General features: G+C 72.0%; 43 protein-coding genes and 5 tRNA genes (1 of these 48 running past the window's edge). 13 read left to right on the forward strand and 35 right to left on the reverse strand.

The features are described from left to right. Positions 1-464, reverse strand: the start of a protein-coding gene (locus ABZ721_RS18055) for a hypothetical protein (protein WP_358789592.1). 997 nt of this gene lie to the left of the window's left edge; only the first 464 of its 1,461 coding nucleotides appear in the window; it begins with the start codon at positions 462-464; its stop codon lies off the left edge, out of view. 277 nt (positions 465-741) lie between these two features. Here ABZ721_RS18055 and ABZ721_RS18060 point away from each other — a divergent pair, with 277 nt between their 5' ends. Then, the gene (locus tag ABZ721_RS18060; RefSeq protein WP_358789593.1) at positions 742-1,425 is read left to right on the forward strand and encodes a bifunctional DNA primase/polymerase; all 684 of its coding nucleotides are present in this window, start codon (positions 742-744) and stop codon (positions 1,423-1,425) included. A gap of 148 nt (positions 1,426-1,573) precedes the next feature. Here ABZ721_RS18060 and ftsY read toward each other — a convergent pair whose 3' ends face one another. After that, positions 1,574-2,773 (reverse strand): signal recognition particle-docking protein FtsY, encoded by a 1,200-nt coding sequence (ftsY, locus tag ABZ721_RS18065; RefSeq protein WP_358789594.1) that lies wholly within the window; start codon positions 2,771-2,773, stop codon positions 1,574-1,576. A gap of 185 nt (positions 2,774-2,958) precedes the next feature. Between ftsY and ABZ721_RS18070 the strand changes: the two genes are divergently transcribed. Beyond that, positions 2,959-3,942, forward strand: a complete 984-nt coding sequence (locus ABZ721_RS18070) for an LLM class flavin-dependent oxidoreductase (RefSeq protein WP_358789595.1) — start codon at positions 2,959-2,961, stop codon at positions 3,940-3,942. A gap of 42 nt (positions 3,943-3,984) precedes the next feature. On the opposite strand, the gene ABZ721_RS18075 is transcribed toward ABZ721_RS18070, so the two are convergent. From ABZ721_RS18075 to ABZ721_RS18090, 4 genes are all read right to left on the reverse strand, one after another. Beyond that, the gene (locus ABZ721_RS18075) at positions 3,985-5,403 is read right to left on the reverse strand and encodes a sugar porter family MFS transporter (protein ID WP_358789596.1); all 1,419 of its coding nucleotides are present in this window, start codon (positions 5,401-5,403) and stop codon (positions 3,985-3,987) included. Between the two features lie 214 nt (positions 5,404-5,617). Further along, positions 5,618-9,313: an AAA family ATPase gene (locus ABZ721_RS18080; RefSeq protein ID WP_358789597.1), complete on the reverse strand. Its 3,696-nt coding sequence runs from the start codon at positions 9,311-9,313 to the stop codon at positions 5,618-5,620. Between the two features lie 174 nt (positions 9,314-9,487). After that, positions 9,488-9,691, reverse strand: coding sequence for a hypothetical protein (locus ABZ721_RS18085; RefSeq protein ID WP_277440313.1), 204 nt, complete (start codon positions 9,689-9,691; stop codon positions 9,488-9,490). Positions 9,692-10,034: 343 nt separating this feature from the next. Next, positions 10,035-10,316: an acylphosphatase gene (locus ABZ721_RS18090; protein WP_358789598.1), complete on the reverse strand. Its 282-nt coding sequence runs from the start codon at positions 10,314-10,316 to the stop codon at positions 10,035-10,037. Between the two features lie 122 nt (positions 10,317-10,438). Between ABZ721_RS18090 and ABZ721_RS18095 the strand changes: the two genes are divergently transcribed. Further along, the gene (locus ABZ721_RS18095; protein ID WP_358789599.1) at positions 10,439-11,311 is read left to right on the forward strand and encodes a CAP domain-containing protein; all 873 of its coding nucleotides are present in this window, start codon (positions 10,439-10,441) and stop codon (positions 11,309-11,311) included. Positions 11,312-11,378: 67 nt separating this feature from the next. Continuing rightward, entirely contained in the window at positions 11,379-11,783 is a 405-nt protein-coding gene (locus ABZ721_RS18100; RefSeq protein ID WP_358789600.1) for a helix-turn-helix domain-containing protein, read from the forward strand. Between the two features lie 12 nt (positions 11,784-11,795). On the opposite strand, the gene mutM is transcribed toward ABZ721_RS18100, so the two are convergent. The 10 genes from mutM to ABZ721_RS18150 form a co-directional block, all read right to left on the reverse strand. Further along, the gene (gene mutM / locus ABZ721_RS18105; RefSeq protein WP_358789601.1) at positions 11,796-12,665 is read right to left on the reverse strand and encodes a bifunctional DNA-formamidopyrimidine glycosylase/DNA-(apurinic or apyrimidinic site) lyase; all 870 of its coding nucleotides are present in this window, start codon (positions 12,663-12,665) and stop codon (positions 11,796-11,798) included. A 70-nt stretch (positions 12,666-12,735) separates the two neighbouring features. Then, the gene (gene rnc, locus ABZ721_RS18110; protein ID WP_358789636.1) at positions 12,736-13,473 is read right to left on the reverse strand and encodes a ribonuclease III; all 738 of its coding nucleotides are present in this window, start codon (positions 13,471-13,473) and stop codon (positions 12,736-12,738) included. A 19-nt stretch (positions 13,474-13,492) separates the two neighbouring features. After that, a complete protein-coding gene (gene rpmF / locus ABZ721_RS18115) occupies positions 13,493-13,666 on the reverse strand; it encodes a 50S ribosomal protein L32 (RefSeq protein WP_138356469.1) in 174 nt (57 codons plus the stop codon). A 2-nt stretch (positions 13,667-13,668) separates the two neighbouring features. Beyond that, the gene (locus ABZ721_RS18120) at positions 13,669-14,289 is read right to left on the reverse strand and encodes a YceD family protein (RefSeq protein ID WP_358789602.1); all 621 of its coding nucleotides are present in this window, start codon (positions 14,287-14,289) and stop codon (positions 13,669-13,671) included. Between the two features lie 144 nt (positions 14,290-14,433). Next, positions 14,434-15,522: an ATP synthase F0 subunit B gene (locus ABZ721_RS18125; RefSeq protein WP_358789603.1), complete on the reverse strand. Its 1,089-nt coding sequence runs from the start codon at positions 15,520-15,522 to the stop codon at positions 14,434-14,436. A 57-nt stretch (positions 15,523-15,579) separates the two neighbouring features. Continuing rightward, the gene (gene coaD / locus ABZ721_RS18130) at positions 15,580-16,059 is read right to left on the reverse strand and encodes a pantetheine-phosphate adenylyltransferase (RefSeq protein WP_358789604.1); all 480 of its coding nucleotides are present in this window, start codon (positions 16,057-16,059) and stop codon (positions 15,580-15,582) included. Between the two features lie 26 nt (positions 16,060-16,085). Further along, on the reverse strand, positions 16,086-16,667 hold the full coding sequence (rsmD, locus tag ABZ721_RS18135) for a 16S rRNA (guanine(966)-N(2))-methyltransferase RsmD (RefSeq protein ID WP_358789605.1): 582 nt from the start codon (positions 16,665-16,667) through the stop codon (positions 16,086-16,088). 67 nt (positions 16,668-16,734) lie between these two features. Next, complete coding sequence (locus ABZ721_RS18140; RefSeq protein ID WP_277440305.1) at positions 16,735-17,253, reverse strand: hypothetical protein; 519 nt, start codon at positions 17,251-17,253, stop codon at positions 16,735-16,737. 117 nt (positions 17,254-17,370) lie between these two features. Beyond that, the gene (gene recG, locus ABZ721_RS18145; RefSeq protein WP_358789606.1) at positions 17,371-19,563 is read right to left on the reverse strand and encodes an ATP-dependent DNA helicase RecG; all 2,193 of its coding nucleotides are present in this window, start codon (positions 19,561-19,563) and stop codon (positions 17,371-17,373) included. A 90-nt stretch (positions 19,564-19,653) separates the two neighbouring features. Beyond that, complete coding sequence (locus tag ABZ721_RS18150; protein ID WP_358789607.1) at positions 19,654-21,390, reverse strand: DAK2 domain-containing protein; 1,737 nt, start codon at positions 21,388-21,390, stop codon at positions 19,654-19,656. A 209-nt stretch (positions 21,391-21,599) separates the two neighbouring features. Between ABZ721_RS18150 and rpmB the strand changes: the two genes are divergently transcribed. Beyond that, a complete protein-coding gene (gene rpmB / locus ABZ721_RS18155) occupies positions 21,600-21,785 on the forward strand; it encodes a 50S ribosomal protein L28 (RefSeq protein WP_138356476.1) in 186 nt (61 codons plus the stop codon). Between the two features lie 109 nt (positions 21,786-21,894). On the opposite strand, the gene thiD is transcribed toward rpmB, so the two are convergent. Both thiD and ABZ721_RS18165 read right to left on the reverse strand, forming a co-directional pair. After that, on the reverse strand, positions 21,895-22,695 hold the full coding sequence (gene thiD, locus ABZ721_RS18160; protein ID WP_358789608.1) for a bifunctional hydroxymethylpyrimidine kinase/phosphomethylpyrimidine kinase: 801 nt from the start codon (positions 22,693-22,695) through the stop codon (positions 21,895-21,897). Between the two features lie 16 nt (positions 22,696-22,711). Then, on the reverse strand, positions 22,712-23,692 hold the full coding sequence (locus tag ABZ721_RS18165) for a thiamine-phosphate kinase (RefSeq protein WP_358789609.1): 981 nt from the start codon (positions 23,690-23,692) through the stop codon (positions 22,712-22,714). A 147-nt stretch (positions 23,693-23,839) separates the two neighbouring features. Here ABZ721_RS18165 and ABZ721_RS18170 point away from each other — a divergent pair, with 147 nt between their 5' ends. Both ABZ721_RS18170 and ABZ721_RS18175 read left to right on the forward strand, forming a co-directional pair. Continuing rightward, positions 23,840-24,073 carry an Lrp/AsnC ligand binding domain-containing protein gene (locus tag ABZ721_RS18170; RefSeq protein WP_138356479.1) on the forward strand — a complete coding sequence of 78 codons (234 nt, stop codon included), beginning with the start codon at positions 23,840-23,842 and terminating at the stop codon, positions 24,071-24,073. Positions 24,074-24,093: 20 nt separating this feature from the next. After that, positions 24,094-24,573 (forward strand): DUF3515 domain-containing protein, encoded by a 480-nt coding sequence (locus ABZ721_RS18175; protein ID WP_358789610.1) that lies wholly within the window; start codon positions 24,094-24,096, stop codon positions 24,571-24,573. A gap of 21 nt (positions 24,574-24,594) precedes the next feature. On the opposite strand, the gene ABZ721_RS18180 is transcribed toward ABZ721_RS18175, so the two are convergent. Genes ABZ721_RS18180 through ABZ721_RS18190 form a run of 3 tightly spaced genes read right to left on the reverse strand, consistent with a single transcriptional unit; the run spans position 24,595 to position 27,603 of the window. Beyond that, complete coding sequence (locus ABZ721_RS18180; RefSeq protein WP_358789611.1) at positions 24,595-25,749, reverse strand: D-alanine--D-alanine ligase family protein; 1,155 nt, start codon at positions 25,747-25,749, stop codon at positions 24,595-24,597. A 12-nt stretch (positions 25,750-25,761) separates the two neighbouring features. Then, positions 25,762-26,763 (reverse strand): NAD(P)H-dependent glycerol-3-phosphate dehydrogenase, encoded by a 1,002-nt coding sequence (locus ABZ721_RS18185; protein WP_358789612.1) that lies wholly within the window; start codon positions 26,761-26,763, stop codon positions 25,762-25,764. After that, positions 26,764-27,603, reverse strand: a complete 840-nt coding sequence (locus tag ABZ721_RS18190; RefSeq protein ID WP_358789613.1) for a lysophospholipid acyltransferase family protein — start codon at positions 27,601-27,603, stop codon at positions 26,764-26,766. A gap of 173 nt (positions 27,604-27,776) precedes the next feature. On the opposite strand from ABZ721_RS18190, the gene cofC reads away from it, so the two are divergent. Together cofC and ABZ721_RS18200 are read left to right on the forward strand one after the other, a co-directional pair. Next, entirely contained in the window at positions 27,777-28,424 is a 648-nt protein-coding gene (cofC, locus tag ABZ721_RS18195; protein WP_358789614.1) for a 2-phospho-L-lactate guanylyltransferase, read from the forward strand. 81 nt (positions 28,425-28,505) lie between these two features. Continuing rightward, on the forward strand, positions 28,506-28,733 hold the full coding sequence (locus tag ABZ721_RS18200) for a hypothetical protein (protein ID WP_358789615.1): 228 nt from the start codon (positions 28,506-28,508) through the stop codon (positions 28,731-28,733). A gap of 70 nt (positions 28,734-28,803) precedes the next feature. On the opposite strand, the gene ABZ721_RS18205 is transcribed toward ABZ721_RS18200, so the two are convergent. The 4 genes from ABZ721_RS18205 to leuC form a co-directional block, all read right to left on the reverse strand. Further along, positions 28,804-29,481 (reverse strand): HU family DNA-binding protein, encoded by a 678-nt coding sequence (locus tag ABZ721_RS18205; RefSeq protein ID WP_358789616.1) that lies wholly within the window; start codon positions 29,479-29,481, stop codon positions 28,804-28,806. Between the two features lie 124 nt (positions 29,482-29,605). Further along, positions 29,606-29,839, reverse strand: a complete 234-nt coding sequence (locus ABZ721_RS18210; protein ID WP_358789617.1) for a hypothetical protein — start codon at positions 29,837-29,839, stop codon at positions 29,606-29,608. Positions 29,840-29,993: 154 nt separating this feature from the next. Then, the gene (gene leuD / locus ABZ721_RS18215; protein ID WP_358789618.1) at positions 29,994-30,587 is read right to left on the reverse strand and encodes a 3-isopropylmalate dehydratase small subunit; all 594 of its coding nucleotides are present in this window, start codon (positions 30,585-30,587) and stop codon (positions 29,994-29,996) included. A gap of 5 nt (positions 30,588-30,592) precedes the next feature. Continuing rightward, positions 30,593-32,023, reverse strand: a complete 1,431-nt coding sequence (gene leuC, locus ABZ721_RS18220) for a 3-isopropylmalate dehydratase large subunit (RefSeq protein WP_358789619.1) — start codon at positions 32,021-32,023, stop codon at positions 30,593-30,595. 160 nt (positions 32,024-32,183) lie between these two features. On the opposite strand from leuC, the gene ndgR reads away from it, so the two are divergent. Next, positions 32,184-32,900, forward strand: a complete 717-nt coding sequence (gene ndgR / locus ABZ721_RS18225) for an IclR family transcriptional regulator NdgR (protein WP_138356489.1) — start codon at positions 32,184-32,186, stop codon at positions 32,898-32,900. A gap of 155 nt (positions 32,901-33,055) precedes the next feature. Here ndgR and ABZ721_RS18230 read toward each other — a convergent pair whose 3' ends face one another. Further along, on the reverse strand, positions 33,056-33,547 hold the full coding sequence (locus tag ABZ721_RS18230) for a DUF4188 domain-containing protein (RefSeq protein WP_358789620.1): 492 nt from the start codon (positions 33,545-33,547) through the stop codon (positions 33,056-33,058). A gap of 83 nt (positions 33,548-33,630) precedes the next feature. On the opposite strand from ABZ721_RS18230, the gene ABZ721_RS18235 reads away from it, so the two are divergent. Further along, positions 33,631-34,278: a MerR family transcriptional regulator gene (locus tag ABZ721_RS18235; RefSeq protein WP_358789637.1), complete on the forward strand. Its 648-nt coding sequence runs from the start codon at positions 33,631-33,633 to the stop codon at positions 34,276-34,278. Positions 34,279-34,372: 94 nt separating this feature from the next. Here the strand turns inward: ABZ721_RS18235 and ABZ721_RS18240 are convergent. The 9 genes from ABZ721_RS18240 to ABZ721_RS18280 all read right to left on the reverse strand — a co-directional run bounded on the left by ABZ721_RS18240 (position 34,373) and on the right by ABZ721_RS18280 (position 38,247). After that, positions 34,373-34,445, reverse strand: a tRNA-Glu gene (locus ABZ721_RS18240). A gap of 28 nt (positions 34,446-34,473) precedes the next feature. Beyond that, positions 34,474-34,545, reverse strand: a tRNA-Gln gene (locus ABZ721_RS18245). A gap of 12 nt (positions 34,546-34,557) precedes the next feature. Then, positions 34,558-34,630, reverse strand: a tRNA-Glu gene (locus ABZ721_RS18250). Positions 34,631-34,691: 61 nt separating this feature from the next. Then, positions 34,692-34,764, reverse strand: a tRNA-Glu gene (locus ABZ721_RS18255). A gap of 21 nt (positions 34,765-34,785) precedes the next feature. Next, positions 34,786-34,857 (reverse strand) — tRNA-Gln (locus ABZ721_RS18260). An 88-nt stretch (positions 34,858-34,945) separates the two neighbouring features. Then, a complete protein-coding gene (locus ABZ721_RS18265) occupies positions 34,946-35,677 on the reverse strand; it encodes an HAD family hydrolase (RefSeq protein WP_358789621.1) in 732 nt (243 codons plus the stop codon). A gap of 27 nt (positions 35,678-35,704) precedes the next feature. Then, entirely contained in the window at positions 35,705-37,201 is a 1,497-nt protein-coding gene (gene gltX, locus ABZ721_RS18270; protein WP_358789622.1) for a glutamate--tRNA ligase, read from the reverse strand. Then, positions 37,194-37,976, reverse strand: a complete 783-nt coding sequence (locus ABZ721_RS18275) for a fumarylacetoacetate hydrolase family protein (RefSeq protein ID WP_358789623.1) — start codon at positions 37,974-37,976, stop codon at positions 37,194-37,196. Before ABZ721_RS18275 ends, gltX begins: the two co-directional genes overlap by 8 nt. 88 nt (positions 37,977-38,064) lie before the next feature. Further along, entirely contained in the window at positions 38,065-38,247 is a 183-nt protein-coding gene (locus tag ABZ721_RS18280) for a hypothetical protein (protein WP_358789624.1), read from the reverse strand. Positions 38,248-38,852: 605 nt separating this feature from the next. Here ABZ721_RS18280 and ABZ721_RS18285 point away from each other — a divergent pair. Then, positions 38,853-42,662 (forward strand): nitrate- and nitrite sensing domain-containing protein, encoded by a 3,810-nt coding sequence (locus ABZ721_RS18285; protein ID WP_358789625.1) that lies wholly within the window; start codon positions 38,853-38,855, stop codon positions 42,660-42,662. Then, positions 42,663-42,787: roadblock/LC7 domain-containing protein (locus ABZ721_RS18290; RefSeq protein ID WP_358789638.1), on the forward strand; the 125-nt coding region annotated here is incomplete at its 3' end.

A 42,787-nucleotide genomic window follows, 5' to 3' on the forward strand; every position in this document is an offset into this window, starting at 1 on the left:
AAGCCGCCGAGCGAGGGGGGCACCAGCCACCGCTGCATCGGCTCGACGAGAGCGGGGCCCGCCGAGAGGGCCAACGAGGCTCCGAGGAAGCCGCGGCGGCCGAGCATCAGGTCGCTGCGGGAGAACTCGTTGATCAGCTGGACCGTCTGGGGGCCGGCCCAGGGCAGGTCCACGCCCGATTCCGACGGCGACTGGTGCGCGGACCGCAGCCCCAGGTCCTCGACCGGGACCACGCAGCCGAACCGCTCGGAGAACAGCTCGGACATGATGCGCGGGATCGGCTCGCGCGGCTGCTCGCCGTCGAGCCAGCGCCGCACCCTGGAGGTGTCGGTGCTGATGTGGTGGGCGCCCAACTGCCGCGCCCTGCGGTTGACCTGCCGGGCCAACTCACCCTTCGACCAGCCACTGCGCAGGAACCACGAGTTCAACTGCGCGTTGGGCTGCTTGTCCTGTGTGCCGCCCACCGGTTGGCCCCCATCCGAGTCGCCCAACGCCCTTACGGCCAAGGCTCGCTGAGTCCATACCCTGATGCCTTGCCTCCGGCATACCGGTGGGGGCACAGTCTGGTGCTCACGAACTGAAAGTAATCCTACGATCACCCATCCGGCGAGTGCCACAGCGGAAACGCCACCATTCGCCACCCCTTCGAATGAACTCCTCTGCGGCCGTACACGATTCACTTGACACACCCCGGTCAGGCTGGGGCGTAACCATCGGCGACGGTGATCCGTTGGGGGTGTCATGGGTTTCACGATCGGCGGCATTCGGGATATCCGGACCGGCTCGCGCCGGAGGGAACGCGCCACGGCGTGCACCACGGTGGCGGAGTACACGGGGTTGTGCGGATGGGCGGTCACGCCGGGCGCGCGCGCCGTCCGGGGCGGCGGGGCCTGCTCGTGCGGCGACCCCGGCTGCAAGGAGCCGGGGGCGCACCCCCTGGTCTTCGCCGACGAGATCCCGGCCGGCGCGACGCTGGAGCAGGCCAACGAGGCGTGGGACCAGGTGCCGGGCGCGGCCGTGCTGCTGCCGGTGGGCCGGACCTTCGACGTCATCGACGTGGCGGAGCAGTCCGGGCGGCGCGCGCTGGTGCGGCTGGAGCGGATGGGGCTGCGACTGGGCCCGGTGCTGGTCACGCCGACCGGCCGCGCGCAGTTCTTCGTCGCGCCCGGCGCGGCGGCCGAAATGCCGCACCTGCTCTACCGGATGGGCTGGGACGACACCGCCCTCGATCTGCGCTGCCTGGGCCTGGGTGACCACGTCACGGCCCCGCCGTCCGACCTCGGCGGGCTGGGCCCGGTGCGCTGGCTGAGGTCGCCGCTGCTGGACTCGGTCCATCAGCCGCCGGAGGCGCGGCTGCTGCTCGGCACCCTGGCGTACGTCTGCCACCGCGACCTGGCGCCCGGCCCCTGGCTCGTCAGGAGCTGAGGCGCCGGAGGAGCCGGGGCACCGGCCGCGGAGGCCGGGCCACCCAAGCCACCACCGAGCGGGAGATGCGTGAGGGGCGCCCCTGGGGAAGGGCGCCCCTTACGTATACGACCGCCGCGACGGCTGCGGCAGCGTCCGCCGCGGTGGGTCAGTCGCCGATCAGGGCGTCGACGAACGCCTCCGGCTCGAAGGGCGCCAGATCGTCCGCGCCCTCGCCCAGCCCGATCAGCTTCACGGGGACGCCCAGCTCGCGCTGGACCGCGATCACGATGCCGCCCTTGGCGGTCCCGTCCAGCTTGGTCAGCACGATGCCGGTGATGTCGACGACCTCGGCGAAGACGCGGGCCTGGACCAGGCCGTTCTGGCCGGTGGTCGCGTCGAGCACCAGCAGCACCTCGTCGACCGGGCCGTGCTTCTCGATGACCCGCTTGACCTTGCCCAGCTCGTCCATCAGGCCGGTCTTGGTGTGCAGCCGGCCCGCGGTGTCGATCAGGACGGTGTCCGCACCTGCGGAGATACCTTCCTTCACCGCGTCGAAGGCGATCGACGCCGGGTCGCCGCCCTCGGGGCCGCGCACGGTACGGGCGCCCACCCGCTCGCCCCAGGTCTGCAGCTGGTCGGCGGCGGCGGCACGGAAGGTGTCGGCCGCGCCGAGCACGACGCTGCGGCCGTCGGCCACCAGGACGCGGGCGAGCTTGCCGGTGGTCGTGGTCTTGCCGGTGCCGTTGACACCGACGACCAGCACGACGGCCGGGGTCGTCTCGTGGCTCTCGGTCCGCAGCTCGCGGTCGAGCGTGGGGTCGACCAGGGTCAGCAGCTCCTCGCGGAGCAGTGCGCGCAGATCGGCGGGGGTGCGGGTGCCGAGCACCTTGACGCGGGTGCGGAGCCGGTCGACCAGCTCCTGCGTCGGGGCGACACCCACGTCGGCGGTGATGAGGATGTCCTCGATCTCCTCCCAGGTGTCCTCGTCGAGGTGCTCGCGGGAGAGCAGCGCGAGCAGCCCCTTGCCGAGCGTGTTCTGCGAGCGGGACAGCCGGGAGCGCAGCCGGACCAGCCGGCCGGCGCTGGGTTCGGGCCGTTCGAGTTCGGGAGCCGCCGGTGCCGGCAGCTCCTCCACGGCGTCGGGGGTGGCGTCGGGGAGGACGACCTCTTCGATCGTCCGGCGCGGCTCGTCCCGTGGGACCTCCGCTTCGTCTCCGACGCGCGGCTCGGCGGGGGGCGCGGTGATGGTCGGCGTGCTCGGCGGCGCGGGCGGCAGCTGCTTCTTGCGGCGGCTGCCGACCACCAGTCCGCCGGCGGCGACGACCGCGACCAGGGCGATGACTACAGCAAGGATGACGGTTTCCATATCGCCCCCAGTATCGGTCACGAGCCCGGGTGACCGCGACAGCGCGGGGCCGGACCCGCTCCGGCGGCGCGCCGCCGGCGGCCTGCCGGCATCCCGCCGGCAACCGGTGCGCACGGCCCTGGAAATCTGACACTGCGTCAGCTAACGTCCGTCTGGCCCATCACCGGCGAAGGGGAGCGTCCGCCATGCCCGTCACGGTCATCCGGTTCAATCTCGTCGATCCCGCGGCGGAGCCGACGTCGCTCAGCGACCGCTACAAGGCGGCCCTGGAGATGGCGGCCTACGCGGACGACCGCGGTGTCGGCACCGTCCAGACCGAGGAGCACCACGGCGCCGAGAACGGCTGGCTGCCCTCGCCGCTCACCTTCGCTGGGGCGGTCTTCGGCGCCACCCGGCGGATCGCGGTCACGGTCTCCGCCCTGATCGGCCCGCTCTACGATCCGCTGCGGCTGGCCGAGGACATCGCCGTGCTGGACCTGCTCAGCGGCGGGCGGCTGGTGACCGTGGCGGGCATCGGCTACCGGCAGGCGGAGTACGACGCGCACGGCCGGGACTGGAAGCACCGCGGCAAGCTCCAGGACGAGGTGCTGGAGACGCTGCTCACCGCGTGGACCGGCGAGCCCTTCGAGTACCGCGGCCGGACCGTACGGGTCACCCCGCGCCCCTTCACCCGGCCGCACCCCCTGCTGCTGGTCGGCGGCAGCTCCAAGGCCGCGGCCCGCCGCGCCGCCCGGCTCGGGCTGCCGCTCTTCCCCAGCGCGAACCTGCCCGAGCTGGAGGCGTACTACCGGGAGCGGCTCGCCGAGTACGGCACGGAGGGCTGGTGCATGATGCCGCCCGCGAAGGTGCCGCTGCTGCACCTGTCCGAGGACCCCGACCGCGCCTGGGCGCGGTACGGCGAGCACCTGCTGCACGAGGCGCGGACGTACGCCTCCTGGCAGTCGGCCGACATCCACTCGGCCGTGCGCTCGGCCGCCACCGGTGTCGAGGAACTGCGCCGCGAGGGGGTCTACCGGATCGTCACGCCCGACGAATGCGTCGCCCTCGCCGAGGCCGGCGGGGACCAGGCGAGCCTGGTCCTGCACCCCCTGTGCGGGGGCATGCCGGTCGACGAGGGCTGGCGCAGCCTGCACCTGCTGGCGGAGCAGGTGCTGCCGCGCCTCAAGTGAGGACGCTCCCCAGGCGGGGAGCGGCCTCGGACGGGACGGGCGTCAGCCCATCTCCTCCAGTGTCTTGCCGTTGGTCTCCTTCACGAACTTGAGCACGAAGGGGATCGAGAGGATGGCGAAGACGGTGTAGATCACGTACGTCCCCGACAGGTTCCAGTCGGCCAGGCTGGGGAAGCTCGCGGTGATCGCCCAGTTGGCGATCCACTGCGCCGAGGCCGCCACGCCGAGCGCCGCCGCGCGGATCCGGTTCGGGAACATCTCGCCGAGGAAGACCCAGACCACGACACCCCACGAGAGGGCGAAGAAGAGCACGAAGACGTGGGCGGCGATGAGCGCCACGGTGCCCTCGGTGTTCGGCAGCGTCCCGTCGGCGGTCTTGGCCGAGAAGGCCCAGGCCTCCAGCGCCAGGGAGATGGCCATACCCGTGGAGCCGATCAGCGCGAGCGGCCTGCGGCCGATCCGGTCGACGAAGATCATCGCGATCACGGTGCCGATGATGTTCACGATCGAGGTGGTGAACGAGTACAGGAAGGAGCTGCTCGGGTCGATGCCGACCGACTGCCACAGGGTGGACGAGTAGTAGAAGGCCACGTTGATGCCGACGAGCTGCTGGAAGACCGAGAGGCCGATACCGATCCAGACGATCGGCAGGAAGCCCATCCGGGAGCCGAGCAGGTCGCGGAAGGACGACTTGTGCTCGCTGCGCATGGCGTGCTCGATCTCCGCCACGCGGGCGTCGAGGTCGATGTCCTTGCCCTCGACGTCGGCGAGCACCTTCTTGGCGTGGTCCTTCTTGCCGACGGAGATCAGGAAGCGCGGCGACTCGGGGATCGCGAACGACAGCAGCCCGTAGATGATCGCCGGGACGACCATCACGCCGAGCATGACCTGCCAGACCTCCAGGCCCATCAGCTTGCCGCGCTGGTCGCCGTCGGCCGCGTTGAGCAGGCCCCAGTTGACGAGCTGCGAGATCGCGATGCCGATCACGATGGCCGCCTGCTGGAAGGAGCCGAGGCGTCCGCGGTAGGCGGGCGGGGAGACCTCGGCGATGTACGCCGGGCCGATCACCGAGGCCATGCCGATGGCGATACCGCCGAGCACCCGCCACATGGCCAGGTCCCACAGGGCGAACGGCAGCGCCGACCCCACCGCGCTGACGGTGAACAGGACGGCGGCGATCTGCATGACGCGGATGCGGCCGATGCGGTCGGCGATCCGGCCCGCGGTGGCGGCGCCGATGGCGCAGCCGATCAGCGCGATCGCGATGACCTGGGCGAGGGTGGCGGAGCCGATGTCGTACTTGCCGCGGATGCCCTCGACGGCACCGTTGATCACGGAGCTGTCGTAGCCGAACAGGAAGCCGCCCATGGCGGCCGCGGCGGTGATGAAGATGACGTGGCCGAGGTGATCCGGATGGGCCTGCCGGCCTTCAGGGCCGGCCACAGAGGCGGTACTGGTCAACGTGTACTCCTGGGGCTCGGCGGTGAGCCCCTCGCATGAGGGACTGGATCTTCAGTGTCAGCCGCCTGCTCAGCGGCCACCACTCGAAGGTAAAAGTGACGTTGCAGAGACTATGCCTTCAAGTTTCGAAGTCAACAGGGGGTCCATTGGACCTTCTGGCACAGATGAGCACGCAGCTCACCCGCTTGAGTTCATCAATTGAATGAATACGCGCCTAGGCCGGCTTTCGCTTGCCCGCACGCAGCCGCTGGCTGATCACTTTGGAGACCCCATCGCCCTGCATCGATACGCCGTACAGGGCATCGGCGACCTCCATCGTCCGCTTCTGGTGCGTGATGACGACAAGCTGTGAACTCTCCTGAAGCTCCTCCATCAGCCCGATCAGCCGCTGCAGGTTCGTGTCGTCCAGCGCGGCCTCGACCTCGTCCATCACGTAGAACGGACTCGGCCGTGCCTTGAAGATCGACACCAGCAGTGCCACCGCGGTCAGCGAGCGCTCACCACCCGACAGCAGCGACAACCGCTTGACCTTCTTCCCGGGCGGCCGCGCTTCAACCTCCACACCTGTGGTGAGCATGTTGTCCGGGTCTGTCAGGATCAGCCGGCCCTCGCCGCCCGGGAAGAGCCGCGAGAAGACGCCCTCGAACTCCCGCGCCGTGTCGTGGTAGGCCGCCGAGAAGACCTGCTCGACGCGCTCGTCGACCTCCTTGACGACCTGCAGCAGGTCCAGCCGGGTCCGCTTCAGGTCCTCCAGCTGCTCGGTCAGGAACTTGTGCCGCTCCTCCAGCGCGGAGAACTCCTCCAGCGCCAGCGGGTTGACCTTCCCCAGCTGCTGGTACGCCTTCTCCGCGGCCTTCAGCCGCTTCTCCTGCTCGGCGCGCACGAAAGGCTTCGGCCGGTTGCGCGGGTGCTCCGGGTCCTCGGGCAGCTCCTCGCCCTCGGCGGCGAGCGACGGCGGTACCGGATGGTGCGGGCCGTACTCATCGACCAGTCCGGACGGCTCGATGCCGTGCTCCTCCAGCGACCGGCTCTCCAGCTGCTCGATGCGCAACCGTTTCTCCGCGCCCAGCACCTCGCCCTTGTGGACGAAGTCGGTCAGCTTGTCCAGCTCCGCCTTGAGCTCCCGGCCCTGCCGGCGCTCCTCCCCCAGCTGCGCCTCGCGCTCCGCACGGGCCCGCTCGGCCGCCCCGCGCTCCTCCTCCGCGCGGGCCAGCGACACCGACACGTACTCCAGCAGGGTGCGGGCCCCGGCCAGCACCGCGCCCGCCACCTTGGCCTCGTACTCCAGCCGGGCCCGGCGCTGCTCGGCCCGCGCCCGGGTCTCGCGCTCCATGCGGGCCGCGCGGTCCAGGCCGTCCGCCCGCCCCGCCAGCCCCTTCACCCGCTCCTCGTGGGTGCGCAGTTGCAGCCGCGCCTCCATCTCGGTCTGCCGCGCGTTGGCCCCGTCGGCGGACAGCCGGTCGCGCACGGAGGTGTCGGGCTCCTCCTCGCCGGGCGCCTCCACGGCCTCCCCCAGCCGCACCGACAGCTCCTCGAACTCCTCCATCGCCGCCGCCAGCGACTCCTCGGCCCGTCCCACGGCGGCCGCGCTGCGCTCGGCCTCCCCGCCGGCGGCGCGTGCCTGGCCGGCCAGCCGCCCCAACTGCTGGGCGACCGCGGACTTCTCCTTCTCCGCCGCCCGCCGGGTCTGCGCCAGCGAGTCCACGACCTGCGCGCACCGCGCCCGCCGCTCCTTGGCCTCGGCCTGCTCCCCCGCCAGCCTCTCGCACAGCGCCGCCAGCCGCTCCAGCTCGCGCTCCGCCTCGTCGACGGCGGCCCGCACCTCCAGCAGGCTGGGCACGCCCGCCGACCCGCCGTGCGCGAAGTGCGCGGCGAGCACGTCGCCCTCGGCGGTGACGGCGGTGAGTTCCGGCTGCGCGGCCACCAGCGCCTCCGCGTCGGCGAGGCTCTCCACGACGACCGTGTCGCGGAGGATGCGCCGCACGGCGGGGAGCAGGTCGGCGGGCCCGCCGACGAGTCCGGCCGCCTGCCGCGCGCCCGCGGGCAGCGGGGCGGTCCCGGCGCGCGCGTGCGGCACCACGGCGGCCACCTCGGCCACCTCGGCCACCTCGGCCTGCGGCAGCGTCGCGGACCGGCCGTCGGCCGGGTGCCGGGCGGACGGGCCGCCACCGCCCCACGCCTCGGACGCCGTTCCGTCCGCCAGCACCAGGGCCGCGCGGCCCGCGTCGTCCTTGCGCAGCAGCCGCAGCGCGTCGGCGGCGGCCGCGGGGCCCGAGACGGCGACGGCGTCGGCCGCCGCGCCCAGGGCCGCGGCGACCGGGACCTCGAAGCCCGGCGCCACGGTGAGCAGGTCGGCGGCGGGGCCGAGCAGGCCGGTGAGCCGGTCGCCCGCCGCGAGCAGCGCGCCGGTGCCGTCCTTGCGGCGCAGGCCGAGCGCCAGCGCGTCACGCCGGGCGGTGAGGGCGGCGCGCTCGCGCTCGGCCGCGGTGGCCGCCTCGCGGACGGCCGAGAACGCCTCCTCGGCCGCCACCCGTTCGGCGGTCGCCGCCTCCAGGCGCTCCTCCAGTTCGGAGTCGTCCGCCTCCAGGGAGTCCACCCGCTCCTTGAGCTCCTCGTACTCCTCCTGCGCGGACTCGGCGCGGTCGCGCGCCTCGTCGCGTGCCGTGGCGAGCCGGCCGATCTCCGCCTCGGCGGAGCCGGCCCGCCCGCGCGCCGCGTTGACCTGGCCCTGCAGCCGGGCGAGGCCCTCCCGGCGGTCGGCGATCGCCCGCGCCACGGTGCGCAGCCGCTGCTCCTCGGCCGCGAGCTGCTGCTCCAGGGAGGCGCGGTGGCCGACGGTGTCGTCCAGCGCGCGCCGCGCCGCGTCGAGGGCCTCGGTCAGCTCCGCCTCCTGCTCGCGGATCCGGGCCGCCTCCCGCTCCATGTCCTCCGGCTCCCGGCCGCGCCGTTCCTCGGCGGGCTGGCCGGTGGCGTGCCGCACCCGCTGCTCGGCCAGCCCGATCGTGCCGCGCACGCGTTCGGTGAGCTGGGAGAGGCCGTACCAGGTGGCCTGGGCGTCGGCCAGGCGCGGTGCGAGGGCTCTGACCTGCTCCTCGAGGGCCGTTTCGCGGTGCAGCGCGGCGGCCAGCTCCCGTTCCACCGCGTCCCGCCGCTCCTTGAGCGACGCCTCGTCGGCGATCTCGGCGCTCAGCGCCTCGCGCAGGGTGACCAGGTCGTCGGCGAGCAGCCGCAGCCGGGCGTCGCGCAGGTCGGCCTGGATGACGGCGGCCCGCCGGGCGACCTGCGCCTGCCGGCCCAGTGGCTTGAGCTGCCGCCGCAGTTCACCGGTCAGGTCCTGGACGCGCGCGAGGTTGGCCTGCATCGCGTCCAGCTTCCGCAGCGCCTTCTCCTTGCGCTTGCGGTGCTTGAGGACCCCGGCCGCCTCCTCGATGAAGGCGCGGCGGCCCATCGGGTCGGCGTGCAGGACGGAGTCGAGCTGGCCCTGGCCGACGATGACGTGCATCTCACGGCCGATGCCGGAGTCGGAGAGCAGTTCCTGAATGTCGAGCAGCCGGCAGGTGTCGCCGTTGATCTGGTACTCGCTGCCGCCGTTGCGGAACATGATCCGCGTGATGGTGACCTCGGCGTACTCGATGGGCAGCACGCCGTCGGAGTTGTCGATCGTCAGGGAGACCTCGGCGCGGCCCAGGGGCGGGCGCCCCGTGGTGCCGGCGAAGATGACGTCCTCCATCTTGCCGCCGCGCAGCGACTTGGCCCCCTGCTCCCCCATGACCCAGGAGAGCGCGTCCACCACATTGGACTTGCCGGAGCCGTTGGGGCCCACGACGCAGGTGATGCCGGGCTCGAAGCGCAGCGTCGTCGCCGAGGCGAAGGATTTGAATCCACGCAGCGTGAGGCTCTTGAGGTGCACGCCGTCGGACTCTACCTTCCGGGTTCGGTTTCACCGGGGAAGGTGCAGGGCACATCAAGAGCACACAGTGATCGTCGGGGGGCCAGCGGATGACGACGGAACGACGAAGGGACGCCGAAGCGTCCCTTGCACCATGCCTTGGCGGCGCCGTGGCACCCGTCCGGACCGGCCGGATCAGGCGAGAACGGGCTCCGCGCGTGATACATCGATGCTGCTGAGCAGCGACTCTTCGTGCGACGCCACAGTCAGCGCGTCGTTCTCGGTCTGCATCCGAACCAGCTCGGATTCCAGATCCTGAACGCGCTGCTGAAGCCTTCGCATCTCGGCGAGGAGTCGCGGGTCGGGACCGCCGACATAACCGAGAAGCGCCTTTGCCATGATTGATGGTCCTCCACGCTGAGTGACCGACCGGGAGCGGTAGGGTCGTGGGTGAGGGGAATGTGCACCCGCGCGGTGCGCCGAAGCCGCCGCTAAGGTTGCATTACGGCTACGATGCGCGGGGCTTCCAGCGTCTCACCAAATAGGTAGACGGTCAACACGATCACAGCCCAGCCGTCGGGCCAGCCTCAGAAAACACGGCGGTAGACCGCCGGCGGCTGCCCGTGGGGCGTCGAGATCATCCTCGATGTCGGCAGCCTTGCACGACACTCCGGATATGGCAACTGTCTGGTGAGTACTTGCCGTAGGCGATTGCCCACGGCACGTACGCGGGGCGCGACGGTCAGCGGATCTCGAAGCCGTCGTAGCCGCCGCGCGGCCCGCCCCAGATCTCGGTGACGCCGTCGACCCGGCCGGGCGTGTCCCCCGTGGCCAGCCAGGCGAGCAGCTGTTCGCACCGGTCGCGCTCCCCCTCGGCCACGACCTGCACCCGGCCGTCGGCGAGGTTCCCGGCGTAGCCCGCGAGGCCGCCGATGCGCAGCGCGTTGGCCCGGGTCCACCAGCGGAAGCCGACGCCCTGGACGCGTCCGCGCACCCAGGCCGTAAGCCGGACATTTTCGTTCATGTGCGCACGCTATCTCGTCAGTTGCCCACGCTTCACTCCGGCCACGTGCGTCATTCGCTACAGTCGCCCCGCAACAGGACTCACCCGTTCGGGTTAATCCGCGACGATGAGGACAGCGAGACATGGGCCGCCACAGCCGCAATGCCACCCAGGCCGTCGCGCCGACCAGGGACCGTCGGGGCCACCGGGGCCCGCGGCGGCGCCACAGTGCCGTCCGCACCGGCCTGCTGGCGTCGTCCGCCGCCCTGGCCGTGGGCGCCGTCGCGATGTCGTCCGGGCTGCTGCCGTCGCTGAACGGAGCACCGGGGGGCGTCACCGCCCAGGGCGGCCCGCCCGGCGGGACGCGCACGCAGCCGGACGGCTCGTCCGGCCCCTTCGTGCCGGACAGCGGCTCCCCCTCCCCGAGCGACAGCGGGCGCCCGTCCGTACCGAGCAGCCCCTCCACGACCCGCGGCGGCACCCCGACGACGACGCCGCCCACCTCGGCCGCCGCGCCGAGCACCACCCCGGCGCCGAAGGCCACGCCCACCACCCGGAAGCCGGCCCCCCCGCGGCCCACGACGCCGGCCCCGAAGCCGACCCGCACCGCGACGCCGACGCCGAGCCAGGGCGGATCCGCGGTCACCGCCCAGGCGGCGGTGCTGAAGCTGGTCAACGCCGAGCGGGCCAAGGTCGGCTGCGCCCCCGTGACCGCCGACGCGTCGCTGGACAAGCTCGCCCAGGCCTTCAGCGAGGACATGGCGATCCGGGACTTCTTCGACCACACCGACCCGGACGGCAAGACGCCCTGGGACCGGGCCAAGGCGGCCGGCGTCGCCAACCTGGGCGGGGAGAACATCGCCCGCGGGCAGGCGGACGCCGAAGCGGTGATGACCGCCTGGATGAACAGCGCGGGACACCGCGCCAACATCCTCAACTGCGACTACAAGACCCTGGGCATCGGCGTGCACTACGCGTCCGGCGGCCCCTGGTGGACGCAGGACTTCGGGTTCTAGGCTCCAGCCGCTTTCCAGGCGAAAGCGCACACCCGCGGTAAGCGCAACCCAGGAGTACGCTCGAACCGTGACCACCGGCACGAGCGACCCCCAGGACGACCCGCAACTCCCCTTCAGCGTCTTCGCGCGCGACTGCCCCTCGCGCGGCACCCTGGAGCACGTCACCGGCCGCTGGGGCAGCCTGACGCTCGGCGCGCTCGGCGAGGACACCGTGCGCTTCAACGAGCTGCGGCGGCGGATCGACGGGGTGAGCGAGAAGATGCTCTCCCAGACGCTGCACGCCCTGGAGCGCGACGGGCTGGTGCACCGCGAGGCGCAGACGACCAACCCGCCGCGCGTGGACTACCGCCTCACCGAGCTGGGCCGCGAGACCACCCGCCGGCTGCTCGAACTGATCCACCTCGTCGAGGGCCGGATGCCCGAGGTGCTGGCGGCCCGGGAGGCGTACGACGCGCGGCAGGCCACCGCCTGACGCTTCGCGTCGCTACGGCCTGCCGGCCGCCGGCGGGCGCTGGCAGCGGGGGCAGAAGTAGCTGGAGCGGTTCATCCAGGGGCGGCGGCGCATCGGGGTCCCGCAGCGGCGGCAGGGCTCGTTCTCCCGGCCGTACGCGTCCAGCGACCGGTCGAAGTACCCGGATTCGCCGTTGACGTTCACGTACAGGCTGTCGAAGCTCGTACCGCCGGCCGCCAGCGCGTCGCTCATCACCTCGCGGATGTGCGCCACCAGCTCGGCCGTCCTGGGCCGGGTCATCGACGCGGTGGGCCGCTCGTAGTGCAGCCGCGAGCGCCACAGCGCCTCGTCCGCGTAGATGTTGCCGACCCCGCTGATCAGCGACTGGTCGAGCAGCGCCCGCTTGATCGTGGTCCGGCGGCGGCGCAGCGCCGCGTGGAAGGCCTCCTCGTCGAAGGCGTCCTCCAGCGGGTCCGGCGCGATGTGCGCGAGCGGGACCGGCAGCGCCAGCGGGCTGCCCGGCACCACGTCGTGCAGCGACAGCCCGCCGAAGGTGCGCTGGTCGACGAAGCGCAGCTCGGTGCCGAGATCGTCGTCGAACCGGATCCTGATCCGCAGGTGGGTCTCGTCGGGGGCGGCGTGCGGCTGGACCAGCAGCTGGCCGCTCATCCCGAGGTGGCCGAGGAGCGCGGTCGTGCCGTCGAGCGGCAGCCACAGGTACTTGCCCCGGCGGCGGGCCGGGCCGATCAGCGCGCCCGAGAGCCGGTCGGCGAAGTCCTCGCCGCCCGCCAGGTGCCGGCGCACGGCGCGCGGGTGCAGCACCTCGGCGTCCGCGACGGTGCGGCCGGTGACCCAGCGCTCCAGACCGCTGCGCACCACTTCGACCTCAGGCAGCTCGGGCAACGTCACTCCTCCGGGTACGCGTCGAGCCCACCGGCTGTTCGCCGGTGGGCTCGTGTCGACGGTCGCGCGGTCAGCTGGCCGCCGAGGCGGATTCGCGGATCGCGCGCCAGGCGGCCTCGGCCGCCTGCTGTTCTGCTTCCTTCTTGCTGCGGCCGGTGCCGGCGCCGTACTCGACACCACCGACGCGGGCGGCAGCCGTGAAGGTCTTCTCGTGGTCCGGGCCCGATTCGGTGACCACGTACTCGGGCACGCCCAGGCCCTCGCTCGCGGTCAGCTCCTGGAGACTGGTCTTCCAGTCCAGGCCTGCCCCGAGGTTGGACGACTTCTCGATCAGCGGGTCGAAGAGGCGGTGCACGAACTCGGACGCGGCATCCAGACCCTGGTCCAGATAGACCGCACCGATGACCGCCTCGAGGGTGTCCGCGAGGATCGATGCCTTGTTGCGGCCGCCGGTGCCTTCCTCGCCCCGACCCAGCCGGATGAATCCGCCCAGTTCGAGACCGCGACTCACCTCCGCCAGCGCACGTGAGTTGACCACCGCGGCCCGCAACTTGGCCAGCTGGCCTTCGGGCAGGTCGGGGTGGGTGCGGTACAGCGTGTCCGTGACCACCAGGCCGAGCACGGAGTCCCCGAGGAACTCCAGCCGCTCGTTGGTGGGCAGACCGCCGTTCTCGTACGCGAACGAACGATGGGTCAGCGCACGCACCAGAAGGGCGGGCTCGAGTGCGTACCCGAGCCGCCCTTCCAGAAGCGTGTGAGACCAGGCTGTGTCCGCCGGCGCCTGCTTCGGCGATTTGGCGTCTGACATGGAGCCTGTCACCCGCCGATCAGACCTCGAGGACCTGACGACGGTTGTACGTGCCGCAGCTCGGGCACGCGATGTGGCTCTGCTTCGGCTGGTGGCAGCTCTCGCACGCCACCAGGCTCACGGCAACAGCCTTCCACTGCGCACGGCGGTGGCGCGTGTTGCTGCGCGACATCTTCCGCTTCGGAACAGCCACGGCTACTTCTCCTGGTTCTCGTCGGCGCCCTGGTCGGCACCGCTCTTCTTGAATTCCTGCAGGGCCGCCCACCGGATGTCGGCGACCTCATGGTGGTGGTCCGGGTCGTCCGCGAGCCGCTCTCCGCAGTCGGAGCACAGTCCCGGGCAGTCTTCCTGGCACACCGGCTGCAGCGGCAGTGCGAGCACCACCGCGTCCCGCAGCGCGGGTTCGAGATCGAACATGTCGTCCTCGAGGAAGAGAACGTCCTCCTCCTCCGCGTCGTCACCGGCTTCGTCCTTGCGGGCGGTCCGGGTGTCGGCGTCGGGGTAGGAGTACATCTCTTGGAAGTCCGCATCGAGCTTGCGCTCGAACGGCTCCAGACACCTTACGCACTCCCCCGAGAGCGGCGCACGGACGGTACCTGTGACAAGTACCCCTTCCATGACCGACTCCAGACGGAGTTCCAGCTGTACGGCCGTGCCCTCGGGAACCCCGATGACCTCGATACCGAGGTCCTTGGGTGCCGGCACCGAACGGGAGACCTTCCGCATCGAACCAGGACGACGACCCAGCTCGCGCGTGTCGAACACGAGAGGCTCGCGGTGGTCGAGACGGGGGGTTTTCAGGGCTTCCTCTTTCATCGGTGCGGCATGCCTTCACTCCGGAGAGTGGGCAGCCCGAAGAGCCGGTGATTTACACGGCTGGAATGGTCAGGATACTGGACGGGCGGGCAGACCCCAACTCGCCCACCCGCCGCCTCCCAGCCAACGCTGTGACCAGCGCGTTCAGCGTCCCTGCTCCAGCTCCCGCAGCCGGTTCAGGTCGATCATGCCGGTGTCGAAGAGGCTGGTCTCGTCCAGCGCCGCGGGCTGGTGGTGCGGCTGGTGCTGGGACTGGTGCTGGGGCTGGTGCTGCTGCTGGTCGTACTGCTGCTGGTACTGGCCCTGCGGGTCGGCGTACGCCTGCTGCCCGTACTCCGGCTGGTAGCCGCCGTAGCCGGCCTGCTCGGGGTAGCCCTGCTGCTGGGGCGTGTACGGGTCGGAGTAGCCGGCCTGCTGGCCGTACTCCTGCTGGTAGCCGTAGTCCTGCTGGGCGGGGGCCGGCGTCGCGTCGTACGAGTAGTCCGTCTGCTGGGCCTGCGCGGGGACCGGGGCCGCCAGGCCCGCCATGAACTCGGCGTCGGTCTGGTGGCCGCCCGCCGCCTCCACGGCGTCCTGGGCCGCCATGTGCGCGCCCAGCTCGTCGGCGACGCTGTGGCCGGTCAGCTTGAGCCGGCCGCGGCCGACGGCCTCCAGGGTCTTGGAGAGCACCGCCTCGAAGGCGCCGAGCTTGGTGTCCACGTACTCGTCCGCCCGGCGCCGCAGCGTCTCCGGGTCGGCGCTGCGCTCGGGGGCGTCCGCGTCCTCGTAGCCCTGCTCGTCGAGGCCCGGGCCCTGGCCGAGCAGCTTCTCGCGGCCGCGGTCGACGGAGCCGATGGTCTTGGTGAGCACGACCTCGAAGTTGGCCAGCTTGCTGTCCACGTAGTCGTCGGCCTCGGCGCGGATCTCCTCCGCCTCGCGGTTGGCCTCGGCGACGATGCGCTCGGCCTCCTCCTGCGACTGGCGGGCGATCTGCGTGTCCGAGATCATCGAGCCGCGCTCGGCGTGCGCGGACTCGATGATCCGGTTCGCCTCCAGCCGGGCTTCCTCGACCATCTGCTCGCGGCCGCCCAGCAGCGCCTCGGCCTGCGAGAGCGAGTCCGGGAGCGCGGAGCGCACCTCTTCGAGCCGGCTCAGCAGCTCGGCGCGGTTGACCACGCAGGAGGCGGACATCGGCATGGACCGCGCGCCTTCGATGGCCGCGACGATCTCGTCGAGCTTCTTCTGCACGTCCACGGGCGTCAGTCTTTCCTCAGCGGGGCCCGGCCGGGTCCGGACGGGACACGCAGAACTCTAGCGCTGCCCGAGCCGGTCATTGAGAGCCGCCAGGATCGTCGGCGGCACCAAGTGGGAGATGTCGCCGCCCCATTGGGCCACTTCCTTGACGAGACTGGACGACAGGAAGCTGTAGGTGGGGTTGGTCGGCACGAAGAGCGTCTCGACCCCGGACAGGCCGATGTTCATCTGGGCCATCTGCAGCTCGTAGTCGAAGTCGCTGACCGCGCGCAGCCCCTTGACGATGGCCGGGATCTCGCGCTCCTTGCAGAAGTCGACGAGCAGCCCGTGGAACGACTCCACCTGCACGTTCCCGAAGTCGGCGGTGACCTCGGTGATCAGGTCGATGCGCTCTTCGACGGAGAACAGGCCCTTCTTCGACTGGTTGATCATCACCGCCACGTAGACGGTGTCGTAGAGCCGGGAGGCGCGGGCGATGATGTCGAGATGTCCATTGGTGATGGGGTCGAAGGACCCCGGACAGACTGCGCGACGCAACTGAGACTCCTCGCTCTCCGGGCCGTTCATGACGCGCCGGTAACTTCGGCGGCGCGACCGTACCAAAGCGTTGCCTCGCCGTACCGGCGGGCTCTCACAGCCTCGAATCCGTCGGGCCAGGGGGAGACTCCGCCACGGGTGCGCCGTTCCACGGTGACGATCGCGTCGTCATCCAGCCACCCCTGCATGCGGAGTGTGAGCAGGATCTCCCGCACCTCGTCGTGGCCCAGGTCGTAGGGCGGGTCCAGGAACGCCATGTCGAACGGGGTCGCGGGCGGCGGGCCCGCGACGACCTGCTCGGCCCGGCCGGCCCGCACCTCGGCGCCGGGCAACCCGATCATCCGCACGTTCTCCCGGATGGTGCGGACCGCGGCCGGGTCGGCCTCGACCAGCAGGACGTGCTCGGCGCCGCGGGACAGCGCCTCCAGGCCGATCGCCCCCGAGCCGCCGTACAGGTCCAGCACCCTGGCCCCGTCCAGCGTGCCGCGCAGCGACTCCCAGGTGGAGAACATGCCCTCCTTGGCGCGGTCCGAGGTGGGGCGGGTTCCGTCGCCCGGGGGCACGGCCAGCCGGCGGCCACCGGCGACTCCGGCGATCACGCGGGTCATCTCGTCCTTCACGTCCTCGACATCGTGGGGAAGCGGCGCTGTCCGCCGCTCCCCCACGATACGGAAGTCACTCCCGGCCGGGCTCCTCCACCGCCCCCACCAGCGCGGTGGACGCGTAGCGGGACCAGGACAGGCATCCGTCGGGCGGGCAGAACTCCGGGCGCCGCGGGTCGTGCCCCAGCTCCCGCAGCTTGGTGCGGACCGAGTCCGGCGTCCGCCCGAAGCGGGCGGCTATCCGGGCCACGGTCTCGCTGTCGTGGAACCGCCGCAGCAGCTCCTCCTCGTGCTGCGGCACCCAGGGGGCGCCGTGGCCGGGGAACAGCTCCCTGAGCACGTCACGGTCGGGGATGGGCTCCGACACGTCGGCGACCAGCGCGAGGGCGCGCAGCGCCCGGTTGAGAGCGATCCTCAGGGCCGGTACGTCCGCCATGGGCAGCCGCAGGTCGCCCGAGGCGAGGAGGGTGTCGGGGTCGTCCTCACTCCATCCGGAGAGGGTGAGGGAGACGTTGGTGTCGTCGTCGCTGGCGAGCTCGATCCGGAAGACCTTGTCGCCGAGCGGCAGTTCGTTGAGATGACGGAACGACATGCTTTTGCCCCCAAGTATCCAACGACGTCCATCGACTTGGACTCCGTCCATTCTCTCAGGGACCACTGACAATCGGCCTGCTCAGGGCGGCAGTTCGGGCTCCGGACCGGCCTGCTCTCAGCCCTTGTCGAGGTACTCCTCGCGGTCCGCGTCGACCAGGCTCTCCAGGGCGCTGCGCAGGTCCGGGTGGCCGGTCAGTTCGGGGTCGGCGGCGACCAGCGCGGTGGCCTCGTCGCGGGCGGCGGCGATGACCTCCTCGTCGTCGATGACGGTCAGCATGCGCAGCGACGAGCGGGTGCCGGACTGGGCCTGGCCGAGGACGTCGCCCTCGCGGCGCTGCTCCAGGTCGATGCGGGACAGCTCGAAGCCGTCCAGGGTCGCCGCGACGGCGGCGAGGCGCTGCCGGGCGTCGCTCGCCTCGTGCGCCTCGGAGACGAGCAGGCACAGCCCCGGGGCGGAGCCGCGGCCGACGCGGCCGCGCAGCTGGTGCAGCTGGGAGACGCCGAAGCGGTCGGCGTCCATGATCACCATGACGGTGGAGTTCGGCACGTTCACCCCGACCTCGATGACCGTGGTCGCCACCAGGACGTCCACCTGCCCGGCGGCGAACCGGCGCATCACGTCGTCCTTGGCGTCCGGCTGCATCCTGCCGTGCAGCACCTCGACCCGCAGCCCGGCCAGCGGACCGGCGGCGAGCTGCTCGGCGATGTCCAGGACGGCCAGCGGGGGGCGGCGCTCCGCGTCGTCCGGCTTCTTCTTCGCGTCCTCCTCGTCGCCGATGCGGGGGCAGACCACGTACGCCTGGTGGCCGTTGGACACCTCCTCGCGGACCCGCTCCCAGGCGCGGGCGAGGAAGTGCGGCTTGTCCTGGGCCGGGACGACGTGAGTGGCGATCGGGGAGCGGCCGGCCGGCAGCTGGTCCAGGACGGACGTCTCCAGGTCGCCGAAGACGGTCATCGCGACCGTGCGCGGGATCGGGGTGGCGGTCATCACCAGCAGGTGCGGGGGCTTGGCCGACTTGGCGCGCAGCGCGTCGCGCTGCTCCACGCCGAAGCGGTGCTGCTCGTCCACCACGACCAGGCCCAGGTCGTGGAACTTGACCTTGTCCTCGATCAGCGCGTGCGTGCCGATCACCATCCCGGCGTCCCCGCTGACGAGGTCGAGCAGCGCCTGGCGGCGGGCGGGCACGCCCATGGAGCCGGTGAGCAGCACGACCTTGGTGGCGTTCTCGGCGCCGCCGAGCATTCCCCCGCCGGCGAGGTCGCCCATCATCTCGGTGATCGACCGGTGGTGCTGCTGGGCGAGCACCTCGGTGGGCGCGAGCAGCGCGGCCTGGCCGCCGGAGTCGACGACGGCGAGCATGGCGCGCAGCGCGACCAGCGTCTTGCCGGAGCCGACCTCGCCCTGCAGGAGGCGGTGCATGGGGTGCTCGGTCGCCAGGTCGGCGAAGATCTCGGCCGAGACCTTCCGCTGGCCCTCGGTGAGGGTGAACGGCAGCCGGGTGTCGAACGTGGCCATCACGCCGTCCGCGTGCGGCACCCGCGGGGTGGCGGGCAGCGCCGAGTCGGCGGCCCGGCGGCGGGCGAGGGCCACCTGCAGGACGTACGCCTCGTCCCACTTCAGCCGGTCGCGCGCCTCGGCGATGTCGGCCTTGGTGCGCGGGCGGTGGATCTTCTCCAGCGCCTCGGAGAGCGGTGCCAGGCCGCGCGCCTCGCGCAGCGCGGCGGGCAGCGGTTCACCGACGCCCGCCCAGGCGGTGCCCCGCATCGAGTCCAGGACCGTCTGCACGGACTGGGCGATCTGCCAGGAGCTGATCTGCTTGCACGCCGGGTAGAGCGGGATCTGCTGGTTGGCGAACGCGGCCGCCACGTCCGACTCGCCGCCCTTCGCGTCCTCCGCGTCGAGCAGCTGGTAGTCCGGGTGCGCGAGCTGGCGGGTGCGGTTGAAGACGGACACCTTGCCGGAGAACATCCCCCGGCGGCCGGGGATCAGCCGGTGGGCGTGGGCGTGCGCCGCCTTGCTGAAGAACACCAGGGTCAGCGAGCCGCTGCCGTCGGTGACGACGACCTCCAGGCGGACGCCGGTCCCCCCGTTGTAGGTCCGCTTGTCGGCCTTGGCGATCTCCGCGACGACGGTGACGTGCTCGTCGAGCGGGAGGTCGGCCAGCCGCGTCAGCTCGCCGCGCTCGGCGTAGCGGCGCGGGTAGTGGTGCAGCAGGTCGCCGACGGTGTGCAGGTCGAGGTGGTCGGCGAGCACTTTGGCCGTGCGGCCGCCGACCGACTTCTTCAGGGGTTCGTCGAGGGCAGACATCGGGACCATCTTTGCGTACGCCGCTGACAGCGCGGGCTGCGGCGCGGGCCGGCGCCCGCGGCGGGCCGGGCGGAGGGCGGCGGCTGGGGGTTACTCGACGCCGATCAGGAGGGGGCAGGTCTGGTGGCCGCCCTCGTAGACCACGGTGTCCACGGCCAGGTGGCCGGACTGGACGTGGCTCTGGATGCGGTCGGCGAGGTCGGGCGGGGCCGTGGCGCCGAGGACGAGGGTGACCAGCTCGCCGCCCGCGGCCAGCATGCGGTCCAGGACGATCGTGCCGGTCTCCACCAGGTTGCCGCCGATGACCGCGACGTCCCCGTCGATCAGCCCGAGGACGTCGCCCGCCTGGCAGATGCCGGCCATGGTCCACGACTGGTGCTCGGCGACCGCCAGTTCCGCGTAGCGGGTGGCGCCGGCCGCCGAGGTCATGGCGACGACGTCCTCGTCGAAGCGGCGGGCGGGCTCGTGGACGGCGAGGGCGGCGATCCCCTGCACCGGGGAGCGGGTGGGGATCACGGCGACCCGGACCCCGTCGCCGCGGGCCCGGTCGGCGGCGGCGCCCGCCGCGTGCCGCAGCTCCGCGTCGTTCGGCAGGAGCACCACCTCGCGGGCGTTCGCGCGGCGGATCGCCGCCGCGATCTCGCCGCTGGCCGGCGGGTCGCCGGGGCGGACGGCGACGACCGTGGCGCCGGCCTGCGCGCAGAGGTCGGCCAGCCCGTCACCGCGCACGACGGCCACGACCGCGCGCCGCACCCGCTCCGGCGGCCGTCCGCCGCCGTCGGCGGCGCCGTCGCCCGCGGCCTCGTGGTGGGAGCGGGAGACCGGATCGGGCACCACGTGGGTGTCGGTTTCCGGCCGCGGTCGGGTCTGGTCGCCGAAGTGCGTGACGCGGATCCGGTAGGGGCGGCCCGCCTCGATGCCGGCCTCGACGGCGGAGCCGGCGTCGTCCACGTGGACGTGGACGTTCCACAGGCCGTCGCCGCCGACGACCACCAGGGAGTCCCCCAGGGCGTCCAGCCGGGCGCGCAGCGCCGGGAGGGCGGTGTCGGCGGCCTCCAGCAGGTAGACGACCTCGAAGGACGGGCCGCCGGGCACGACGTGCGGGTCCGCGCCGTCCTCGTCGCGGCAGCCGTACGGGACGGGCTCGGCGTGATCGGCCAGCGGTCCCATCGGCACCTCGCCGGAGAGCGCGTCGGCGAGCGCGCCCAGCACGGCCACCAGGCCCCGCCCGCCCGCGTCCACGACGCCGGCCCGGCCCAGTGCCGCGAGCTGGCCGGTGGTCGCGGAGAGCGCGGTGCGAGCGCCCTGGTGGGCGGCGCGGGCCACGGAGACCAGGCCGCCGCTGTCGCGCTCCGCGGCGGTGGCCGCCTCGGTCGCGACGGTGAGCATCGTGCCCTCGACGGGGTGGGCGACGGCCAGGTACGCGGACCCGGCGGCCCGGCGCAGCGCCCGGCGCAGCGCTTCGGCGGCGTCCGGACCCGTGACCGCGGCGGCCGTCGCGTCGTCGGTGAGCGCTTCCGTCATGCCGCGCAGCAGCTGCGCGAGGATGGTGCCGGAGTTGCCGCGGGCGCCGATCAGAGCGCCGTGGGACATGGCGCGGAAGGCCTGGGCGAGGTCGGGGGCGTGGCCGGAGGCGGCATGGCCGTCGAAGACGGCCTCGACGGACTGGGCGGCGGACTCCATCGTCAGGTACAGGTTGGTGCCGGTGTCCCCGTCGGCGACCGGGTACACGTTGATCGCGTCGATCTCCTCGCGGGCCCGGCCCAGCGCCTTCAGGGCCAGGCGGCACCATGCGCGCACCGCGGAAGCGTCCAGCGTGTGCGGCACCAAGTCCTCCTGCGGGTCACCGGAAGCGGAGACTGCTGCAGGTGAGAGTAGCCGTGACAACCGTCACGACGGCAGTCGCCCCGGGACGGCGGACCCCGCGGCCGTGGTAATTTCGTTGTCCGGGAGTGGCCGTTGTATGCTGCTCCGGTTGTCCGGGAATCTCCCGGGCTTTTCACTGTAAGTGCATCTCGAAGTCTTTGGAGTGACCCGTGGCTGCCAACTGCGACGTCTGCGGCAAGGGGCCGGGCTTCGGCAACGCTATTTCCCACTCGCACCGCCGTACTCCCCGCCGTTGGAATCCCAACATTCAGCGGGTGCGTGCTGTGGTCGGTCGGACGCCGAAGCGCCTCAATGTCTGCACCTCGTGCATCAAGGCCGGCAAGGTCTCGCGCTGACGCGTACACGTCGTAGCAGCGCAGCCTTGCGGCTACTCGAAGCCGGTCCACCTCAGGGTGGGCCGGTTTTCTTGCGTCCGGGGCCGGGCCGCCCGCCCCCGGGACGCGCTCAGGGCTCCTGACGCTGCCGCCAGGCGTGGTCGACCGGGCCGATCCCGCCGCCCAGCAGGAACCCGGCGCCGATGGCGCCGGTGACGTACTCCTTCGCGGCGCCGACCGCCTCCGGCACCGCGAGGCCCAGGGCCAGGTGCGAGGCGATGGCGCTCGCCAGGGTGCAGCCGGTGCCGTGGGTGTGCCGGTTGTCGGACCGCGCGGCACGGAACCAGTACTCCCGCGAGCCGTCGAAGAGCAGGTCGGCGGCGTCGCCGTCGAGGTGGCCGCCCTTGATCAGGGCCCAGCGCGGACCGAGGGCCAGCACCGCTTCCGCGGCCTGCCGCATCGCCGCCTCGCCGTCCACGACGACCCCCGTCAGCTGCCGGACCTCGTCGAGGTTCGGGGTGGCGACGGTGGCGACCGGCAGCAGCTCGGCGCGGACGACCGCCAGGGCCCCGGCCGTCAGCAGCGGGTCGCCGTGCTTGGAGATGCCGACGGGGTCGACGACCACGGGGGCGTCCACGCCGGCCAGCAGCGCGGCGACCTCGGAGGCGATGGCGGCTGAGGAGAGCATCCCGGTCTTGACGGCCTGGACGCCGATGTCGTCGACCACGCTGCGGAACTGCGCGCGGACGGCGGCCACCGGCAGCTCCCAGGCGCCCTGGACGCCCAGCGAGTTCTGCGCGGTCACCGCCGTCACGACGCTCATGCCGTGCACGCCGAGCGCCAGCATCGTCTTCAGGTCGGCCTGGATGCCCGCACCGCCGCCGGAGTCGGATCCGGCGACGGTCAGCACCCTGGGCGGGGAGGTACGCATGGTGGGGGCCTGGTTCCTAGTTCCCGGCGCTCTGCGCCGACGAGTCGCCGAAGTGGTCCCAGCCGCCGGCCTGGTCCCAGGCGGCACCGTCCACGGTGACGTGCGGGAGGCCGGGGGCCTTGAGTGCCTCGCCGATCACCCGCCAGCGGGCGGGGAGCTTCACGTCGGGCGGGAACGCCGCGACGATCGCATGATCCTCTCCCCCGGTCAGTACCCAGTGCAGCGGATCCACGCCGACCGCCTGGCCGATGTCGGACATCTGCGCGGGCACGTCGATGTCGGCGGACTTCAGGTCGATCACGACCCCGCTCGCCGTGGCGATGTGCCCGAGGTCGGCCACCAGCCCGTCGCTGACGTCCGTCATCGCGGTGGCGCCGAGCTCGGCCGCCGCGGGGCCCGCGTGGTACGGCGGCTCGGGCCGCCGGTGCGCCTCGACGAACGCGCGCGGCGAGCGGAAGCCGCGCGAGAGCACCGCCAGGCCGGCCGCCGACCAGCCCAGCCAGCCGGTGACCGCGATGACGTCGCCGGGCCGGGCGCCGGAACGGGTGACCGGCTCGCGGTTGCGGAGGTCGCCCAGCGCGGTGATCGCGACCGTGATCGTGTCCCCGCGCACCACGTCGCCGCCGACCACGGCGGCCCCCGCCACCTGGCACTCGTCGCGGATGCCGTCCATCAGTTCGATCGGCCACGTGGCCGGCAGCTCGGCCGGGACGACCAGTGCCAGCAGGACCGCGGTGGGCACCGCGCCCATCGCCGCGATGTCCGCGAGGTTCTGCGCCGCGGCCTTGCGGCCCACGTCGTAGGCGGTGGACCAGTCGCGCCGGAAGTGCCGCCCCTCGAGCAGCACGTCGGTGGTGGCGACCACCCGGCGGTCCGGCGCGGCCACCACCGCCGCGTCGTCCCCAGGCCCCAGGCGTACATTGGGAGTGGTCGTGAGCCGGGAGGTCAACTCCCTGATCAACCCGAACTCCCCCAACTCGCCCACGGTCCCCTTCATCTGTTTGTCCCTTTCACGTCGTGGTTCCCCTGGAGATTCCGCTCAAAGCGAGTGCTCGGTACCGCGCGGGTCTCCCCGCGCCGTGCGGCGAGGCGATAACGTGGCGTCTCCCTCCCACATGATCCTCGAAGCCGCCCTGGAGGTTCCGTGGTACAGGCGTACATCTTGATCCAGACCGAGGTTGGGAAGGCCTCGGCAGTAGCGGAGACGATTGCGAAGATCTCCGGAGTCATTCAGGCCGAAGACGTCACCGGTCCCTACGACGTCATCGTCCGGGCCCAGGCGGACACGGTCGACGACCTGGGCCGCATGGTGGTCGCGAAGGTGCAGCAGGTGGACGGGATCACCCGTACCCTGACCTGTCCCGTCGTCCATCTGTAGCCCCCGACTATGCTCGTCCGGTGATAGCTTTTCGCCGGTTCGCGCTGATTTCCGTTGCCGCCGTCGCGTGCTTGTCCGCGGCGGCGGTCTTCGTTTCCGCAGCCGGGCCGGCCGAGGAGACGCCCGTACCGGCTCCGGACGCGCAAGCCGCCGTCTACTGCCGCGCGCTGCACCGGGATCTGCCGCACTCGGTCAATGGACTCGGCGTGCATGATCTCAGGCCCGCGTCCGACTTCACCGCCGGGTGGGGAAATCCGGCGATCGTGCTGCGCTGCGGGGTGCCGAGGCCGGCGGCGATGAGCGACGCGAGCGCGGACTCGGTGGAGGTGAACGGCGTCGGCTGGCTGATCCAGGCCCAGGGCGACGGCAGCTTCCGGCTCACCACGACGCTGCGCCGGGCGTACGTCGAGGTGACCCTCCCCAAGAAGTACGCCGGCGACGTCGGTCCGCTGACCGACCTCGCCGACGCCGTCAAGAAGACGATCCCGAACGAGCTCTAGCCCGCCGGGGCGGCCTCGCGCCTACCGGAGCCCGGTGCGGCGGCGCAGCGCGGCCTGGATCAGCCGGTCCACCAGCTCCGGGTAGGCGACGCCGCTCTCCTGCCACATCCGGGGGTACATCGAGATGGGCGTGAAGCCGGGCATCGTGTTGATCTCGTTGATGACGAACTCTCCGCTGTCGAGCAGGAAGAAGTCCGCGCGGACCAGGCCCTCGCAGGAGACCGAGTCGAAGGCCGCGACGGCGAGCCGCTGCACCTCGGCGGTCTGCTCGGCGGTGAGCGGCGCGGGCACGATGCCCTCGGCCGAGTCGATGTACTTGGCCTCGAAGTCGTAGAAGTCGTGGGCGGTGACCGGCGGGATCTCGGCCGGGAGGCTGGCGCGCGGGCCGTCCTCGAACTCCAGCACGCCGCACTCGATCTCCCGGCCGCGCAGCAGCGACTCGATGATGACCTTCGGGTCGTGCCGCCGGGCCTCCTCGATCGCCTCGTCGAGGCCGGACGCGTCCTCGACCTTGCTGATGCCCATGGACGAGCCCGCGCGGGCGGGCTTGACGAAGAGCGGCCAGCCGTGGTCCGCGGCGAACTCCACGACACCGCGGCGGGCGGCGTCCTGGTCGTTCTCCCAGTCGCGCGGCCGGATCACCAGGTACGGGCCGACCGGCAGGCCGAAGGAGATGAAGACGCGCTTCATGTACTCCTTGTCCATGCCGACGGCCGAGGCGAGCACGCCGGCGCCCACGTAGGGCACGCCCGACAGCTCCAGCAGCCCCTGCAGGGTGCCGTCCTCGCCGTAGGGGCCGTGCAGCACGGGGAAGACGACGTCGACGTCGCCGAGCGCCTTGGGAACGAGTCCCGGCTCGCTGTAGACCACCTCGCGGTTGGCGGGGTCGACCGGGAGCACGACGGTGCCGTCGTGGTCGGTGACCTGCTCGACCGTCGGCATCCTGCGGTCGGTGATCCCCATCCGGTCCGGGTCGTCGCTGGTCAGCGCCCAGCGGCCGTCCGTCGTGATCCCGATGGGGAGGACGTCGTACTTCGACCGGTCGATGGCCCGCAGCACGCTGGCCGCGGTGACCACGGAGACCCCGTGCTCGGAGCTGCGCCCGCCGAAGACGAGCGCTACCCGGGGCTTGCGCCCCGGCTGGTCGGAGGGCTGGGAGGAAGGCAGATTGCTCATGGTTCGTTGACCCTACCGCTCGGATTTCGCGGAGCGGGACATCAGCTCCTTGACGGCCACGACCGGCGGCTTCCCGTTGTGCACGATGTCCACCACGGTGTCCGTGATCGGCATGTCGACACCGTGCCTGCGCCCCAGATCGGCCACCGACTCGCAGGACTTCACACCCTCGGCAGTCTGCCGGGTGACCGCGATGGTCTCCGCGAGCGACATGCCGCGGCCGAGGTTGGTGCCGAAGGTGTGGTTGCGGGAGAGCGGCGAGGAGCAGGTGGCGACCAGGTCGCCCATGCCCGCCAGGCCCGCGAAGGTGTGCGCGTCGGCCCCCATCGCGAGGCCGAGCCGGGTCGTCTCGGCCAGCCCGCGGGTGATCAGCGAGGCCTTGGTGTTGTCGCCGAGGCCCATGCCGTCGGCGATGCCGACCGCGAGCGCGATGACGTTCTTGACCGCTCCGCCCAGTTCGCAGCCGACCACGTCGGTGATCGTGTACGGGCGGAAGTACGCGGTGTGGCACGCGGCCTGGAACCGCTGGGCCACCGACTCGTCGCGGCAGGCGACCACGGAGGCGGCGGGCTGCCGGGCGGCGATCTCCTTGGCCAGGTTGGGGCCGGAGAGCACGGCCACGCGCTCGGGGCCCGCCTTGGCGACCTCTTCGACGACCTCGCTCATCAGCTTGGCGGTGCCGAGTTCGACGCCCTTCATCAGGCTGACCAGGACCGCGTCGGGACGCAGCAGGGGCGCCCACTCGGCGAGGTTGCCGCGCAGGGTCTGCGAGGGCACGGCCAGGACGACGAATTCGGCGTCCCGGGCGGCCTCGGCCGGGTCGGTGGTGGCCCGTACGGCCTCGGGCAGCGCGATGCCCGGCAGGTAGTCCGGGTTCATGTGCGTGGTGTTGACCGCCTCGACCAGCTCCGGCCGGCGGCCCCACAGCGAGACGTCACACCCGGCATCGGCGAGCACCATCGCGAACGCGGTGCCCCAGGAGCCGGTTCCGTACACCGCGCAGCGCGTTGACACTTACGACTCCTCCTGCTGGTCCGTCGGATTCTGCACCGTCTGCGGGGCGGGCGTCCGGGGGGTGTCCCCGGACGGTGCGGGCTTCGCGGCCTGCTCGGCCCGGTCCGCCCGGTCCGCCCGGCGGGCGCGGGCCGCCTTGCGCGGGTCGTAGAGCTCCTTCGGCGGGGTCTGCCCGCGCAGCTCGGCGAGCAGCTCGGTGATCTCCATCATGATCACGTCGGTGACCTCGCGCAGCACCTCGGCGGTCGGTTCCTGCCCGTAGTACCGGGACAGGTCGACGGGCGGCCCCGCCATGACCCGCAGGGTCTTGCGGGGGAAGAGGGAGAGCCTGTTCTCCTTGGCGTACGGCGGCATCGCCTCGTTGGCGCCCCACTGCGCGACGGGGATGACCGGCGCCTCGGTGAGCAGCGCCACCCGGGCAGCGCCGGTCTTGCCGATCATCGGCCACTGGTCCGGGTCGCGGGTGAGGGTGCCCTCCGGATAGAAGGCGACGCATTCGCCGGAGTTGATCGCGTCGACGGCGGCGCGGAACGCGTTGGCGGCGTCCGTGGACTCGCGGTAGACCGGAATCTGACCTGTTCCGCGCAGCATCGTGCCGACAAAGAAGATCTTGAAGAGCCCGGCCTTGGCGAGCAGCCGCGGAACCCGTCCGGTGTTGTACTGGAAATGGCCGTACGACAGTGGATCGAGGAAAGAGTTGTGGTTGACGGCGGTGATGAATCCGCCGTCGGCCGGAATGTGCTCCATTCCGTGCCAATCCCGCTTGAAGAAGACAAGAAGCGGCGGTTTCGCGATGGCGGCAGCGAGCCGGTACCAGAAGCCGATTCTGCGGCGGGACACCAGAACTTCCTCCTCATTGCGGGGGGCTGCACCAGTGCAGCCGCACAAGTGTCGCCGGTACGCACACCGTAACGCCAGGGCAGGCGTGCCGAGGGGCGCGCCCCCGGCCTTCGCCGGGAATCGCGGGGCGGGGCCGTGGCCGGCCGGTGACGGGACCACCGCACAATGGGGCGGTGCCCGTACCCGTCCTGTGGTCCCTCGTCGTCCCGCTGAAGCCGCTCGCCGTGGCCAAGAGCCGGCTGGCGCCGGCCGCGGGGACCGTGCGGCCGGGGCTGGCGCTGGCGTTCGCCCAGGACACCGTGGCCGCCGTGCTGGCGTGTGCGCGGGTGAGGAGCGTCACCGTCGTCACCGACGATCCGATGGCGGCGGCGGAACTGGCGGCCCTGGGGGCCCGGGTCGTGCCGGACACCCCGGCGGCCGGACTCAACGCGGCGCTCGCCCACGGCGGGCACCTGATCCGGTCCGCCGCGCCCGATGCGGCCGTAGCGGCCCTGAACGCCGATCTCCCGGCGCTGCGGCCCCTGGAGCTCTCCGCCGTGCTCGACGAGGCCGCGCGGGCCCCAGGGAGGGCGTTCCTGGCCGACGCGGCCGCGATCGGCACCACACTGCTCACCGCGCCCCCCGGCCACGACCTGGCCCCGGCGTTCGGCGGCCTCTCGCGGGCCCGGCACCGGGCCTCCGGCGCCCGGGAGATCACGCTGCGCGGGGTGGACTCCGTGCGCCAGGACGTCGACACCCCCGCCGACCTGCGGGTGGCGCTGGCCCTGGGCGTCGGCCCGCGGACCGCGGACGTCGCCGCCGGGCTGCTCATCCCCGACTGAGCGCCGGGACCACGACGGAGCGCCGGTACCACCGGCCGGCACGGTGTCGCCGCGGCCGGGGTATTCACTAGGCTTCCGGTCATGCAGGCGACCGCGTACACATACGACCCCGGGACACGAGCCGGCAGCGTGCTGCTCGACGACGGGACTCCGCTGCCGTTCGACGCCGCCGCCTTCGACGCGGGGGGCCTGCGGATGCTGCGCCCGGGCCAGCGGGTGCGGATCCGCACCGAGGGCGACGGCGCGGGGCGCCGGGTGGTCTTCCTGACGCTGCAGACGTTCCCCGACCCCCAGGCACCCGCGGCCTAGCGGCGGCGGACATGGCGCGGGCCGGGCTCCCTGTCGGGGAGCCCGGCCCGTCGCGGCCTGCTGGTGGTGACTACTTGGACGCGGTCCGCTTCACAGCGGTCTTGCGCGCGGTGCTCTTCTTGGCCGGGGCCTTCTTCGCCGTGGCCTTCTTGGCCGGGGCGGACTTCTTGGCGGCGGCCTTCTTGGCGGTGGCCGCCTTCTTGGCCGGGGTCGCCTTCTTGGCGGCGCTGGTCGCGGCGGTGGTCTTCGTCGCCGGAGACGCCTTCTTGGCCGTCGTCGCCTTCTTGGCGGGAGCGGCGGTGGTCTTCTTGGCGGTCACGGCCTTCTTCGCTGCGGTCGCCTTCTTCGCTGCGGTCGCCTTCTTCGCCGTCGCCTTCTTGGCCGCGGCCTTGGCGGTGGTGCGGGTGGAAGCCCCGCCGCTGAGGCTGCCCTTGGGCGCCTTCTTCACCGCGACGTCGTTCTTCGGGAGCTTCTTGGAGCCGCTGACCAGGTCCTTGAAGCCCTGACCCGCGCGGAACCGCGGCACCGAGGTCTTCTTGACCCGGACCCGCTCACCGGTCTGGGGGTTGCGGGCATAGCGGGCGGGACGGTCGACCTTCTCGAACGAACCGAATCCGGTGACCGAAACCCGGTCGCCGGAGACGACCGCGCGGACGATCGCGTCGAGAACCGCGTCAACCGCGTCCGCGGCGGCCTGGCGGCCGCCTACCTTGTCGGCAATCGCTTCTACGAGCTGCGCCTTGTTCACGTCTTCCCCTTCGGAAACTATGCCCGGTGAATGAGTACGGGCTTTTTCGCACGTTAGGCGGATATATACCGCAAATCAAATACGAAACGGGCGAATCACCCTTGTGCCGCAACGAACTCGGCCCTCAGGCAGTTCCTCGATCACGTAATGTGCCCTGGTCGAGCTCCCGCAGGAAGACGTCCAGACGCCGGGCCGCACCCGCGAGATCGTGCTTGGCCGCGGCGGTCACGACGAGGAGTTTCCGGTTCAACTCCAGCCTTGCGTCGTCGGGTAGTTGGAGATTTGCGACGCGTGCGTGCGCCTCCTTCAGCCGGGCGGCGAGGACCCCGTACAGCTCGAGTTGGCCATCGCGTTCCATGTACCGATTGTGCCATCTGCGGTGAGTTGTCGCGCGTGACGGGGCCAATGTCTCGCGCGACAGGGCCAATACGGTGGTGCGGACATGCCGAAGCGCCCTCCGCGGACGGCGGAAGGCGCTTCGGAAACCGGCCGGATCCCCCCTGGGGGGACGGTCAGACCTGGACGGTGCTCGGCTTGTGGGCCGGGCGGGAGCGCTCGTAAGTGGTGATGTCGGCCTCGTTGGCGAGGGTCAGGCTGATGTCGTCCAGCCCCTCCAGCAGGCGCCAGCGGGCGTTGTCGTCCAGTTCGAACGCCGCGGTGATGCCCTCGGCCCGTACCTCGCGGGCCACCAGGTCCACGGTGACCTCGGCGGTCGGGTCGGCCTCGGTCAGCTTCCACAGCTGCTCGACGGTCTCCTGCGGCAGCACCACCGTGAGCAGGCCGTTCTTGAGCGAGTTGCCCCGGAAGATGTCCGCGAAGCGGGACGAGACGACGGCCTTGAAGCCGTAGTTCTGCAGCGCCCACACGGCGTGCTCGCGGGACGAGCCGGTGCCGAAGTCGGGTCCGGCCAGCAGGACGGTCGCCCCGTCGCGCTCGGGCTGGTTGAGGACGAAGGATCCGTCCTTGCGCCAGGCCTCGAAGAGCCCGTCCTCGAAGCCGTTGCGGGTGACCTTCTTCAGCCAGTGGGCCGGGATGATCTGGTCGGTGTCGACGTTGCTGCGGCGCAGCGGGACGGCCCGGCCGGTGTGTGTGGTGAACGCTTCCATCGGTATCAGGCCTCCACGGCGGTACGGGCGTCGGCGTCGATCAGGTCCGCGGGCGACGCGAGGTGCCCGAGCACCGCCGTTGCGGCGGCGACCTGCGGCGATACCAGGTGCGTACGGCCGCCCTTGCCCTGCCGTCCTTCGAAGTTGCGGTTGGAGGTGGACGCGGAGCGCTCACCAGGGGCGAGTTGGTCGGGGTTCATGCCCAGGCACATCGAGCACCCGGCGTGCCGCCATTCGGCGCCGGAGGCGGTGAAGACCTTGTCCAGCCCCTCGGCGACGGCCTGCAGGGCGACCCGGACCGAGCCGGGGACGACCAGCATGCGGACGCCGTCGGCCACCTGGCGGCCCTCGACGATGGACGCCGCGGCCCGCAGGTCCTCGATCCGGCCGTTGGTGCAGGAGCCGACGAAGACGGTGTCGACCTTGACCTCGCGCAGCGGCTGGCCCGCGTGAAGTCCCATGTACTCCAGCGCCTTCTCGGCGGCCAGGCGGTCGCTGGCGTCCTCGAACGAGGCCGGGTCCGGGACCGAGGCGCTGAGCGGGGCGCCCTGGGCCGGGTTGGTGCCCCAGGTGACGAACGGGGCCAGCGAGGCGCCGTCGATGCGGACCTCGTGGTCGAAGACCGCGTCGTCGTCGGTGCGCAGGGTCTGCCAGTACTCGACGGCCGCGTCCCAGTCGGCGCCCGAGGGCGCGTGGTCACGGCCCTGGAGGTAGTCGAACGTGGTGCGGTCGGGGGCGATCATGCCGGCCCGCGCACCCGCCTCGATCGACATGTTGCAGACGGTCATCCGGGCCTCCATCGACAGCTTCTCGATGGCCGGGCCGCGGTACTCGATGACATAGCCCTGGCCGCCGCCGGTGCCGATCTTCGCGATGACGGCGAGGATCAGGTCCTTTGCGGTGACGTCGGCCGGCAGCTCGCCGTCGACGGTGATCGCCATGGTCTTGGGGCGGGCCAGCGGCAGGGTCTGGGTGGCCAGCACGTGCTCGACCTGGCTGGTGCCGATGCCGAACGCGAGCGCGCCGAAGGCGCCGTGCGTGGAGGTGTGGCTGTCGCCGCACACCACGGTGGTGCCGGGCTGGGTCAGGCCCAGCTGCGGTCCCACCACGTGAACGACGCCCTGCTCGACATCGCCCAGCGGGTGCAGCCGCACCCCGAACTCCGCGCAGTTCTTGCGCAGCGTCTCCAGCTGCGTGCGGGAGACCGGGTCGGCGATCGGCTTGTCGATGTCGAGGGTCGGGGTGTTGTGGTCCTCGGTCGCGATGGTGAGATCGAGCCGCCGCACCTGGCGCCCGTTCAACCGCAGGCCGTCGAAGGCCTGGGGACTGGTCACCTCGTGCAGCAGGTGCAGATCGATGTAGAGAAGGTCGGGCTCGCCCTCGGCGCGCCGGACGACGTGGTCGTCCCAGACCTTTTCCGCGAGTGTCCTACCCATCGCTGTCCCTCCGACCGGCGTCGCTGCCGGCCAACTCGTCTGATGTGGGCGTCGTCCGATCCCCTCGTTCCGGACGGCGTCCCTGCCGTGTCCCCCAGCCTGACGGCTCGGCCGGAAAATTGAACTTGCGTTTCACAGTGTGAGACGCGAATATCGTCTCATGGACAACTCTAGCGGCGTCGGCGTTCTCGACAAGGCGGCTCTGGTGCTCAGCGCGCTGGAGTCCGGCCCGGCCACCCTGGCCGGTCTCGTCGGAGCCACGGGCCTCGCCCGCCCCACCGCGCACCGCCTCGCGGTCGCGCTCGAACACCACCGGCTGGTCGCCCGCGACATGCAGGGCCGCTTCATCCTGGGCCCCCGGCTCTCCGAGCTCGCCGCCGCGGCGGGCGAGGACCGGCTGCTGGCCACCGCGGGCCCGGTCCTGACCCACCTGCGGGACGTGACCGGCGAGAGCGCGCAGCTCTACCGCCGCCAGGGCGACATGCGGATCTGCGTGGCCGCCGCGGAACGGCTGTCCGGACTGCGGGACACCGTGCCGGTCGGTTCGACGCTGCCGATGAAGGCCGGCTCCGCCGCCCAGGTCCTGATGGCCTGGGAAGAGCCGGAGCGGCTGCACCGCGGCCTCCAGGGCGCCCGCTTCACCGCCACCGCGCTCTCCGGCGTGCGCCGCCGCGGCTGGGCCCAGTCCATCGGCGAGCGCGAGCCCGGCGTCGCCTCGGTCTCCGCGCCGGTGCGCGGGCCCTCGAACCGCGTGGTCGCCGCCGTCTCGGTCTCCGGACCGATCGAGCGGCTGACCCGGCACCCGGGCCGGATGCACGCCCAGGCCGTCATCGACGCCGCCGGGCGGCTCTCCGAGGCCCTGCGCCGCAACGGCTGAACACCCCTTCCCTCCCCACCCTCAGGGGAGCCCGCCGCGAGGGCCGACGCCGCCCCCCGCACCGGGCTCCACCACCCGACACGCCGGCGCGCCGGTGCCGGGGGCTCCGTCCACAGCCCCCGGCACCGGCGCGCCGCACTTCTCGCCCCCGCGCGTCAGCCCGCGCGGTACGCCAGCCGGTCCTTCGCGCGCTCGCCGCGGCGGCCGACGGGGACGACACCGGCGGCCTCGCCCAGGCCGTACGCCGGCATATTGACGTAGATCGACTCGTAGCCGCCCGCGGGCACCACGTAGGTCTCGTGGAAGATGCCGACCTGGCCCTTCCCCGCCCGCGCCCGCCGGTTGAAGTCCGTCCACGCCGGGCGGTGCTCGTTGTTCTGCGCCGAGGCGTACGCGATCAGCTTCTCGTGCGACTCCCAGTACTGGATCACCTCGAAGACCCGCGGCATTCCCGGCCGGAGCCGGAATCCCAGCAGCCCGCTCCCCTCCTCCCGCGACAGCTCCTCGAGCATGCGCGGCATCGCCCGGAAGACCGGCCACCAGCTGCGCACGGCCCGGAAGTTGTTGATCCGCATGCCGACGACGAAGACGATCACTTCGCCCTCCGCCGCGGCGGTCGTACGGCCTTCGATCAGCTCGGCGCCCATGGTGGCTCCCCCGTTTCGGATGATTGGATAGCTGCACTATCCATGGTTGGATAGTGTCACTCTCCAATGAAGGGCGCAAGAGGATGAAGCTCGCGGAACTGAGCGATCGCAGCGGCCTCCCGGCCGCCACGATCAAGTACTACCTGCGCGAGCAACTGCTGCCGGCCGGCCGCCGGATCACCGCCACCCAGGCCGAGTACGGCGACGACCACCTGCGCCGGCTGCGGCTCGTACGGGCGCTGATCCAGGTCGGGAAGATGCCGGTGGCCACCGCGCGCCAGGTGCTGGCCGCGGTGGAGGACGAGTCGCTCGACCAGAACGTGCGGCTGGGTGCGGCCGTCTGGGCGCTGCCGCAGGGCCCGGCGCCGGTGGAGGACGATCCGGCGACCGCGGTCGCCCGCCGCGAGGTGGAGCTGCTGATGCGGCGCCTGGGCTGGTGCAGGATCGCGGACGCCGGCGACGACTCCCCCGCGTGGGGAACTCTGGTGGTGGCGGTGGCCGCGCTGGTCCGGCTCGGATACCCCTGCGACGCCGACGACTTGGCGCCGTACGCGCGGGCCGCGGCCCAACTGGCCGTCACCGACCTGGATCTCGTCGAGCGGTTCCGCACGCCCCTGGAGCAGGTCGAGGCGGCGGTCGCGCTCACCGTGCTCTACGAGCCGGTGCTGCTGAGCCTGCGGCGGCTGGCGCAGGCCGAGGAGTCCAGCCGCCGCTTCGGCACGGAGAGTTGAGGGCCGGGGCAGCCGGCCGGACCGGCGCCGCGAACGGGAGGCGGACAGGAAAAGGAAGAGGCCCTCCGCCGGAGCGGAGGGCCTCTTCGATACGTACCCCCGACCGGATTCGAACCGGCGCTACTGCCGTGAGAGGGCAGCGTGCTAGGCCGCTACACAACGGGGGCTCGCACTTGCTTCACATACGATACTGCGCTGGGGTACCAGGACTCGAACCTAGACTAAGGGAACCAGAAACCCTCGTGCTGCCAATTACACCATACCCCATGGTGTGTCAAGTACCCCCGACCGGATTCGAACCGGCGCTACTGCCGTGAGAGGGCAGCGTGCTAGGCCGCTACACAACGGGGGCCCTAGCGATCCTGCATCGTCACGGCCAGGTGCGACCTGAAGGCGACGGAGAGAAGGATCTGTACCCCCGACCGGATTCGAACCGGCGCTACTGCCGTGAGAGGGCAGCGTGCTAGGCCGCTACACAACGGGGGCTCGCACTTGCTTTGTACTGCGCTGGGGTACCAGGACTCGAACCTAGAATAAGGGAACCAGAAACCCTCGTGTTGCCAATTACACCATACCCCACCAAAACGCAACCCCCAATCCGGGGGTCTGTTTGATGTTGCGCTTCCGGCCTGGCCTTTCGGCCCGGTCGGGCGGCGCAGGAGAAACATTACCCGATGGGGGACGGGGCTCCAAAACCGGTATTGGCGGCCAGCAGCGCGGGGAGCTCCGCCAGTCCGATGATCCTCCGCAGGTCCGCGGGGACACCGGGGCCCGCGGCGGCGCCCCCGCGGTCCAGCCAGATGCCGAAGAGCCCCGCCTCGTCGGCCCCGCGAGCGTCGATCTCCGGCTGGTCCCCGACGTACGCCACCTCGGCCGGCGGCAGGCCCAGCGCCTCGCAGCCCGCCAGGAACGCCCCGGCGGCGGGCTTGCTCACGCCCAGCTCGGCGGCGCAGAGCAGCACCTCGAAGTGGTCCCGCAGCCCCAGCGTGCGCAGCTTGCGCTCCTGGTGGACGGTGCTGGAGTTGGACAGCACCCCCTGCCGGTAGCCGGCCGCCAGCGCCACCACGGCGGGCGTGGCGTCCGGGAACAGGGCCCAGGCGGCCTCGTAGTGGGCGATGTAGCGGAGGAACCAGGCGGACGCCTCCGCGTCGCTCAGCGGCTCGCCCAGGAACTCGCGCACGCGGTCGCGGCGCTGGCCCTCGTAGTCGACGAGCCCGTCCGCGAAGCGCTGCCAGTGCCGGACGGTGATCGCCTGCCAACGGGAGAGGGCCTGGCCGGTGGATTCGGATCCACCGGCCAGGCCCTCGACCCGTACATGCTCAAGAAAGCCCTGCTCGTCCGCCGACGTGAAGTCGAACAGGGTGTCGTCCACGTCCCAGAGAATCCCTCGGATCGGCATACGGCCAACCCTAGGGCCGGGGCCCCGCTAGCCGCCGAGCTTCGCCAGTGCCGCGTCGATGCGGGCCAGCGTGCGCTCCCGGCCGAGGATCTGCAGGGACTCGAAGAGCGGCAGGCCGACGGTGCGGCCGGTGACCGCCACGCGGACCGGGGCCTGGGCCTTGCCGAGCTTCAGGCCGTGCTCCTCGCCCGCCGCCAGCACCGCTGCCTTCAGCGACTCCGGGTCGGACCAGTCGGCGTCGACGAGCTTGGCGCGGGCGGTGCGCAGCAGGGCGTCGGAGCCCTCCTTCATCGCCTTCGCCCAGGACGCCTCGTCCTCGACCGGCTGGTCCAGGAAGAGGAAGTCGACGTTGGCCGTGATGTCCGACAGGACCTGCAGGCGGGTCTGGGCGTACGGGGCGATCGCCTCCCAGGCGGCCTGGTCGAAGGCCTCGGGGGCCCAGTTGGCGTGCGGGGCCCGCAGCCACGGGGCGCAGGCCTCGGTGAAGGCCTTCACGTCCAGCCGGCGGATGTGGTCGGCGTTGATCGCCTCCGCCTTCTTGAGGTCGAAGCGCGCCGGGTTGGCGTTGACGGCCCCGATGTCGAAGGCGGCGACCATCTCCTCCATCGAGAAGACGTCCTGGTCGGCCGAGAGCGACCAGCCCAGCAGCGAGAGGTAGTTGAGCAGCCCCTCGGGCAGGAAGCCGCGCTCGCGGTACAGGTTGAGCGAGGACTCCGGGTCGCGCTTGGAGAGCTTCTTGTTGCCCTCCCCCATGACGTACGGGAGGTGGCCGAAGGCCGGGGTGGCGCCGTTGCCGACGCCGATCTCGGCGAGCGCGCCGTACAGCGCGATCTGCCGCGGGGTGGAGGACAGCAGGTCCTCGCCGCGCAGCACGTGCGTGATCTCCATCAGCGCGTCGTCGACCGGGTTGACCAGCGTGTAGAGCGGTGCCCCGTTGGCCCGGACGATGCCGAAGTCCGGCACGTTCTCCGGGGTGAAGGTCAGCTCGCCGCGCACCAGGTCGGTGAAGGTGATCGGCGCGTCCGGCATCCGGAAGCGGACGATCGAGGTGCGGCCCTCCGCCTGGTACGCCGCCACCTGCTCGGCGCTCAGGTCGCGGCAGTGGCCGTCGTAGCCCGAGGGACGGCCGGCGGCGCGGGCCGCGTCGCGGCGGGCGTCCAGCTCGGCCGTGGTGCAGTAGCAGTCGTAGGCGTGGCCGGCGTCCTGGAGCTTCTGCGCGACGTCCGCGTAGATGTCCATCCGCTGGGACTGCCGGTACGGGGCGTGCGGGCCGCCGACCTCGGGGCCCTCGTCCCAGTCGAAGCCGAGCCAGCGCATCGAGTCGAGCAGCAGCTCGTAGGACTCCTCGGAGTCCCGGGCCGCGTCGGTGTCCTCGATGCGGAAGACAAGAGTGCCGCCGCTGCCGTGCTGCTGGTGGTGCCGGGCGAAGGCCCAGTTGAACAGGGCGGTGCGGACCAGGCCCACGTGCGGGTTGCCGGTCGGCGAGGGACAGAAACGGACGCGTACGGGGGATGCGCTAGCCACGCTTGATCACCTTGTTGGTGAGAGTGCCGATGCCTTCGATGGAGACGGCGACCTCGTCGCCGACGTTGAGCGGTCCGACGCCTGCCGGGGTGCCGGTGAGGATGACGTCGCCCGGGAGCAGGGTCATGGCCTCGGTGATGTGCACGATCAGGTCCTCGATCGAGCGGACCATCTGGCTGGTCCGGCCCGCCTGGCGCAGCTCGCCGTTGACCGTGGCCGTGATGGCGAGGTCCGAGGGGTCGAGATCGGTCTCGATCCAGGGGCCGAGGGGGCACGCGGAGTCGAAGCCCTTGGCGCGGGCCCACTGGCCCTCGGCACGCTGCGCGTCGCGTGCGGTGACGTCGTTGGCGCAGGTGTAGCCGAGGATGACGTCCCGGGCGCGTTCGCGCGGGACCTCCCGGCACAGCCGGCTGATCACGACGGCCAGCTCGGCCTCGTGGTGGACCTCGTTCGAGAACGAGGGGTACACGATCGGGTCACCGGATCCGACCACCGAAGTGGACGGCTTGAAGAAGGCGACCGGGACCGTGGGGACCTCGTTGCCCATCTCCGCGGCGTGGTCGGCGTAGTTGCGGCCGATGGCCACGACCTTGTTGGGGAGCACCGGCGGGAGGAGCCGGACCTTGCTCAGCGGCACCTTGGTGCCGGAGAGCTCGAACTCGGCGAACGGGATGCCCTTGATGATGTCGAGGACGAGACCGTCGGGGACGGTCGGGTCGCCCTCGACCGCGCCGAAGGCGACATTGCCGTCGATGGAGAACCTGGCGATGCGCACGGGAAGCTGCTGCCCCTCACTGGCCGAAGACTGGATCTCTCCAGGTTAACGTGAGGCCCCGGGGCTCCCGGCTGATTTCGCCCGCGGCTCAGGCGGTGGGGGCGTCCACGAGGATCGTGCGGCGCGGGTTGGCCGTCTGCTGCGGCAGCGCGTCGCCGATGGTGTCCTCGGCCGCGATCACGGGCGTCTGCAGTTCCTCGGCGTCCTTGAGGTGCACAAGGGTGGTGCGGCGCGGGTTGGCGATCGGGCGGAACAGCATGGTGGTCTTCATGGGGTGTCTGGGCCTCAGGGGGTCGGGGCGCCGGGTGGGGCGCGCGGGTCTGCGGATTCACCGGGGATGCACTGGTTTACAGAACGCTGCCGTGCGTAAAGATCCAGGCTAGTGGCGACAGTTCCCCGTTCCCGGCGGCCCAGGCAACGATCGCGCTGTGATTTTGCTCACGAACTACCCGACATTCGGCCCGAAACGGACGGTGCGCGAGGGTGTACCAAGCGGACATTATGGGAGTTCGCGGACCTAACCCCTGACCCCGACAGGGGCGGAACGGCCTGCCCGGAGCGTCCCCGGGTGCCCAAAAGTTCCAGAATCGCGGGCTTTCTCCGAAACAGACCTGCACCCTCTGTCGCCGGACCGGCGCATTGAGTCACTCATTCCATTGACTGGGCTGCGGGCCTTGTTGGAGATCCTGCACTGTGCTGGAATTCCCCGGACCGCCACATCAATCGAAGCCAGCGCGTCAGGGGGCGCGTACGAGCATCGAGTGGCGGTGAAGGGCATCGTCGGTCATCCCTACTCCGGGATCACCGGGGCCCCCATGACTCGACACCGTCCCGCCGCACGTGCGGGGGACGCCTGGTCCAGAGGTTGCGACGCTAGTGCAGGGACGTTTCAAGAGGGACAGCGGCGCTGCGGGCGACCCGGAGCAGCCCGGCGGAGCCGACAGCGGTCCGTCTCCGCAGCGATCCGACGACGCCGTGAACACCGCGGCCGCCGGACGCTCGAGCACGCACAGCGGCATCGACGCCGGCCGGATCACGGGCGGTGTCGGTAAGCCGGGCCCCCGAATAGCCATGCGCAACTGGAGGATCAGCACCCGTCTGATCTCTCTGCTCGCCCTGCCGGTGGTCGCGGCCACCTCGCTGGGCGCGCTGCGAATCTCCAGCTCACTGGACAACATCGCCCAGCTCGAGCACATGAAGCAGCTCACCGAGATCACCGAGCACGCGACGGACCTCGCCGGCGCCCTGCAGGAGGAGCGGGACCGCTCCGCCGGCCCGATGTCCTCGGGCACCGGCAAGAGCGACGACGCCGTCGGCGCCTCCCGCGAGGCCACCGACCGCTACCGCAAGGTCTTCCAGACCACCACCGACGACGTCGACCCGAACGACCAGGTCTTCGTCGGTGTCCGCGCCACCCTGCTCGCCATCGAGCAGCAGCTCGGCAGCATCAACGAGATCCGCGACCAGGCGTACCAGCAGCCGCAGTACATCGCGCTGACGGTCAACAAGTACGACTCGCTCATCCAGTCGCTGCTCGCGCTGTCCCAGGACATGGCGCAGGCGACCAGCAACCAGGAGATGATCCGCAGCACCCGCGCGCTGGCGGCGTTCTCCTCGGCCAAGGAGTTCGAGTCCATCCAGCGTGCGGTGATCAGTGCCGCGCTCGCCCCGACGGCCGGCGCGACGATCTCGGAGAACGACTGGCAGTACGCCAGGGCCGCCGCGCAGTCCGAGAAGACCGCGCTGACCCGGTTCCAGAAGATCTACAACATCGGCGACACGACCAGCGACTACGCCGAGCTGATGGCGCCCCTCGAGGGCGGCAACGACACGATCAAGAACCACGACACCACCGCCGCGCGCATCCTGAACTCCAAGAGCGGCATCAACACCTTCGCGGGCACCGGAGCCACCTACCGCGACTGGGACGACGCCGCCCGGAGCAAGATCCAGGCGATGACCAACATCGAGCGGTCGCTGCTCAACGAGATGCAGCAGCAGGCCCTCAAGCTGCGCGGCGAGGCCCAGCGCCAGGCGATCATCGACGGTGCGATCATCCTGATCGTGCTCGGCGTCGCCGTCGTCGGCGCCTTCATCGTGGCCCGGTCGATGATCCGCTCGCTGCGCCGGCTGCAGGAGACCGCCCAGGACGTCGCCCAGAAGCGGCTGCCCGAGCTGGTCAAGCAGCTGTCGGAGTCCGACCCGCAGGACGTCGACACCTCCGTCGTCTCCATCGGCATCCACAGCCGGGACGAGATCGGCCAGGTGGCCCGCGCGTTCGACGAGGTCCACAGCGAGGCCGTCCGGCTCGCCGCCGAGCAGGCCCTCCTGCGGGGCAACGTCAACGCGATGTTCACCAACCTCTCGCGCCGCAGCCAGGGCCTCATCCAGCGCCAGCTGTCGCTCATCTCCGAGCTGGAGAGCCGCGAGGCGGACCCGGACCAGCTGTCCAGCCTCTTCAAGCTCGACCACCTCGCGACCCGTATGCGCCGGAACGGCGAGAACCTCCTCGTCCTCGCCGGTGAGGAGCCGGGCCGCCGCTGGACCCGCCCGGTGCCGCTGGTCGACGTGCTCCGCGCCGCCGCCTCCGAGGTGGAGCAGTACGAGCGCATCGAGCTCACCTCGGTGCCCGCCGCCGAGGTCACCGGCCGCATCGTCAACGACCTCGTCCACCTGCTCGCCGAGCTGCTGGAGAACGCCACGTCGTTCTCCTCCCCGCAGACCAAGGTGAAGGTCACCGGCCACGCGCTGCCGGACGGCCGGGTGCTCATCGAGATCCACGACACCGGCATCGGGCTCTCGCCCGAGGACCTGTCGGACATCAACGAGCGGCTCGCCAACCCGCCGACCGTGGACGTCTCGGTCTCCCGCCGCATGGGCCTGTTCGTGGTCGGCCGGCTGTCCCTGCGACACGGCATCCGCATCCAGCTGCGCCCGTCGGACTCGGGCGGCACCACCGCGCTCGTCATGCTGCCGGTGGACGTCACGCAGGGCGGCCAGAACGCCAAGAACGCGGCCGCCGGCAAGCGCGGCCCCATCGCGACGGGCATGCCCGGTACCCCCAACGGCCCCGGCGCCCCCGCCACCAACGCCTTCGGCGCCCCGGCCGCTCCCGCGGGCCAGGTCGGCCGGCCGCCGCAGCGCGGCCAGGTCGCGGGCGGCGGTCAGCGCCCCGCGCTGAACTCCGGCCCGGCGGGCCCCGGCAACCAGGGCGGCACGGGCACCCGGCGCGGCGGCCAGCAGAACGGCCAGCAGCAGCCGTCCGGGCCGAGCTGGGCCCAGGGCGGCGGTCAGCAGCCCCCGAACGGCCAGCAGCAGCCGCAGCGGAACCCGCAGGGCTTCCCGCCGGCTCCGGCGACCCGCTCCGAACACGGTCCCGCGATGGACGCTCCGCGCGGCCACGAGGACGTGGAGTCCACCGCCAGGTTCGAGCGCCCCGACTTCGACGGTCCGCCGCCCGGCTCCCGCCCGCAGCAGCAGCCGCAGCCGCGGGGCGACTTCCAGCGCCCCAACCCCGGCGCCGGCTCCCGCCAGGACGCCGGGCTGCCGCTCGGCGACCCGTTCTCGCCGGCCTCCAACCCGTACCCGGCACCCACGGCGCAGGACGCGGGCCCCGGCGGCTTCCGCTCCGACGTCTTCGGCGGAGCACCGGGCCCGGCCCCGGTACGCGGCGGGGCACGCCCCGACGGGTACCAGCCGGAGTCCACGGGCGAGTTCCAGCGCCCCCAGCCCGACAACAGCGGCACCGGTGAGTTCCCGCTGCCGGCCGGCCCCGGCTACTCCGACGGGCGGACCGACACCGGGCAGTTCCCGGTGGTCGGCAACCCGCAGGCGGACGACCGGTCGCTGATCGAGCCGTACCCGGGCCAGAACGTCCCGGCGCAGGGTCTGCCGCAGCGCGGCGGACGTCCGGCCGACGGCGGTTTCAACGGCGGCCGGCCGCCGCAGCAGGGCCAGCCGGGGCAGAACGGCCGGCAGGGCCAGCAGCAGGGCAACCAGCAGCAGGGGTTCCCGCAGCAGGGCGACCGGCAGCCCAACCGCGGCATGGAGCCGCAGCTGCCGCCGGTCTCCGAGCCGATGGCGCTGCCGCCGGCCCCGTCGCGCGGCGACGAGCCGACGCCGATCTTCGCCTCGATCGAGTCCGACTGGTTCCGCACCGGTCAGGCCGAGCGGATGCAGCAGGTGCACGTGGAGCGGGCGGCTCCGGCCGCGCCCGCCGCTCCGGTCCGCCCCGCCCCGCAGCCGCGGCAGACGCCGCCGGTCCAGCAGCAGCCGCTTCCGGCCCAGCAGCAGCCCCAGCGGGCTCGGGCGGAGCAGCCCGCGCCGGCTCCGATGCAGGCGCGTCCGGCCACCCCGGCGCAGCCGACCCAGCCGGCGCCGCGCGAGACGCCGAACTGGCGCACCTCTCCCAACGACGAACTGCGGCAGCGGGCCGAGCAGGTCCGCGAGCCGTCGGCGGGCGGGGTCACTCCCTCCGGTCTGCCGCGCCGGGTGCCGAAGGCCAACCTGGTCGCCGGCGGGGCCACTCCCCCGCAGGCGCCGCAGGGCGGTCCGCAGGTCTCCCGCGCGCCCGACGATGTGCGCGGCCGGCTGACGAACCTCCGGCGCGGCATCCAGCAGGGCCGTGAAGCGGGACATGGCAACACCGACGGCCGGGGCTTCGGCACGAATAACCAGGAGCGATAGTTGAGCGCGATGAGCCAGGCGGCACAGAATCTGAACTGGTTGATCACCAACTTCGTGGACAACACCCCCGGGGTGTCCCACACGGTGGTGGTCTCCGCCGACGGCCTGCTGCTCGCGATGTCCGA

It is taken from the genome of Streptomyces sp. NPDC006733, from assembly GCF_040636125.1.
Classification (GTDB): Bacteria; Actinomycetota; Actinomycetes; order Streptomycetales; family Streptomycetaceae; genus Actinacidiphila.

Excerpts from the sequence above, each read along its gene's own strand:
- ABZ721_RS18095 (WP_358789599.1), top strand. The coding sequence starts at position 10,439 with ATGGGCCGCCACAGCCGCAATGCCACCCAGGCCGTCGCGCCGACCAGG.
- ABZ721_RS18085 (WP_277440313.1), bottom strand. The coding sequence starts at position 9,691 with ATGGCAAAGGCGCTTCTCGGTTATGTCGGCGGTCCCGACCCGCGACTC.
- ndgR (WP_138356489.1), top strand. The coding sequence starts at position 32,184 with ATGGACAACTCTAGCGGCGTCGGCGTTCTCGACAAGGCGGCTCTGGTG.
- ABZ721_RS18070 (WP_358789595.1), top strand. The coding sequence starts at position 2,959 with ATGCCCGTCACGGTCATCCGGTTCAATCTCGTCGATCCCGCGGCGGAG.
- leuD (WP_358789618.1), bottom strand. The coding sequence starts at position 30,587 with ATGGAAGCGTTCACCACACACACCGGCCGGGCCGTCCCGCTGCGCCGC.
- rsmD (WP_358789605.1), bottom strand. The coding sequence starts at position 16,667 with ATGACCCGCGTGATCGCCGGAGTCGCCGGTGGCCGCCGGCTGGCCGTG.
- thiD (WP_358789608.1), bottom strand. The coding sequence starts at position 22,695 with ATGCGTACCTCCCCGCCCAGGGTGCTGACCGTCGCCGGATCCGACTCC.
- rnc (WP_358789636.1), bottom strand. The coding sequence starts at position 13,473 with ATGTCAGACGCCAAATCGCCGAAGCAGGCGCCGGCGGACACAGCCTGG.
- ABZ721_RS18210 (WP_358789617.1), bottom strand. The coding sequence starts at position 29,839 with ATGGAACGCGATGGCCAACTCGAGCTGTACGGGGTCCTCGCCGCCCGG.
- ABZ721_RS18280 (WP_358789624.1), bottom strand. The coding sequence starts at position 38,247 with ATGAAGACCACCATGCTGTTCCGCCCGATCGCCAACCCGCGCCGCACC.
- ABZ721_RS18180 (WP_358789611.1), bottom strand. The coding sequence starts at position 25,749 with ATGAGCAATCTGCCTTCCTCCCAGCCCTCCGACCAGCCGGGGCGCAAG.
- ABZ721_RS18140 (WP_277440305.1), bottom strand. The coding sequence starts at position 17,253 with ATGTCGTTCCGTCATCTCAACGAACTGCCGCTCGGCGACAAGGTCTTC.
- ABZ721_RS18265 (WP_358789621.1), bottom strand. The coding sequence starts at position 35,677 with ATGCCGATCCGAGGGATTCTCTGGGACGTGGACGACACCCTGTTCGAC.
- ABZ721_RS18235 (WP_358789637.1), top strand. The coding sequence starts at position 33,631 with ATGAAGCTCGCGGAACTGAGCGATCGCAGCGGCCTCCCGGCCGCCACG.
- ABZ721_RS18090 (WP_358789598.1), bottom strand. The coding sequence starts at position 10,316 with ATGAACGAAAATGTCCGGCTTACGGCCTGGGTGCGCGGACGCGTCCAG.
- recG (WP_358789606.1), bottom strand. The coding sequence starts at position 19,563 with ATGTCTGCCCTCGACGAACCCCTGAAGAAGTCGGTCGGCGGCCGCACG.
- ABZ721_RS18230 (WP_358789620.1), bottom strand. The coding sequence starts at position 33,547 with ATGGGCGCCGAGCTGATCGAAGGCCGTACGACCGCCGCGGCGGAGGGC.
- ABZ721_RS18120 (WP_358789602.1), bottom strand. The coding sequence starts at position 14,289 with ATGAAAGAGGAAGCCCTGAAAACCCCCCGTCTCGACCACCGCGAGCCT.
- ABZ721_RS18200 (WP_358789615.1), top strand. The coding sequence starts at position 28,506 with ATGCAGGCGACCGCGTACACATACGACCCCGGGACACGAGCCGGCAGC.
- leuC (WP_358789619.1), bottom strand. The coding sequence starts at position 32,023 with ATGGGTAGGACACTCGCGGAAAAGGTCTGGGACGACCACGTCGTCCGG.
- ABZ721_RS18165 (WP_358789609.1), bottom strand. The coding sequence starts at position 23,692 with ATGAAGGGGACCGTGGGCGAGTTGGGGGAGTTCGGGTTGATCAGGGAG.
- ftsY (WP_358789594.1), bottom strand. The coding sequence starts at position 2,773 with ATGGAAACCGTCATCCTTGCTGTAGTCATCGCCCTGGTCGCGGTCGTC.
- ABZ721_RS18060 (WP_358789593.1), top strand. The coding sequence starts at position 742 with ATGGGTTTCACGATCGGCGGCATTCGGGATATCCGGACCGGCTCGCGC.